Below are 51,198 nucleotides of genomic sequence, written 5' to 3' on the forward strand. Positions count from 1 at the left end.
ACGAGATGTGGTCGTATCTGCAGTACATGGTGGATTTCACGTGGCGCTATCGCTTCCTGTATCGTGACCTGAACGATCTGCTCGCGCGCAATCGCACGCTGGAAACGCACTTCAAGCAGATCATCAGCCACAAGGTGCGCTTTGCCAGCCAGTTCTGCGAGCAGCTCGTCGAGGACGGCGAAATGGTCGCCACGCCGCAGGAAGTGCAGGTAATCGCCACCAACGTGGGCGTGATCGGCACCTACTGGCTGTCGTATCAGTTCGTGATGAATCCGCGCAAATACAACGAGCAGGAAGCGATTCGCGCGGAACTGCATCAGGTGAGCGTGCAGATCGTTTCGATGATGGCGCCGTATCTGCGTGGCCGTTCGCGCGAGCTGTTCGACGATCTCGTTTCGGGCAAGCTGCCCAAACGCGAGTTCTACGATTATCTGCCGCCCAAGGAAGGCGCCGCGCCCCGCAACGAACCGAAGGACAGTTGAACATGAAGTCGGTATGCGTCTACTGCGGCTCCTCGAATGGAGCCAGGCCGCTGTACGCCGAAGCCGCCCGCGCCTTCGGACAGGCGCTGGTCGACGCAGGCCTCGCGCTGGTCTATGGCGGCGGCAAGGTCGGCCTGATGGGTGTGATCGCCGATAGCGTGATGGCCGCCGGCGGCCGCGCAATTGGCGTGATTCCCGAACTGCTCGTCAACAAGGAAGTGGGCCACAATGGCCTGACCGAACTGCACGTGGTGCCCGACATGCACCATCGCAAGAAGATGATGGCCGACCTGTCGGACGCGTTCGTCGCGCTGCCCGGCGGCGCCGGCACCCTCGAAGAGCTGTTCGAGGTCTACACGTGGGCGCAACTGGGTTATCACCAGAAGCCGGTGGCCTTGCTCAACATCGACGGGTACTACGATCCGTTGATCGCCATGCTCGACCACACGGTGCAGGAAGGTTTCATGCGCCAGACCTACTTCGATGTCCTGCAGGTCGACGCCGATCCGGCCGCCCTGATCGCCCGCCTGCGCGCCTATCAGCCGCCGCCGCAGGACAAATGGGCCGAGAACCGCAACGCGGTGTGACGGCGCGGGTGTGACGGCCTGAATGTGATCGCGTTTCTATGCCAGCGCGGCGCACAGCCGCTGTGCTCGACGAGGTAAGCATGGCAAAAGTGGTTCTGATCACCGGCGCGAGCCGCGGCATTGGCCGCGCAACCGCGCGACTCCTTGGCGCACAGGGCTGGTCGGTGGGCGTGAACTACGCGCACAACGTCAAGGCTGCGCAGGACACCGCCGCCGAGGTGGGACGCGCCGGCGGCCATGCACGCGTGATTGCCGGCGACGTGGCGCAGGAAGCCGATGTGATCGCGATGTTCGACGCGCTCGAACATGCCTTCGGCCGTGTCGACGCATTGGTCAACAACGCGGGCATCGTGGCCCCCTCGATGCCGCTCGCCGATATGGACGTGACGCGCCTGAAGCGCATGTTCGACGTCAACGTGCTCGGCGCCTATCTGTGCGCCCGCGAAGCGGCGCGGCGCATGGCCAAAGATCGCAGCGGCGATGGCGGCGCGATCGTCAATGTGTCGTCGGCAGCAGCGCGGCTGGGCTCACCGAACGAGTACGTCGATTACGCGGGCTCGAAGGGTGCCATCGACACCATGACCATTGGGCTCGCCAAGGAACTCGGTCCGCAGGGCGTGCGCGTGAATGCCGTGCGGCCTGGTTTGATCGACACGGATATCCACGCGAGCGGCGGCCAGCCGGATCGGGCCGCGGTGCTCGGTTCGCAGACGCCGCTCAGGCGTCCCGGCAGCGCCGAGGAAGTGGCGGGCGCCATTGTCTGGCTGCTGAGCGACGCTGCTTCTTACGTGAATGGCGCGCTGCTCGATGTGGCCGGCGGGCGGTAGGGTTTGCGTTGAGCGCTAGCGTTCGCGCTCGCGCTCGCGCTTTAGCGGTACCCTCAAAACCTCGAGCCTCGTTTGCGCAGAAACGCCTGCTCTTCCTCGGTAGATGCTCGTCCGAGCACCGCATTGCGATGCGGAAAGCGTCCGAACCGTTCGATGATCGCCGCGTGTTGCACGGCGGAGCGGTAGTAGCTGGCCGCTTCTGGATGCGCCTCGAAGGGCTTGAACAGACGCACCGATTCACGCTGACTTTCCATCGACTCATCGTGCTCGAACGGCATATACGCAAACGCGCGATGAAACAGGTCCGGCAACCGCATGTCCGCGCCACTCGCTACCATTTGCCTGGCAATCCTCAAGGCGTGGGCATCACCGGCAAATGCGCCGGCCTCTCCACGATGACAGTTGCGCATGAGCTGATCCAGCAGGATCACGAGTGCCAGCGCGCCCGGCGGCGTGTTCGCCCAGCCATCCAGTGCGCCTTGCTGCGCGACGTCGAGCAACGCGCTAAAGCGCTCGCGTAGTTCGGCGTCGAATGCCGCGTTGCGCTTGAACCAGAGCTTGCGGTCCTGGCCGTAGGTGGCGGAGCCCGGTGTACCGAACCAGTGATCCAGCACCTCGCGCGCGTTTTGATCGAGCGCGGCGTAATCCGCTGCGTAACTCGACGCGCAGCCGGGAGCAAAGCCGCTCATGCAAACTCAAGCACGAGGCGGCGTGTGCGGGCGCTCTTCTTCTCCAGCTTCGCCACCCGCACCGCGCCGATTTCCCGCGTGTTGCGCACATGCGTGCCGCCGCAGGGTTGCAGATCGACGCCTTCGATGCGCAAGAGACGCACGCGGCCCAGCCCCATCGGCGGCTTCACGCTCATGGTGCGGACGAGTTCGGGACGCTCGGCCATCTGCTCGTCGGTGATCCATTCGGTCTGCACACCATGCGCGCCGCCGACCAGTTCCGCCAGCCGCGCGTCCACCATCTCGCGCTCAATGGGCTCGACCGTCGCGAAGTCGAGCCGCGCGTACTCGCTGGTGATACTGCACCCGTCGACGGCATACGGCAGCACGGCGCACATCAGATGACTCGCGGTATGCAGCCGCATGTGCCGGTAGCGGCGCTCCCAGTCGATTTCAGCCATCACACGCGTGCCTGCTGCAAGACCTGCCAGCAGCGCTTCCTGACCCGGCGCTGGCACATGCACGGCGTCATCAGGTGTGGCGCCCTCGAATTTAGCCTTGCGGGTGTCGGCAATGGCGATACGTGTGCCATCTGCCAGCGTGAGCACGCCCATGTCCCCTGCCTGGCCGCCGCCGAGCGGATAGAACACGGTCTGGTCGAGATGGATGCCCTGTTCGTCGATGGCCGTAATGGACGCCTCACATTGCGTGAGATAAGCGTCATCGCGAAAGAGTGCGCGCGTGGTCATGGTGAGGATCCCTGTCGAGTGTTACTGCGAGAGATCATTATGCCGACGCCTCTCACCCCGCGGTAGCTGGCCAAACGGCCAATCAGCAAGGCTGCGAACGTAACCGTATCGGTGCGATCAGCAGGCCAATCAGACGTGGCCATCACGAATCATCACCACCCTGCTCGCTTCAACCGGGCCGATTACGCATCCAGTCAGCCGTTTCGAAGAACGAATGCAGCAGCCGTTCGCGCAGCGCTTCAGGCAATCCGATGTCTTCCATTGCCCAGGCCATGCAGCGCAGCCATTGATCGCGCTCGCTCGACGCAATCGCGAACGGCAAATGACGTGCTCTCAGCCGCGGATGGCCAAAACGGCTGATGTAGTGATCCGGGCCGCCCAGCCAGCCGCACAAAAACCAGAAGAATTTGTCGCGCGAGCCGTCGAGCGAAGCGGGATGCAGCGCGCGGATGCCCGCGAACTCCGGCTCGAGGTCCATCAGGTCATAGAAGCGGTCGATGAGTTCGCGCACGCGCGCTTCACCGCCCACCAGTTCGAAGGCTGTCGCTTGTTGCGACGGCGCTTCTTCGATTGGATCGGTCATACGGTCAACTGCAATCTGCGAAGGGAATCAAAGGGAACAAAACGGCGCACACGACGCACCGAGCCGTCACGCGTCGCGCAACGACTGCAGCGCCGGCCGCGCCAGCACATGCCGCAGGCTCAGCCAGCCACCCACGCCCGCACAGGCCACGCCCGCGGCGATGCCGGCCGGCAGAAGCCAGGGGTTGAAGTTCAGATAGAACTGGAACACCCGCGTGGCCAGCTGCCAGCCAATCACCTGCGCACCGGCTGCCGCCATCAAGCCAGCCAGCGCACCGACTGCCACGAACTCGGCGATCTGCACCGCCCGCACCTGCCGGTGCGACGCGCCCAGCGCGCGCAGCAGCGCGGATTCTCGCATACGCTCGTCGCGCGTGCCCGCCAGCGCCGCGTACAGCACCAGCACGCCGGCGGCGAGCGTGAAGGCGAACAGGAATTGCACCGCGCCGATCACCTGTTCGAGCATGCGCTGCATCTGCGCGAGAATCGGGCCGACGTCGATCACGGTCAGGTTCGGATAGGCAGCAATCAGCCCGTCGATGGTCGAACTCTGCTCGGGCGGCAAATGGAAGCTCGTAATGAAGCTCGCGGGGAAATCCTGTAGCGCGGCAGGCGGCATCAGCACGAAGAAATTGACCTTGAACGAACCCCAGTCGAGCTTGCGCACGCTCGTCACGGGCGCGTCGACCTGCAGACCGGTCACGTCGAACCGCAGCGTGTCGCCGGTCTTAACGTGGATCAGCTTCGCGAGCCCTTCCTCAATGGAGATCTGCGGCTGCTTCGTCTCGCCGTACCACTCGCCGCCCACAATCCGGTTATCGTCCGGCAGCGTGGTCGTGTAGGAGAGATTGAACTCGCGATCCACCAGCCGCTTCGCGTCGTCGCTCTTGTATTGGTCCGGATCGATCGGCTTGCCGTTGATGGAAATCAGGCGGCCGCGCACCATGGGCGACAGCACCGCACCGGGCACGCCGTGGGTATTCAGGTATTGCGTGACGGCGGCGCGTTGATCGGGCTGGATGTCGATGATGAACTGATTCGGCGCGTCGGGCGGCGTCGATTTGCGCCAGCCTTGCACGAGGTCGTTGCGCGTCATCGCAATCAACAAGAGGCACATCAAGCCGATGCCCAGCGCGGTGATCTGCAAGGCGCTGGCGCTACTGCGCCGTTCCAGCGAAGCCAGCGCGTAACGCCAGCCAATGCCCGCGTTCACACGTTCGCTGCGTACGACGCGGGCCGCGCCCCACAGCGCGAGCCGCGCGATCAGCGCGAATATCAGCAGGCCGCCCGCGAAACCGCCCGCGACGATGCCGCCCAGTTTGAGTTCGCCGGCCGCCACGATCAGGAGCGCGCCGAACAGCACGATCCCCAGCGCGTAAGCGGCCCATGCGGTGCGTGCTTCCTCGCCCCACTCCCGGCGCAGCACACGCACCGGCGGCACGCGCGTCAGCGGCAGCAACGGCGGCAGCGCAAAGCCGAGCAACAGCACCAGACCCGCCGCGATCCCTTCGAGCGCGGGCCATGCCGTGGGACGCGGCAACACCACGTCGATCAGACTGCCGAGCCAGGTCAGCAAGGCCAGATGTCCCGCGTAGCCGAGCACGACGCCCACCGCGCCGCCAATCAACCCGAGCCCGAAGAACTCAAGAAAGAACAGCGAGCGCAGCGTGCGCTGACTCACGCCGAGGCAACGCATCGCCGCGCAGCCGTCCAGATGACGGCGCATGTAGCGATGCGCGGCCATCGCAATGGCCACGGCAGCCAGCATGGCGGTGAGCAGCGACACCAGCGTCAGGAAATGGCTGGCGCGATCTAGCGTCTCACGCACTTGCGGTTGGCCATCGTGCAGCGATTCGAGCGCGACGCCGCGCATCTTGCCACCGTCCACGCGCTCATGCGCCCAGGCCGCGAACTGCGCCACCGGACCATTCGCACCCGCCACCAGCAGACGGTACGTGACGCGGCTGCCGAATACGATCAGGCCGGTGGACGGCAGTTCGTCCGCGCGCAGCATCAGGCGCGGCGAAAAGTTGACGAAGCCGAAGCCGCGGTCCAGTTCACGCGTGATGATGGCCGCGACCTTGAAGCTGCGATTGCCCACCCGCACCGTATCGCCGACGTGAATCTTCAGCGCGTCGAGCAGCGCCTGATCGGTCCACACGGTGCCGGGCGCGGGAATGCCCGAGGCCGGATGATCGGCGGCGCCGGGCGCGCTGGCGATACGCAACGCGCCACGCAGCGGATAAGCCGTCGACACCGCCTTCAACGCGGCAAGGCGCGACACGGGCTGAGCGCCCGTCGAACTGATCATGCTGGGGAAAATGGCGGTGGTCGCCATTTGCAGGCCGAGCGTCCTGGCCTGTTCGCTGAACTGGGGATCGACGGGATGATCGGCCCTGACGATGAAATCGGCGCCGATCATGCGCCGCGCGTCACGTTCGAGCCCTTGATGGAGGCGATCGGCGAGAAAGCCGACGCTCGACAGTGCCGCGACCGCCAGAACCAGCGCGAGCAACAGCATTGTCAGCTCGCCAGCACGCCAGTCGCGCTCGGTCATCCGCACGGCCTGGCGCAGCAGATCGCCAACGCTAAAAGGACGGTTTCGCGCAGCGGACGCCGCGCCGACCGGTGGTGAGGCGCTCAATCGTGCCGGCTCCTGACGAGTCGCGTCACCATGTGGGTCGCCATGCCGCGAAAACCGCCCTGCACGCCGCGCCACAGACGGGGCAGCGCCCAGCTCGCCAGCATCAGAAAGCCCACCATCAGGAGGAGAAACAGCGCCGGAACGAACAGCGCGAGCAGGATGCCGCCGAACACGAGGCCGTCTTCAGCGGTGGAGGTCACCACGTTCGAAACCGGTTCGGGGGAAAGGTTGATCAGCGCCCGGGTGCCCGCCTTTGCCAGATGGGCGGTGCCGGCCAGCGTGCCGCCCGCCAGCGCGGCGACCGTCAGCAGTGCCGGATCGGCATGGCCGAGCGCGCCGGCTGCCAGCACGGCGCCGGCCGGAATACGGATAAAGGTGTGGATGGCGTCCCACAGGGAATCAAAGGCAGGAATCTTGTCGGCCAGGAATTCGGCCACGGTCAGCACGGCCGCCACGCCGATTACCCACGACGAGGACAGCGCGGACAAGGTATCGGGTAAGTGGATGAAGCCGAGGCGCGCGAACACGCCGGCGAGCAGAACCGTCAGATAGAGACGCAGGCCGCTGCCCCAGGACAGGCCCGCTGCAAGCGAGAGTGGTTCAAGCATGGCCGCCTCCAGGCGCGCTGCGCGTGCCGGGCGCCTCAGCCCGCAGCGGGAGCCCGCTGCAGCGAAGCCGCCAGACCCGCGCCAAGCCGGACGCGGGATGAGTTCAATGGATTCGGCTTCATTATAGCCACGTTAATTCGCAGACCGCAGAGCAGTGTGCGTGGTCGTCGCGCAACGGCATCGTGCGGACGCCTTACCATGCACGTCCAGCCGCTTGCGTCCCGCTATGGCCAGAGTCCGCTCTTTCAGCGCCAAACCCTGACGGGACGGGCCTGACAGAAGAACCGGCAGGCCGGTCGGGTTCAGTGTCCCGAGGACAGTTTGAGCCCGATGAGCCCCACCACGATCAGCGCAGCGCTTACCACCCGCGCAACACTCAGCGCCTCGCCCATGACGACGATGCCAAAAATAAATGCGCCCACCGCGCCAATTCCGGTCCAGACCGCATAAGCGGTGCCGAGCGGCAACTGACGCATCGCGAGGGTGAGCAGCGCGAAGCTACCCAGCGCGGTGATCACCGTGAAGATGGACGGTCCGAGCCGCGTGAAGCCTTCGGAGGTCTTGAGACCGGCGGCCCATGCCACTTCGAGCAAACCGGCGATCAGCAGAAGAAACCAGGACATGGGACATACCCCCTTGATGAAGTGGGGCCGTCCCCGTTGCGAGCGAATGCGTAAGGCCGTCCTTACAGTCCGTAATTATATCAAAAAGAGCCTCAGGCCGCGCCCACCAGCCGGTAGCCCACGCCCGTCTCGGTCACGATGAACTCCGGTTGCGCCGGGTCGCGCTCCAGTTTCTGCCGCAGATGCGCCATGTAGATGCGCAGATAGTGGTGGCTCTCCACGTGCGACGGGCCCCACACGTCGCGCAGCAGCTGACGGTGAGTCAGCACGCGGCCGGCATGGCGCACCAGCGTGGCAAGCAGGCGGTATTCGATTGGCGTCAGATGGATCGCGGCGCCCTCGCGCGTGACCTGACGCAGCGCCAGATCAACAGTCACCGCGCCGAAATGCACCTGCGGCGAATCGTTCGCGCCGCCCTGGTTGCGCCGGCGCAGATGCGCGCGAATCCGCGCCAGCAATTCGGAGACGCCAAACGGTTTGGTGAGGTAATCGTCGGCGCCGGCGTCGAGCGCGGCCACCTTCTCGGCCTCCTGGGTGCGCGCCGACAGCACGATCACCGGCAGATCGGTCCAGCCGCGCAATTCGCGGATCACGTCGAGGCCGTCGGTATCGGGCAGGCCCAGATCGACGATCACGAGGTCGGGCTTGCGCGTCGCCGCTTCGACGAGGCCCTGCTTGCCCGTCTCGGCATCGTGCACGACGATGCCCTCGCCTTCCAGCGAGGCGCGCACGAAACGGCGAATCTGTTTTTCGTCTTCAATCAGGACAACGGTGATGCTCGGGTCACTCATGGGCGGGCTTCGAGGTCTGCTGGGTTGAGGGTACGGGTATGGCTGCGGCTTCGCTGCGCTCCAACGGCAGCGCCACGTTACCACCGCCTGAAATCGGCGTGGCCTCCGGTGATGTTTCGATATCCGACTCACCCATCTGCACCTCATCCTCCAGCGCTTCCGGCGCGGGTGGCGGCGACTCCACCGGCAGCGTGAACCAGAAGCGCGCGCCTTCTATGCGGCCATCTGCTGCCAAACGGTTGATGGCGCCAATCGTCCCGCCGTGGGCATCCACGATCGCGCGGCAAATCGCGAGGCCGAGTCCGATCCCCGGCTTGGCCGATTCCTTCTCGCCGCGCGTGAATTTCTCGAACACACGCGCCTCCATCCCGGCCGGCAAGCCTGGGCCCGTATCGTCTACCGTGACGCGCACGAACGGTTTGCCGTCCTCGTCGATCTGCTGCGCGCCGATCACGAGGGGCGTGTCGGCCGCTGTGTATTTGGCCGCGTTCTCGAAAAGGTTCGAAAAGAGCCGCTCCATCAGCACGGCGTCGAGTTGCAGGAGCGGCAAATCCGCCGGCAATTTCACCTGCACCGGGTGCCGCGCGAGCACCCGCCTGCAGGCGCGCAGCGCTGCACCCACGGTTTCCTCCAGCAGCGTCCATTGACGGTTCAGTTGCAGGCTACCCGCCTGTAGCCGCGCCATGTCCAGCAGATTCGTGACGATGCCGGTCATCCGCAGCGCCTCTTCGTGGATCGCCTCGACGAGGTCGTCACCGGCTTGCGGCACGGTGTGCCCTTCGTGGCGCTGCGCGAGCATCGACGAAAACCCGACGATGGTCGTGAGCGGCGTGCGCAGATCGTGCGAAATTGCCGAGAGCAGCGAATTGCGCAAGCGCTCCGACTCCATGTTGACGAGCGCATCGCGGGCAATATCCACGTAGTGCACGCGTTCCAGCGCGAGCGCGATCTGCGCGGCGAACGCATCGAGCATGCGTTGCTGTTCCGGTACGTCGAGTTCGCGCGCATCGCGCATCACGACCGCCAGCACACCGCGCGTGCGCATCGGCGCCTTCAGCGGCAGATACAGCGCCGCTGCCGCCGGCAGCGTATCGGTACCGTGGCCGGCCGGCTTCTGCTGATCGTAGACCCACTGGCCCACGTCGATATCCAGCGCGCTGCCTTCGAGCGTGACAGCGGCATCCGGGTCTTCGATCTTCTGCTTCACCTGGTCGGCGCTATCCGGCAACAACAGCGCAACACGCGCACCGAACACCTCGCTGACATGCCGGCTGCCAATCGCGACGATCTGCTCCGTCGTCAACGCAGCCGCCAGTTCGCGCGCCATCGCATACATCGCGCCGGTGCGTTGCTCGCGGCGGCGCGCCACGCTCGCCTCGCGCCGCAGACTCGAGGTCAGATGGCTGATCACCAGCGACGTCAACAGCATCCCGAAGAAGGTCAGCAGATATTGTGTGTCCGACACCGAAAGCGACATGCGCGGCGGCACGAAAAAGAAATCGAAGGCCGCCACGCTGACGAACGACTGCACCACGCCGGGCCCACGGCCCAATCTGACGGCCGTGAAAATCACGCCGAGCAGATACAGCATGACGAGGTTCGTCAGGTCGATATGGTCGAACAACTGGCTCGCCACCAGCGTGATGCCCGCGCAGATCGTCAGGGCCCACGCATACGCGCCCGGCGGTGAGCGGCGCTCGCGGGCCGCGCTCAACGCATCGCGCCAGGCATTCGCGCCCTCATCGAGCGCGCTGCGCCGCTCGCCGCCGTCGCGCTCATGCGACGCGCGAATCAAGGTGAGATCGAGGTCGCCCGCGCGCTCCGCGATCCGCTCGCCAAGCGGACGGCGCAGCCAGCGCATCAGGCCCGTGCGCGACGAGGCGCCCGCCACCAGCGTCGACACATTGCGCACCCGCGCGTAGCCGATCAGCGCCGCCATCGCATCCGTGCCCGCCAGCGTCGCCGTTTCGGCGCCGAGTTCCGCGGCGAGGCGCAGCGCGTTCAAGGTGCGTTCGCGGCGCGCGTCGGGCAGGCGCTGCAGCCTCGGCGTCTCGACATACACCGCGAGCCAGTCGGCCTTCAGGCTCGCCGCGAGGCGCGCGGCGGCACGCACCAGCGCAGGCGCTTCCGGTCCCGGCCCGATGCACACCAGCAGCCGTTCGCGCGCCTGCCAGATGCGCTGGATAGAACGATCGGCACGGTACTCGCGCATCTGCGCATCCACACGATCCGCCGTGCGGCGCAGCGCCAGTTCGCGCAGCGCGATCAGGTTGCCCTTGCGAAAGAAATTGCGCACGGCGCGCTCGGCCTGCTGCGGCAGATACACCTTGCCGTCGCGCATGCGATCGAGCAGTTCTTCGGCCGGCAGATCGACCAGCGTCACTTCGTCGGCGCTGTCGAACACACGGTCAGGCACCGTCTCCCACACCCGGATGCCGGTGATCTGCCCGACCACATCGTTGAGACTTTCGAGGTGCTGAACATTGACCGTGGTGTAGACATCGATGCCCGCATCGAGCAGCTCATAGACGTCCTGCCAGCGCTTCAGATGGCGCGCGCCCTGCACGTTGGAATGCGCGAGCTCGTCGACGAGGATGAGTTGCGGTTTGCGGACGAGCGCTGCATCCAGATCGAACTCGGCCAGCTTGCGATTGCGGTATTCGATGTGCGCGAGCGGCAGCACATCGAGGCCGTCCAGCAGTGCCGCGGTTTCGCTGCGCCCATGCGTCTCGGCGATGCCCACCACTACGTCCACGCCGTCGTCGCTGCGTCGACGGGCGGCCTGCAACATTGCATAGGTCTTGCCGACGCCGGCCGAGGCGCCAAAGAAGATCTTCAGCTTGCCGCGCTGGCGCTTCTCTTCGTCGCGTTGCAGCTTGTCGAGCAGTTCGTCAGGATCGGGACGGTTCATGCGTTGGGCGTGTAGCGGTGCGTAAGGCTTTGATTATGGTTATGGTGCAGGCCGATGACCGGATTCGTTCGCCTGCACTGCGGCATGACAGCGGCGTCACAACGGCATGCAAGGCGATGCGCGACAACGGCATGGCATACATGGTGGCACGGTAACGGTGACGGCACAAATGGCAAAGACGGCGCCGCGGCCGGCGCCGTCCGTACGCGTCACGCCTGGTCAGCCTTGTTTCATGGCGTCGAGCGCGAGATTCAGTTTCAGCACGTTCACGCGCGCCTCGCCCAGCACGCCGAACTGACGTCCAGTGGTGTAGCGGTCCACCAGCGCGGCGACATCGTTCGGCGCCAGTTTGCGCGCGCTCGCCACACGGGCAATCTGATACGCCGCCGCAGCCGGGCTGATCTCAGGATCGAGGCCGCTGCCCGACGAGGTCACGAGGTCGATCGGCACCGGCTTCGACATGTCCGTTCCCGCGGCCTTCAACGCGTCGAGGCGGCCTTTGACTTCATCGGACAAGGCCGGGTTGGTCGGTCCTAGATTCGAGCCGCCGGAATTGCTCGCGTTGTACGGCATCGGACTGGTGGCCGAGAGCCGGCCCCAGAAGTACTGCGGCGCATCGAATTGCTGGCCGATCAGCTGCGAGCCGACCACCTTGCCGTTCTCTTCGAGCATGCTGCCGTTCACCTGATCGTGGAACGCGGCCTGGCCGATGGCCGTCATCACCGCCGGGTAAGCCAATCCGGTCACCGCCGAGAGCACGACGAAGATCACGATGAGCGGACGGAACATTGATTTCATGGTGGATCATTCCTTTTGGAGCTGGCTGTGGCTAACCGTTGCTTCACCGTCAGCCGCAGCCATCTGATGCAATTAATGTGTTGAAGGCAACCTGTTGCGAAAGACCGCGCGCCTCACACCCAGCCGAACACGGACAGCACCATGTCGATCAGCTTGATGCCGATGAACGGCACGATGATCCCGCCAAGGCCGTAAACCAGCAGATTGCGGCGCAACAGGATCGCGGCGCCGAGCGGCCGGTATTTCACGCCCTTCAGCGCGAGCGGAATCAGCAGCACGATGATCAGCGCATTGAAGATCACCGCTGACATGATCGCGGACGCGGGCGTGGCCAGATGCATCACGTTCAGCGCATTCAACGCGGGGTACGTGGTCGCGAACGCAGCCGGGATGATGGCGAAGTACTTGGCCACGTCGTTGGCAATCGAAAACGTGGTGAGCGAGCCGCGCGTCATCAGCATCTGCTTGCCGATCTCGACGATCTCGATCAGCTTGGTCGGATTCGAATCGAGGTCGACCATGTTGCCGGCTTCCTTCGCGGCCTGCGTGCCGGTGTTCATCGCCACGGCCACGTCGGCCTGGGCGAGCGCCGGGGCGTCGTTGGTACCGTCGCCCGTCATGGCCACGAGGCGGCCTTCTGCCTGGTGCGCGCGAATGGTCGACAGCTTGGCTTCGGGGGTGGCTTCCGCGAGGAAGTCGTCCACGCCCGCCTCGGCTGCGATCGCGGCCGCCGTGAGACGGTTGTCGCCCGTCACCATCACCGTCTTGATGCCCATCTTGCGCAGCTCGGCAAAGCGTTCCTTGATGCCGCCCTTGACGATGTCCTTCAGTTCGATCACGCCCAGCACGCGCGCGCCCTGCTCACCCTTCTCGGCCACCACGAGCGGCGTGCTGCCGCGGCGCGCCACTTCGGCCACCGCGTTATTCACTTCCGCCGGATAGCGGCCGCCGTTGGCTTCGACGTAGGTCTTCACGGCATCCGCGGCACCCTTGCGGATTTCGCGGCCCGGCAGGTCGACGCCGCTCATGCGGGTCTGCGCGGTGAACGCGAGAAACACCGCGTGCAGCGAGGCCATATCCCGAGCGCGGATGTTGAAACGCTGTTTGGCCAGTACGACGATGCTGCGGCCCTCCGGCGTTTCGTCCGCGAGCGACGAGAGTTGCGCGGCATCGGCCAGCGCTTCTTCGGTCACGCCCGGCGCGGCCACGAAGGTCGAAGCCTGGCGGTTGCCGAGCGTGATGGTGCCAGTCTTGTCGAGCAGCAGCACGTCCACGTCACCCGCTGCTTCCACCGCACGGCCCGAGGTGGCGATCACGTTCGCCTGCATCATGCGGCTCATCCCCGCCACGCCGATGGCCGACAGCAAGCCGCCGATGGTGGTCGGAATCAGGCACACCAGCAAGGCGACCAGCGCGGTCACCGACACCACGTGACCCGCCTTCGCGGCTTCCACCGAGAACATGGAGAACGGCAGCAGCGTGGCGGTAGCGAGCAGCATCACGATGGTGAGCGCCACCAGCAGGATGGTCAGCGCGATTTCATTGGGCGTCTTTTGCCGCTTGGCGCCTTCGACCATCGCGATCATGCGGTCGAGAAACGCCTCACCCGGATTGGCCGTAACGCGCACGACGATCCAGTCCGACAGCACGCGCGTGCCGCCCGTCACCGATGAAAAGTCGCCGCCCGATTCGCGGATCACCGGCGCGGATTCGCCGGTGATAGCCGACTCGTCCACGCTCGCCACGCCGTCGATCACCTCGCCGTCCGCCGGGATCACGTCGCCGGTTTCGACCAGCACGACGTCGCCCTTGCGCAGATCGGTGGCGGTCATGATGCGGATCGGCGACTTCGGATGCGGCTCGTTGAGCTTCTTCGCGATCACGTCTTTTTTCGCGCTGCGCAGCGAGGCCGCCTGAGCCTTCGAACGTCCCTCGGCGAGCGCTTCCGCGAAGTTGGCGAACAGCACCGTGAACCACAGCCACAGCGTGACCGCGAGGATGAACCCCGCAGGCGCTTCGGCCTGACCGGCCAGCGCGGCGATCCACAGGATAGTGGTCAGGATGCTGCCGACATACACGCAGAACATCACCGGATTGCGGAACTGCGTACGTGGCGTGAGCTTTTTGAATGAGTCCACGATCGCCGGACGCACCAGCGCCGGATCGAACATGGACCGCGTTGCATTATGTTCAGTCATTGAATCCTCGTTTTTCCCGAATTGCCCGTCTCTATGGCGAACGATCAATGGCCGGCGATCATCATCAGATGTTCGACGCCGGGACCGAGAGCGAGCGCAGGCACATACGTCAGCGCGCCGACGAGCAGCACGGTGCCGAGCAGCAAGACCACGAACAGCGGTCCATGCGTGGGCAGCGTGCCGCCGGTGACGGCGATGCGCTTCTTGGCCGCCAGCGAGCCAGCAATGGCGAGCACCGGAATCAGCGAGCCGAAGCGGCCAAACCACATCGCAATGGCCGTCAGCCAGTTGTAGAACGGCGTGCTGACCGTGAGACCGGCGAACGCGCTGCCGTTGTTATTGGCCGCCGAGCTGAACGCGTAGAGAATCTCCGAGAAGCCGTGCGGACCGGGGTTGGCGATACCCGCCTTGCCGGCGTCGCACAGCACTGCGATAGAGGTGCCCACCAGCACCAGCAGCGGCGTGAGCAGCACGACGATCGACACCATCTTCATCTCGTACGATTCGATCTTCTTGCCGACATATTCAGGTGTCCGACCGATCATCAGACCGGCCACGAACACGGCGAGCAAGGCAAACACGAGCATCCCGTACATGCCGGAGCCCACGCCGCCGAAGATCACCTCGCCCAACTGGATCAGCAGCATCGGATAGAGGCCGCCGAGCGGCGTCAGCGAGTCGTGCGTGTTGTCTACGGCACCGCACGACGCCGCCGTGGTAGCGACCGTGAAGATGCCCGACTGTGCAATGCCGAAGCGGGTTTCCTTGCCTTCCATGTTGCCGCCCGCCTGCAGATCGCCGGTGGACTGATCGACGTGCAACGCGGTCAAGGTCGGATTGCCGGCCTGTTCCGCGCTGACTTCACCCACCACGCAGGCGGCGAACGCAATCGTCATCACGGCAAGCACCGCAATGCCCTGCTTGCGATCCGCGATCATGCGACCGAACACCAGGCAGAGCGCCGCCGGGATGAGCAGCATCGAAACGATCTGCAGGAAGTTGCTGAACGGTGTGGGGTTTTCGTACGGGTGCGCCGAGTTCGCGTTGAAGAAGCCGCCACCGTTGGTGCCGAGCATCTTGATCGCTTCCTGGGTTGCCACCGGGCCCATCGCGATAGTCTGCGTCGTCACCTTGGTGTCGACCGTCACCGCGTTGCCCTTGGCATCCTTCACCGGATTGCCCTGCGCATCGAGTTTCGGCGCGGCGTAGGTGGTGGTCTGCAGCGTCGGCACATCCTGATAGGCCTTGAAATTCTGGATCACGCCCTGGCTCATCAGCAGCGCAGCGATGATGGCGGCCATGGGCAGCAGCACGTAGAGCGTCACCCGCGTGATGTCCACCCAGAAGTTGCCGATGGTCTGCGCCGTATGACGCGCAAAGCCGCGAATCAGCGCGATCACCACGACGATGCCGGTCGCGGCAGAAAGGAAGTTCTGCACCGTCAGGCCGAGCATCTGTGCCAGATAGCCGGCGGTCTGCTCAGGCGTGTAGTCCTGCCAGTTGGTGTTGGTGACGAAACTGACCGCCGTATTGAAGGCGCTGTCCACCGACATCGCACCGAACTGCTGCGGATTGCCCGGCAACCAGCCCTGCACGCGCAACAGCAGGTACAGGACCAGCACGCCGAGCACGTTGAACGCGATGGTGGCGAGCGCGTAGTGCTTCCAGCTCATTTCCGCTGAGGGGTCGACGCCGGCGATGCGATACAGCACGCGTTCGAGCGGACCGCCGAAGCGCAGCACGCGCGAGGTGCCGTCCATCACGTTGCTCAAATACCGGCCAACCGGCACGGCGAGCGCCAGCAGCACGACCAGGAATAACACGATCTGCAGGACATTGTTGGTGTTCATTCAATGTCCTCCGCGCGCAGCAGCGCATAGACCAGATAGGCGAACAGCAGCGCGGTGGCCGCGCCCGACAACCACAGAATCCAGGTCATGAACGAGCCCCCTGGCCGCGGCGGAATTGCTCCAGCTTTTCGCAGCCGGCAATCAATGCAAAGGTCAGCGCTGCAAAAAGCACCATCCCCCCGACGTACAGCACATCCATTTTGTGTTCTCCCGTAACGGACTTTGGATAGGTGGAACGTTATGCCGATGCGCGTAAAGGGCTGGTCAAAGATGGCCGGGCGAATGTAAAAATGGTGTAAACGGGACGGGCTGCTCCAGGGGAGACGGAGCGGCCTGCTGAACGAGAGAATGGAGTTGAGACGCGGTGAGGCGGAGGTGGCAGCCGCCTTGAGGAGCGGCCTTTATCGCAGCGCTGGATGTTGATGCGGTCGCTGCTGGAGCGACGTCTTGATGGCGACGGCGGCCCGTTCGAGCCGCCGTGCCTTATGTGCCAGGACGCTTATGTGCTTACGGCTGCAGGATCGTCGAGCCGGTGGTGCGGCGCCCTTCCAGGTCTTCGTGCGCTTTGGCGACATCTGCGAGCGCATAACGCTGATTGATGCTCGTCTTGACCTTGCCCGACACCAGCACGTCGAACAGTTCCGCCGACATCGCCTCGTAGTCGCTGCGCTTGCCGATGTACGTAAACAGCGTCGGGCGCGTAAAGAATAGCGAGCCGCGTCCGGCGAGTTCGGAAGCATCCAGCGGCGGAAGCGGACCAGACGCATTGCCAAAACTCACGAACAGACCGAGCGGCGCGAGGCAATCGAGCGACGCCGTCATCGTGTCCTTGCCGATGGAGTCGTACACCACCGGCACGCCCGCGCCGTTGGTAATCTCACGCACGCGTTTGGTGAAGTTCTCGCGCGTATAGACGATCGGATAGTCGCAGCCATGCGCCTTGGCAATCTCCGCCTTCTCGTCGGAGCCGACCGTGCCGATCACCGTGGCGCCCAACGCCTTCGCCCACTGGCAGACCAGCAGGCCCACTCCGCCCGCAGCGGCCTGAATCACGATCGTGTCCCCGGCCTTCACGGCATACGTGCGCCGCAGCAGATATTGCGCGGTGAGCCCTTGCAGCATGACGGAAGCGCCCTGTTCGTAGCTCAGCGCGTCGGGCAACTTCACGACCTGGGCCGCGGGCAGCACCCGCTCCTGCGCGTAGGCGCCGGGAGGTCGCGCCACGTACGCGACGCGGTCGCCGGGTTTGAAATCCGTCACGCCCGCGCCCACGGCTGTCACTTCACCCGCCGCTTCCATGCCGAGCCCACCTGGCATCGGCAATGGATACATGCCGGTACGGAAATAAACGTCGATGTAGTTGAGGCCCACCGCGTGCTGCTTGAGGCGAATCTCGCCGTTGCCCGGCTCGCCCACTTCGACGTCGACCCACTTCATCACGTCGGGGCCGCCGGGTTTATCGAATCGGATTGCCTTGACCATCAATGTCTCCCAGGTTCGGGTTAAGAGGGTGCGCGGCTCGCTGCGCCGCGCCTGCCTTGCTGTGTTTGGCGTTGTGTTTGGCGTTGTCTTTGGCCGGCGTCACACCTTCTCCGTGAGACGCATCGTCAGCACGTCGAGAATCATGCGTGCGGTGGAGATATTGGTGGCGCACGGCACGTTATGCACGTCGCAAGCGCGCACCAGCGCGTTGATATCCGGTTCGTGCGGCTGCGGCGTCATTGGATCACGCAGGAAAATCACCATATCGACGCGGCCTTCGGCAAGCTGCGAGCCGATCTGCAGATCGCCACCGTGCGGGCCCGACAGCATGCGCTGTACGTTGAGGCCATACGCATCCGCAATCCGGCCGCCGGTCGTGCCGGTAGCGACAATTTCGCAGCGCCGCAGCGTGTCGACGTATTCACCGGCGAGTTTGACGATGTCGTCTTTCTTGTGGTCGTGTGCGATCAGTGCGATGCGGGTGGTCATGCGTGAGCCTCCAGAGTCGTTGTGTTGGTGTGTTGTTGTGGTGGTAAGCGCGTTCAGAACGTGCCGGGATACACCCCGCCATCGAGCAGCCAGTTCTGCCCGACGATATAACCCGCGTGCACGCTGCACAGAAATGCGCAGGCGCGGCCGAACTCGTCGCGGTTGCCGAAGCGGCCAGCCGGGATGTTGGCCATCCGCTGCTTGCGCGCTTCTTCGACGGAGATGTGTTGCGCCTTGGCCTGGGCGTCGAAGGTCGTCGCGATGCGATCCGTGTCGAACACACCCGGCAGCAGACTGTTGATGGTCACGCCATCGCGCGCGACCTTGCGCGCGACACCGGCCACGAAGCCGGTCAGCCCGGAACGCGCACCATTGGACAGACCCAGCACGTCGATTGGCGCCTTCACCGCCGAACTCGTGATGTTGACGATGCGCCCGAAACCTTGCCCGCACATGTGGTCGATGGTGGCGCGGATCAGTTCGATCGGCGTCAGCATGTTGGCTTCGAGCGCGCGGATCCAGTCCTCGTGCGTGAAGTTGCGGAAATCGCCCGGCGGCGGCCCGCCCGCATTGTTGATCAGAATGTCCGGTGTCGGACACGCCGCAAGCGCGGCAGCGCGGCCTTCCGGCGTGGTGATGTCGCAGGCCACCGTCTTGACCTCCACGCCGGTCTGGGCGCGGATCTCGGCGGCGGTGTGTTCGAGGGTCTCGGCGGTGCGGGCGACGATCACCAGATTCACGCCTTCTGCCGCGAGCGCCTCCGCGCAACCGCGGCCCAGCCCCTTGCTCGCCGCGCAGACCAGCGCGGTGCGTCCTGCAATGCCCATGTCCATGTGCTTCTCCTCGTTCCTGTGATGGCGACGGCGCGCCAATGCGGAGGTGCGCCTGCTGTGCGCCGATGCCGATGCGGCCCGTCTGGATGCGACCGGTTTCTCACGATTCTAGAAGAATCGGTGCGCGACCGTGCCGCGTGGCTGAAATCTCCCCTATCTTCGGGCAGTACTTTCGGTAAACTTGCAGCCGTGGCGCGCCCGCCCGCCGGTTCCACCGGCCCCGCGAGCCGCCGACCGATTCCTCTTGCCGCCGTTAGCGCCCCCGCCATGACCCAGGACAGCCGTTTCCCCAATCTTTTCATCCTCGATCACCCGCTGATCCAGCACAAGCTCTCGCACATGCGCGACCGGGATACCTCGACGCGCACGTTCCGCGAACTGCTGCGCGAGATCACGCTGCTGATGGGCTATGAAATTACCCGCAACCTGCCCATGACCACGCGCCGGGTCACGACGCCGCTCGTCGAGATCGACGCGCCGGTGATCGCCGGCAAGAAGCTGGCCATCGTGCCGGTGCTGCGCGCCGGGGTGGGCATGTCGGACGGGCTGCTGGAACTGATTCCGTCGGCGCGTGTGGGGCACATTGGCGTGTACCGGGCCGAAGACCACCGGCCGGTCGAATATCTGGTGCGTCTGCCGGATCTCGAAGACCGCATCTTCATCCTGTGCGATCCGATGGTGGCGACCGGCTACTCGGCCGTGCACGCGGTGGACGTGCTCAAGCGCCGCAACGTGAGCGGCGAGAACATCATGTTCCTCGCGCTGGTGGCGGCGCCCGAGGGCGTGAAGGTGTTCCAGGACGCGCATCCGGACGTGAAACTGTACGTGGCGTCGCTCGATTCGCACCTCAACGAGCACGCGTACATTGTGCCGGGCCTGGGCGACGCCGGCGACCGGCTGTTCGGCACCAAGAACTGAGCGTGAGAGATGGGTGGGCGGCGGTGCGCGCCGCCAAATCGCCCTGAGGCAGCCGGTTTCGCCACTCACCCCCACTGCCGCACCCCCGCGGCGTGATAAAATTCGCATCCGCTCATCGAGCGGCTCAACTTGCAGATTCGCCCGGCGCATTGCGCCTTTGCGGGGCCCGCGCACACCGGCATGGCGCTTTTTGCCGCCGCACCGGACACGCGCATCGCCACCGTCCAATCGCGCCGCACGCGGCCATCGGTTCGCAGGGGCTGGCCCGAACGGGCCCGCTCCCCTTAAGCCGGGCGTTTCAGGTCCAAGGTGGAACGGTTTGAATCGAGGCGCGCCTTCGCAAGCGCCCGACATCGCAACGACAATTGCACTATGCGTGCGCCCCGCTGGCGCGCGCGATGGAGAAAGGTATGGCGGGTCATTCGAAATGGGCCAACATCAAGCATAAGAAAGCAGCGGCCGACGCCAAGCGCGGCAAGGTCTGGACGCGGCTCATCAAGGAAATCCAGGTGGCTGCCCGCATGGGCGGAGGCGATATCGACTCGAACCCGCGTCTGCGGCTCGCCGTCGAAAAGGCCTACGACGCCAACATGCCGAAAGACAACGTCAACCGCGCCATCCAGCGTGGCGTGGGCGGTGTCGACGGTGCAAGCTACGAAGAAATCCGCTACGAAGGCTATGGCATCGGTGGCGCGGCCGTGATCGTCGACACGATGACCGACAACCGCACGCGCACCGTCGCGGAAGTGCGCCACGCGTTCTCGAAGAACGGCGGCAACATGGGCACGGACGGCTCGGTCGCGTTCATGTTCGACCACATCGGCCAGTTCCTGTTTGCGCCGGGCACGCCCGAAGACAAGCTGATGGAAGCGGCCCTCGAAGCCGGCGCCGACGACGTCGTCACGAACGAGGACGGCAGTATCGAAGTGGTCTGCCCGCCGAACGATTTCCCGAAGGTGAAGGCCGCGCTGGAAGCCGCGGGCTTCAAGGCGGAGCTGGCTGAAGTCACGATGAAGCCGCAAACGGAAGTGGAGTTCACCGGCGACGACGCGGTGAAGATGCAAAAGCTGCTCGACGCACTCGAAAATCTGGACGACGTGCAGGAAGTCTATACAAACGCGGCCATCGCCGACGAATGAGCGCCACGCGGGCGTGCCGTGGGGGCGCGCCTCGTTTGCTTCGGCTGGGATAGCACGGGTTTTGCATGTCCATGCTGACAGCTCGCACGCGCGAGCTGTCATGCGCGAAATGTGGCGGCGTTGCGGAAATCGGTACGGCGACGCTCGCCGGTTTTTGCCACGTAGTGCCGCCTGGCGCACAGCGTGAGACGGTGGCGATCCGGCAGTGTTCGAGCGTGTGAGATGAGCGTGTGAATTGAGCGCGCGTAAGTTGAGTTGCAGGAAAGGCAGCCTGCGCGTTGCCAGCGTCGCAGATTGACGGTTCGCCGGGTGCGAATGTTGCGGGAATTCACGGTTGTCGCCAGAGCGGCAGCCGTTCATGGTTTTTAAAGTCTTCGGGGAATCACATGAAGTTACTCGTCGTCGGTTCCGGCGGTCGCGAGCACGCGCTCGCATGGAAGCTCGCGCAGTCGCCGCGGGTCCAGCTCGTCTACGTTGCTCCCGGCAACGGCGGCACCGCCCAGGACGAGCGTCTGCGTAACGTCGACATCACCGAGCCGGCCGCGCTCGCCGATTTCGTCGAAAAGGAACAGATCGCCTTCACGCTGGTCGGGCCGGAAGCGCCGCTCGCCGCGGGCATCGTCAATCTGTTCCGCTCGCGCGGCCTGAAGATTTTCGGACCCACGAAGGAAGCCGCGCAGCTCGAAAGCTCGAAGGACTTCGCCAAGGCGTTCATGAAGCGCCACGCCATTCCCACCGCGGAATACGAGACCTTTGCTGACGTCGCCGCCGCCCACGCCTACCTCGACGCCAAAGGCGCGCCGATCGTCATCAAGGCCGACGGCCTCGCTGCCGGCAAGGGCGTGGTAGTCGCGCAATCGCTGGAAGAAGCGCACGCCGCAGTCGACATGATGCTGTCGGACAACAAGCTGGGCGATGCCGGCGCACGCGTCGTGATCGAAGAATTTCTCGCCGGCGAAGAAGCCAGCTTCATCGTGATGGTGGACGGCAAGCACGTACTGCCGCTCGCTTCGAGCCAGGACCACAAGCGTCTGCTGGACGCCGACCAGGGCCCGAACACCGGCGGCATGGGTGCGTACTCGCCCGCGCCCATCGTCACGCCGCAACTGCACGCCCGCGTGATGCGCGAAATCATCCTGCCCACGGTGCGTGGCATGGAGAAGGAAGGCATCCGTTATACGGGCTTCCTGTACGCCGGTCTGATGATCGACGCGCAAGGCAATCCCAAGACACTCGAATTCAATTGCCGCATGGGCGACCCGGAAACGCAGCCGATCATGGCGCGTCTGAAAGGCGATTACTCGAAGGTCGTGGAGCAGGCCATTGCCGGCACGCTCGATACCGTCGAACTGGAATGGGACCGTCGTACCGCGCTCGGCGTCGTGCTGGCCGCGCACAACTATCCGGACACGCCGCGCAAAGGCGACCGGATCAACGACATCCCGGCCGAAACCAGCGATTCGGTCACCTTCCATGCCGGCACCACGTTGACGGACGGCAAGCTCGTCACGTCAGGCGGCCGCGTGCTGTGCGTGGTCGGGCTGGCGGATTCGGTACGCAGCGCGCAGTCGGTGGCCTACGAGACCATCAACCAGATCTCGTTCGACGGCATGCAGTATCGCCGCGACATCGGCTATCGGGCGCTGAACCGCAAACATAGCTGACCAGGGCCGCGCGGCGTTCCGGGTCGATCGGGCCGTGTGCCCGGTCGATCACCCGGCGCCACGGCTTTTAACCGAACGCCGCGCACCCGAGCGGCCCGGCGTTTACCCCGAGCCCGCCCCCGCGCTTACCCGCAGGGGCCTCACGTGCCAACGGCGCTACACTGCGGATTCGCAGCCAGCCCGGGCGCCAGCGGCGCGTATCTCGTCATCGACGCGTGCGCCACGACCGGCTCCCCGGCGTTCCCTTCACCCCAAACCCGTGGCACGACCCGCGCGCCGCCCTTCAGCACCTGCATTCATGACGGATTCGAACTACGACGTACAGGCTGTCCGCGGCTGGCTGCAAGGCCTGCAGACGCACATCGCCGACACGCTCGGCGCGTTCGACGGCACGCCGTTCGCCACCGACACGTGGCAACGCGCGCCGGGTGACAAGCTGCGCGGCGGCGGCACCACGCGCATTCTCGAAGGCGGCCAGTTTTTCGAGCGCGCGGGCGTCGGCTTCTCGGACGTAGCCGGTGACGCCCTGCCGGGCTCGGCCAGCGCGGCGCGCCCGCAACTCGCGGGACGCGGTTTCGAGGCAATGGGCGTGTCGCTCGTGCTGCACCCGCACAATCCGTACTGTCCGACCGTGCACATGAACGTGCGTCTGCTGATCGCCACGAAGGCCGGCGAGCCGCCCGTGTTCTGGTTCGGCGGCGGCATGGATCTGACGCCCTACTACGGTTTCGAAGAGGATGCGCAGCATTTCCATCGCACCTGCCGCGATGCGCTCGCACCGTATGGCGCGGACCTGTATCCGCGCTTCAAGCAATGGTGCGACGAGTATTTCTTCCTGAAGCACCGCAATGAACCGCGTGGCATCGGCGGCATTTTCTTTGACGATTTCTCGGCGCCAGGCTTCGAAAAATCGTTCGAGATGCTCAAAAGCGTCGGCGACAGTTTTCTGAACGCGTACCTGCCGATCATCGAGAAGCGCCGCAGCATGAGCTACGGCGAAGCGGAGCGTGACTTCCAGGCGTATCGCCGGGGCCGCTACGTCGAGTTCAACCTCGTGTTCGACCGTGGCACACTGTTTGGGCTGCAGAGCGGCGGGCGCACTGAATCGATCCTGATGTCCATGCCGCCCGTGGTGAACTGGCGCTACAACTGGCAACCGGAACCCGGCACGCCCGAAGCGCGCCTTTACAGCGATTTTCTCGTGCCGCGCGAGTGGGTTTGACGGCGTGTCGCGCGTCACACCACCCGCCTTCGCACGCTTTGCTACGACCAAGGATGCTCACCTGAAGCCGAACGCTCAACCCGCTGCCCTGCCCCGCCGGATCGGCCTGCTGGGCGGCACCTTCGATCCGATTCACGACGGCCATCTCGCGCTCGCGCGGCGCTTCGCTGAGGTGCTGCAACTGACCGATCTGGTGCTGCTGCCAGCCGGCCAGCCGTGGCAAAAGCCCGAAGTCTCGCCAGCCGCCGACCGTCTCGCGATGACCCGCGCCGCAGCCCGCTCGCTGGTGCTGCCGGGCGTCAAGGTGAGCGTCGCCACGGACGAGATCGAACACGACGGCCCCACGTACACGGTCGAGACGCTGCAGCGCTGGCGTGAACGCGAAGGCCCGCAGGCGTCGATCGCGCTGCTGATTGGCGCCGATCAACTGGTGCGGCTCGATACATGGCGCGACTGGCAGCGTCTCTTCGAGTTCGGCCATGTGTGCGCGGCGACCCGTCCCGGTTTCGAACTCGCGTCGATTCCACCCGCGGTGGCCGCAGAGATTGCGGCGCGCGAGGCCACGGCGCGCGTGCTGCAAACAACCCCCTGTGGTCATCTGCTGATCGATACCACGCTGGCCTTCGACGTTTCGGCAACCGATATCCGCGCGCTGCTACGCGAACGTCTCGTCCAGCATGCCGGCGGCCAGCAACAGAACGAGGCCGCGAGCCATGTCCCCACCGAGGTGTGGGACTATATTCTTCAACATCATCTGTACCACCGGTAACCCTATGGATATTCGCAAACTGCAACGCGCGATCGTCGACGCCCTCGAAGACGTGAAAGCGCAAGACATCAAGGTGTTCAACACCAGCCACCTGACCGGACTGTTCGATCGCGTGATCGTCGCCTCCGGCACCTCGAACCGCCAGACCAAGGCGCTCGCTTCCAGCGTGCGCGAGAAGGTCAAGGAAAATGGCGGCGAGATCATCAGCACCGAAGGCGAGGACGTGGGCGAATGGGTGCTGGTCGATTGCGGCGACGCGGTCGTGCACATCCTGCAACCGGCGCTGCGTCAGTACTACAACCTCGAAGAAATCTGGGGCGACAAGCCGGTTCGTATCAAGCTCAGCACGCCCAATCCGTTTGGCGGCGCACGTTCGAGCGAACCGGACGAAGACGACGAAGAGGATGACGCACCGGCCGTGGCCAAGCCTGCGCGCAAGGCGCCCGCACGTCGCCGCTGATGGGCGCGTGATGTGGCGTTGGTTTGCGTTGGACGCTGCATTGCGTGACCCGAGGTGGTCTAACGTAGCTCGATGTGACATGACGTGAGCTGACCCGGCCTCGCATCGCCGGGCTCACGTTGATATGACGTTTGGCTGGATGTTTGGCTACCCGACGTTTGGCCATTGCATCCCCGACTGGATCCACGACTCTTTCCGTGATGAAGCTGCATATTCTCGCCGTCGGCCACAAGATGCCGGACTGGATCGCCACCGGCTTTGACGAGTACGCGAAACGCATGCCGCCCGAGCTGCGTATCGAGCTGCGCGAGATCAAGCCCGAGCAGCGTTCGTCAGGGCGGCCGGCCGAGAGCGTGATGGCGGCGGAACGGCAAAAGATCGAAGCCGCGTTGCCGAAGAACGCGCGCATCGTTGCGCTCGATGAACGTGGCAAGGACTGGACCACGATGCAGCTTGCCGCTGCCCTGCCAGGCTGGCAGCAGGACGGCCGTGACGTGGCATTCCTGATCGGCGGCGCCGATGGACTCGACCCCGACCTCAAGGCGCGCGCCGATATGCTGCTGCGCGTCTCCAGTCTGACCTTGCCGCATGCGATGGTGCGCGTGCTGCTTGCCGAACAGCTTTACCGCGCGTGGACCATCACGCAAAATCACCCTTATCACCGCGCTTAGGCGCAGATCGGTACACGTGTGCCTGACAAGTGCGCAGCTGGTGCGTGCTGCGGGTACGTTCTTCAGATGCGTGCGTCGGGCCCCTGCTTTTGACCCACGCTTGTTGATCAGCCTGGCTGGCGTGTGAGCGCCTGAGGCAGGCCCGCTGCCGTGTGTGTATGACGCTCGCTGAGTGTTGCGTGTCAACATACGCTCGATCGATAAGCGCCCTTTGTCTCTTTGCCGCTGCGCGCTGCTTACCCTGCTTTCACCCTTCACGCATCAAGCTTGACCGAGACCTTTTATGCCTGCGCCGACTGCCGTCTTGCACCCGTTCGTCTACCTCGCCTCTCAGAGTCCGCGCCGTCAGGAGTTGTTGCAACAACTGGGCGTACGCTATGAATTGCTGTTGCCGCGTCCCGATGAAGACGCCGAGGCACTCGAAGCGGAACGCCCCGGCGAGCGCGCCCACGACTACGTTCTGCGCGTCTGCCAGGCCAAGGCCGAAGCCGCCCGCGCGCGGCTCGTGGCCGGCGCGCATCGCGAGGCGCCGATCCTCGTTGCGGATACAACCGTCACCATCGACGATGCGATCCTCGGCAAACCCATCGACGCCGACGATGCCATCGCCATGCTCACGCGCCTCGCCGGACGCGACCACGAAGTGCTGACCGCATTGGCTGTCGTCGATGCAAGCGGCGTGCTGTTGCCGGTGGCGCTATCGGTCTCGCGCGTGCGTTTTGCTGCAGTGCAGGCCGACGCGCTCGCGCGCTACGTCGCCAGCGGCGAGCCGTTCGGCAAGGCAGGCGCCTATGGCGTGCAGGGGCGCGCGGCCGAGTTTATCGAGCGTATTGAAGGGTCCTATTCAGGTATCATGGGTTTGCCACTTTTTGAAACCGCCGCGCTACTGCGCGCCGCGCGCATCGACTTCTAGAACAACACCATGAATGAAGAAATCCTGATCAATGTCACGCCGCAGGAAACGCGCGTCGCGCTCGTCCAGCAAGGCGCCGTCGAGGAACTTCACGTCGAACGCACGCTGTCGCGCGGGCGTGTCGGCAACGTGTATCTCGGCAAGGTAGTGCGAGTGTTGCCGGGCATGCAATCGGCCTTCATCGACATCGGCCTCGAGCGCGCCGCGTTTCTGCACGTTGCCGATATCTGGCATCCGCGCATTGCTGGCGAGCCACAACAGCAGGTCCCGCATCAGCCTATCGAAAAGATCGTGTTCGAGGGCCAGACGCTGATGGTACAGGTGGTCAAAGACCCGATCGGCACCAAGGGCGCGCGGCTCTCCACGCAGGTGAGCATTGCCGGCCGCACGCTGGTGTATCTGCCGCAAGAGCCGCACATCGGCATTTCGCAGAAGATCGAAAGCGAGGCCGAGCGCGAAGCCGTGCGGGCACGTTTGACTGCCGTCTTGCCCGCTGACGAGAAAGGCGGCTACATCGTGCGCACCATTGCGGAAGACGCAACGAGTGAAGAACTGGCCGGCGATGTCGCGTATCTGCGCAAGACATGGGCGACGATTCTCTCGCAGGGGCAGCGCATGCCGCCCACCAGCCTGCTCTACCAGGACCTCAATCTCGCGCAGCGCGTGTTGCGCGATTTCGTCAATGACGAAACCACACGCATCCAGGTGGATTCGCGTGAGACGTTCCAGATGCTGTCCGATTTCGCGGCAGAGTTCACGCCGGCGGTCTCGTCGAAACTGCATCACTACACAGGCGAGCGGCCGCTCTTCGATCTGTACAACATCGAGACGGAAATCCAGCGCGCGTTATCGCGACGCGTCGATCTCAAATCCGGCGGCTATCTGGTGATCGACCAGACCGAAGCCATGACGACCATCGACGTGAATACCGGCGGCTATGTGGGCGCACGGAATTTCGACGACACGATCTTCAAGACCAACCTCGAAGCCGCACATACGATCGCGCGTCAGTTGCGGCTGCGCAATCTGGGCGGCGTGATCATCATCGACTTCATCGACATGGAAAACGTCGAGCATCGGGATCAGGTGCTCGGTGAGTTGAAGAAGGCGTTGTCACGCGATCGCACGCGCGTGACGGTGAATGGCTTTTCGCAACTCGGGCTGGTGGAGATGACGCGCAAGCGCACGCGCGAGTCGCTTGCGCATGTGCTGTGCGAACCGTGTCCGGTGTGCCAGGGCAAGGGGCAGGTGAAGACGTCGCGTACCGTGTGCTATGACGTGCTGCGCGAGATCCTGCGCGAGTCGCGACAGTTCAACCCGCGTGAGTTCAGGGTGGTGGCGTCGCAGCAGGTGATCGATCTGTTCCTCGAAGAAGAGTCCCAGCATCTGGCTATGCTGATCGATTTCATTGGCAAGCCGGTGTCGCTGCAGGTGGAGTCGAATTTGAGTCAGGAGCAGTACGATATTGTGCTGATGTAACGATCGCGGAGTGTGGCATCCACCGCCTTCGCTTCGCCTCTCAGCACTCATCCATGCGCCAACGCTTCTAGCGCGACGCGAGCGAGAAAACCACTTCGGGTCTCGTGACGCGCTTCCACATAGGCGTCGATCTTGTGCAAAACGAAACGCGGAATGCTTATGTTGATGCGTTCAGGTTTTGCATCGAGCTTCGACAGATCTACCTCCACCAAAGCCCATACCGCGCCAGCGAACTCCGGCTTCGTCACGAGCTCTTCCACGGTCGAACAGGTGACGTCGACGTCCTCGCCCAGTTCGACCAGAGTCAAGACATGGCCAAGGATGGCCTCTTTTGCGTTTCGAATCGCATCGTCGATAGTGTCGCCCCAGGAATGAACGCCCGGAATATCCGGGACGGTCACGCCGTAGACGCTTCCATCTTCTTTATGAATGGCGATTGGAAATTCCATTTTCACAGTCCTGGACGATCAGTCATACCCATGCATCCTGCACCGACTTAGTTGATGGTCAACAAGCCGGCAACTTTCAAGATGCTCTTGGTTGTCCCAATAGGCAGGTCTTTCTTCGGGTGGGGAACCGTCACAAGGCCTGGCTTATTTGGGTGTTTGAAGTGGTGGTGGCTACCAGTGATGCGAACTAGCCACCAGCCATCATCTTCGAGCATGCGGATTATTCGTGACGAATTCATCACGACCCCGCTTGTTTCGTGTGTAAATATACACACGATGTGGATGAATGGCAAGGATAGTGTGTAGCGGTGTGTAAAATTTCAGCAGTGAACATATATCTCTAGATACTGTATAAAATTACAGTATAGAGTTTGTGCTGTCAAAAAAACACGTCGGTACCGTTCACGTTCGCGGGCCAAGCGATGTGCAAGTAGGCCTCGGCCGCGCGTTGCAGCGCAATGCATTCTCGCCGCTATTCGCGCGGCCGGTTCATATTGCTCCGGCCCGGTCAGGCTCGCTGCGACACTGTTCGGCAAAGACTCCCCATCGTTCCCGAACTGCTCGTGATCGAGTTGCAACGCGAACCGCATCTTCCGATTGGCAAACCATACCGAACGTCTTGCGGAGTTTCGACAGCACAGCGCCCTGCAGACGTTCGTCTTGCGCGGCGATCGCATCGTCCATCTGGCTGCGAATGACCGGCGCTGCAACCCACGCTTCCGACTTCAGATCGTCAACAGACTGCTCGCCTAGACTGCTCCGCGCAATGCGCTGCAACTGGTCAAGCATTGGCGCAATCAGGCGTACGAAGAAGCTCTCGCGAGAATCACTATCCATCTCTGGATGCCAAATCGGAACGCCTCCCCTCACAATCACCCCACCACAAATCCCCCGCCCGCACCACTCGTTTAATCCCATATCCACGCAATATTTTCTCGTGCTAACGTAACGGACAACTCAGGACCACACCACCACCAGGTCCACGAAGTTCGCAGCAGCAACACGCAGAAGCACGCCGCAACACCCCCTCGCCGTGGACGTCCGGCCACGCGAGACCATGCTGGAAACCGCTTCCGTCACCCCGCCGTCTGGACGCCTGTTCGTGCGATAAGGGTGCTGTCACGGAAGTGCAAGACTGGGTCGTCAGAATCGCGGTCACAACGAAAAAACATGTTACGGGGCAAGAGGGTGATCGATAAATATAAGGTGCTGTTTCTCTGTCGCGAGAATTCGGCACGCAGCATCATCGCGGAAGCTTTACTGCGCGAACTGGCCGGTCACCGGTTCGACGTATTCAGTGCCGGGGCCGATCCCGCCGCGCGTGTCCACGCGCTAGCCCTTGCGCAGCTGCGCCCAGGCGTGTCCGAACTGGGCCTGCTCGCGCCCAAGAGCTGGCTCGAATTTACCGGCGAATGGGCGCCGCGCATGGACATCATCATTTCGCTGGACGAGCGTGTCGGCGACCATCTGGTGCCCGCGTTCCCCGGCAATCCACAGTTTCTCAAGTGGGATTTCGCCGATCCGCTCGCCGATGGCCTGACGCACGACGAGCGCACCCGCTCGTTCGAGAAGGTGTTCTGGCAAATCGTGCGCCGTGTCACGCTGTTCATGGAACTGCCCCGCTACGAATACGCGGCCGCGCGTCCGTCACGCCAGGTCGAAGCAGTCGCATGCGGCAGCGGCGCTGTCTGCTCAAGCTGAACCTGACGTGCGGTTAGCCGCACCTCGTTCGTCACACCAGGCGCACACGGCGCGCTAACGTTTGCTACCAGCCACCGCTTAATTGCGCGTGCCGTCCGCCCCGCCGCACTCCTGCCAATTGCACGCTCTCGTCGCGCAGCGCACAAAACGAATCGTTTCAGCGACTTGCATCGTTTGCCCGCAAATTGTCCACAGCTTTGCCAACCGTTTGTGTGGACAACTCGCCCTTCGCTCTCGCCACATGGCATCCGCTATGCAGAGTGAATGCAGCACGCGCCGCACGTGCTGCTCTCGCTGCACGGTCCATCAGGCGTGCACCATTGCGATGAAAAATCCGCAATCCCTGCAACGCCGCCCCAGATCGAAACGGCTATCCTGAGATCATCATGAAGCCCAGCACCGAACGTGATTATCACAAGCGAATCGCCCGCGTCGTCGAGGCTATCCTCGACGATCCCGGTGCGCCCCATACGCTGGATAGCCTGGCGTCGCTGGCGTGCTTGTCGCCGTTTCACTTTCATCGCATCTATCGCGCGCTGACCGGCGAGCGCGTCGTCGAAACCGTGCAACGCGTGCGGCTCGCGCGGGCTGCTCATCGGCTGACGGTGGCCGACGAGCCGGTGGGCAATGTCGCGGCCGACGTCGGCTATGGCAGTCCGCAAGCCTTTTCGCGTGCCTTCCGGGGTTTCGCCGGGGTCAGTCCCAGTGCCTTCCAGTTGCGGCAACGCCGGCTCACCTCGCCGGATGCTGACGCAGATGCAGATGCAGATGCGAACGCCAGTTCCGCCGCCCGCCTGGCTTCAGACGCCCAGAGCACGCCCGTCGTGCAGATCGTCGAACTCGCCCCCTTCGACGCCGTGTGTCTGCGGCACGACGGTCCCACTGCCACCATCAGTCAGACCTTTCGCACGCTCAGGATGCGGTGGCGGCAGCTCGTCGGCGATGCCGTCTCGGAGAATGTGGACGGCCACACCGTCGGCATCTGCACGGGTGACCCCGAGGAGCCCGGCACGTTCGTTTACTTCGCTGGCATCATCCCGGGCACGCCTGTCGCGTCCATCGCGCCCACTGAATTGAGCGGCGAACTCGAGACGGTACGCGTCGCAGGCGGCCTCTACGCATCGCACCGGCTCGTCGGTCCCTATCCGCTGATTGCCTCGACGTTCCAGGCGCTGTACGGCGGGTGGCTGCCGCACAGTGGCTACGAGCCGGACGATCGTCCGAACCTCGAGTTGTATCGCAGCAAACCCTTGCCTGATCAGCGGTGCGAATGCGTCACCGATCTCATGATTCCGCTTCGAAAGGAGTGACGATGCTGCGTGCTTTCCTGCTTGCTGTCGCGTTGGCAACAACGTGCTGGATGACTGCGGCCCCGGCTGCGGATAACACCGCCCCTGTCAGTCCAGCTGAGCAAACCGCGCCGTATAACGTGGGCGAAAGCGTGCGCATGGTTCATCCTCCGGTGGCTCGCAACTGGCGCGGCGCCCGGACCGAGGCGCTTATCACGCGCATCTGGTACCCCGTTGCACCCGCGAGCGCCGAACATGCCCACGACATCGGCGCGCCCGGCGACCCGATCTTTGCCGGCCATCAGATCGCCGACGACAACACGCCGCTCTCCGACGCTCGCCCCAAATATCCGCTGCTTCTGCTTTCGCACGGCACGGGAGGCAGCGCGGACGACCTCGACTGGCTGGCCGCCGCGCTCGCTGCAAATGGCTATATCGTCGCGGGCGTCAATCACCCCGGCAATAACGCGCTGGAGCCGTTGGCCCGCGAAGGTTTCTACCTGTGGTGGGAACGCGCTACGGACGTCAGCGAAGTGCTCGACAATCTGCTGGCCGATCCCACGCTGGGCGCGCGGATCGACACGCAGCGCATTGGCGCGGTGGGCTTTTCGCTGGGCGGCTACACCGTGCTGGAGCTGGCTGGCGCACGTACACGTCTGCAGCACTTCCAGGACTTTTGCGCATCGCCCGCCGCAGACGCCATCTGCAAGCCGCCCGAGACGGCTCACTTGAAGAACGATGGCCCGACGCCCGCCAGTTTCTCGCCGCAAACCCAGGCGTCCATGACGCGTGCCGGGGACTCGTATCGGGACCCACGCATCAAGGCGGTCTTTGCGATTGCACCCGCGCTAGGTGAAGCATTCGACGCGACGTCGTTTGCCGAGGTCGACATTCCGGTGTTGCTCGCCGCGGGCACGCAGGACCCAGTTGCGCCGGTGGCGACCAATATCCAGCGCATCGCCGGCCTGCTGCCGCGCGCCCAGGTGAACATGGCCCCAGGAGCGGTCCACTACACCTTCATGGATGACTGCTTGCCGCGCGCGGCCGATCATTTAGCCATGCTATGCAAAGATCCTGAGGGCGTGAACCGCGATGCGGTACACGCCCAGACCATTGCTTGGGCGCTCGGCTTCTTTACGACCGCGTTGCCTGGTGGCCCGCTTTAGACAGAAATGCACACGGCCCAATGCGCGCGTGAACTGCAAACGCTTGCATTGGGCCGTGCCTGACGAGTGCTTAAGGTGCTTAATGTTTAAGGTGCTGTGCCTTGGGCTCTTAAAGCCGCCCTCACTCCGTACCAGTCCGCATGGCCCGGTACTCGCGCCGCACGATATCCATCAACTCCGCCACCGACGTGCTGGCCGCTTCCTTCTCGTATGTCACGCGCCCGCGTTGCATCAGCATCACGCGATCCGCGATATCCAGCGTCTGCGCGTAGTTGTGCATGATCATCACGATCGAGAGACCGCCCTTCTCTTTCAGACGCAGCACGAGATCAATGATGAGTCCGGCCTCACGTGCGCCCATCGCTGCGAGCGGTTCGTCGAGCAACAGGATCTTCGCGTTCGAATTGACCGCCCGCGCCACGGCGATGGCCTGCCGCTGTCCGCCGGATAGCCGCTCCACTGGCAGATCCACGGACGGCACCCGCACGCCGATTTCTTCCAGACATTCGGCTGCACGCTTGCGCATGGCGCGATTGTTCAGGAGTCGCAACGGTCCCGGGCGAATGATCTCCCGGTTCAGAAACATGTTGTGATAGATGCTGAGCGAATTGGCCAGCGCCAGATCCTGATACACGCACTCAATGCCCAATGCTCGCGCATGATCCACCGAGCGCAGCAGCGTTTCCTCGCCATGAATGAAAAGCTTGCCGCTGGTTTGCTGCTGAAACCCGGTGAGAATCTTGATCAGCGTCGATTTGCCCGCACCGTTGTCACCAAGCACGCCGAGAATCTCGCCCTGCTTGAGCGTCAACGACACGCCGTCGAGCGCGGTGACCGCGCCGAAGCGCTTGACTATCTCTTCACCGCGCAGCGCATACGCCACCTCGGACATCACGACTCTCCCTTACTTGCGCGCAAGACGCACGACGTGAATGTTGAAGATCATCGCAGCAAGAATCGCCGCGCCGAGGATCATGTTGAAGGTGAAGGCGTTGATGCCGATCAGCGTGAAGCCGTCGTTCAGAATGCCCAGCACGGCCGCGCCGATCAGACCGCCGATGATCGTGCCCGAGCCACCCGCGAGCGGCGTGCCGCCGATCACGGCTGCTGCTACTGCGAGGAACATGATCTGGTTGCCGCCGGCCTGCGGGTCGATGGAGGTAATGCGAAAGCCCTCCAGAATCCCGGTGAAGCCTGCGAGCACGGCCGCGATGACGAAGTTGCCGAGTTTCAGCCGGTTCACGTTGATCCCCGCCTCGCTCGACCCTAATGGATTCGCCCCGGATGCAATCGTGTGCAAGCCCCAGCGCGTGTTTCGCAACAGCACGTGCATGAAGGCCGCAATCGCGACGGTCCAGATGATCTCGCTGTAGCCCCATGCGCCCATGAAGGCGGCGAAGCTGTCGCCCTCAGGCGTGGACACCGGCGTGCCGCGCGAGATCGTCAACGTGAGACCGTTGATGAAGAACAGCGTACCCAAGGTCGTCACAAACGAGGGAATCCGCAAGTACACCGTCACCGCGCCGTTGATCAACCCCACCACGGCCGCGGCCACCACACCGGCAATCACCGCGATCCACGTGGGCGCCCCCGCTTCATGCGCGAAGTGCATGATGAACGGCGCGAACGCGAACACCATTCCGGCAGAGAGATCGATCTCACCGCCGATCATCAACATGATTTCGCCGCACGCGATGATGGCCACCGGTGCGATGAATTGCGAGAGGTTTTCGAGGCTGGCGCTGGTGAGCAGGAAATCGTGATTCGCGATTTCGAAGTACGCGGCCAGAATCAGCGCGACCGCGAGAATGCGAATCTCACTGGAGCGTCCAATCGCGCCAGGCCAACGCCTGGCGCGATCGCCCGATTTAGTGGTATCGGTCACAGATGACATTACGACTTGATCCCGCCGTTACGCGGCACGATCTGCGGCTTCGTGCTCTTGCCTTCGTAGCGCGTTTCCGTGTTGAGATACGGATCCACTGTGCCCTTCGTGACGAATTTCAGACCCGAGTTGACGTTAGCCGGTCCGACGAGGCCGCCCGAGGCGAGGAAGGTGAACGCTTCCACCACGGTGTAAAAGCCTTGCACGTACGGCTGCTGATCGATCGTGAAATCGAGGAAGCCGTCGTGAATCAGCTGGACCGTGCGCGGCAGCAAGTCGAAGCCGCCGCCATGCACGCCTTTGGCCGGCAGGTTCGATTCCTTCATCACCTCGGCCACGCCTTGCGTACTGCCTGCGTCCACGGCGAACATGCCCTTCACATCCTGGTGGCCCAGGTAGAACGACTTGATCTTCGAGAGTTCTTCGTTGACGGTGGCGCCCGTTGCGATGGTCTGCACGTCGATCTTCTTGCCGGACTTCTTGATGGCATCAGCGGCACCGTCGAGGCGCGGCTGAATGTTCAGCTGACCCGGCGTAGCAATGAAGAGTGCGACCAGTCCGCTATCCACGAGGCTCGCAATGCGCTCGCCCATCTGATACCCGGACAGATACAGATCCTGGCCGATGTAGGCAAGACGCGGATTCGTGCTGCCACGCGGAGCATCCGCGTTATAGGCAAACACCGGAATGCCGGCATCCAGCGCTTTCTGGATCGGACCATCGAAGGCTTTCGGATCGACGATAGGCACGGCGATCGCATCGGCCTTGGCGGCAATCGCGGCGTTCATCGCATTGACCATCTCGCCGACGTCGGCGTTAGCCGAACCCGTCCACTGATAGTCCATGCCGAACAATCCGCAGGCGTCCTCAATACCGTATTGCGTGGGGACAAAGAAGGGATTGGTCGTGACGTGGTTCACGAACACGATCTTCCAGCGCTTGTGCGATGGAAACGGCTGCCCTTCGGCTGCCATAGCCGGCGTGGTCATGCCACCCAGCGCGCCGCCCAGCAGCGCCATTGCCGAGGCCAGACCTGCGCCTTGCAGCAGGCCGCGCCGCATGTTTTGCACTTCACCCCGTACTTCGCTTTTATCTTCCCGCTCGGCCATCTCATTCTCCCGTCTCTCAGTTATTCAAACTTACTGTGCATGACGGCGCTGGCCGGGAAAGCGCCGGTGCCGGGCATCACCACGCCCCAAGAACCGCTTGCTCAAACGCATGCGACCCCGCATGACGATCCACGGAAAATGCTATATCACGCCTCCCCGGCTATAAACCGATGTATACCCTTAACTAGTCGGACTATTCACGAAGCCATGCGCGGGCCTGGCAATGTCGTGCCATTCGCCAAGAACGCCGTTCAGTGACCTCGAGTGACAATCAGTTGAACCTGGCAAAGCGCGGCAAACGTATGCGGAGCCGCCTGGCCGCCGCTAATGAACGCCACACAAGAACGCCACGTCACGTCTTGCACCGCAGCATGACTTGACAGCCTGATGACGGCATCGTGTCAGGTGACGCTGAAGACATGTGCAAGCGTCGGCGTCTCCCACACTGCGGGTCACGAAAAGCAACCTGAGAGCAACCCGCGAGCAACCTGCCACGAACTTGAAGGCAAGCTACACGCGGCAAATAGTATTACTATCAAGGGAAGTTAAGGAGGAACTCCATGAAGGACGCCAAACGCCCGTTACGCTCTGCCCAATGGTTCGGCACAGCCGACAAGAACGGCTTCATGTATCGCAGCTGGATGAAAAATCAGGGCATCCCGGATCACGAATTCCAGGGCAAGCCGATCATCGGCATCTGCAATACGTGGTCGGAACTCACGCCGTGCAACGCGCATTTTCGCAAGCTCGCGGAGCACGTCAAACGCGGCGTGTTCGAAGCGGGCGGCTTTCCTGTCGAGTTTCCGGTGTTCTCCAACGGCGAGTCGAACCTGCGACCCACGGCGATGTTTACGCGCAACCTGGCGAGCATGGACGTGGAGGAATCGATCCGCGGCAATCCCATCGACGCCGTCGTGCTGCTCGTGGGATGCGACAAGACCACCCCCGCGCTGCTGATGGGCGCGGCGAGTTGCGACGTGCCCGCCATCGCCGTGACGGGCGGTCCGATGCTCAACGGCAAGCACCAGGGACGCGACATCGGTTCCGGCACAATAGTCTGGCAATTGAGCGAGCAGGTGAAGGCCGGCAAGATCACTCTGCACGACTTCATGTCGGCGGAAGCGGGCATGTCGCGCTCGGCAGGCACCTGCAATACGATGGGCACCGCATCGACGATGGCCTGCATGGCCGAAGCGCTCGGCGTCACGCTGCCGCACAACGCCGCGATTCCCGCCGTGGATGCACGCCGCTACGTGCTCGCGCATATGTCGGGCATGCGCATCGTCGAGATGGCGCTGGAAGATCTGCGCCTGTCGAAACTGCTCACGCGCGAAGCGTTCGAAAACGCGATTCGCGTGAACGCGGCGATTGGCGGGTCGACCAATGCCGCGATTCACCTGAAGGCCATTGCTGGGCGCATTGGCGTCAACCTCGAACTCGACGACTGGACCCGCATTGGGCGCGGCACGCCGACGCTGGTCGATCTGCAGCCGTCTGGCCGCTTCCTCATGGAAGAGTTTTATTACGCGGGCGGTTTGCCTGCCGTCGTGCGACGCCTCGGCGAAGCGGCGCTCTTGCCGCATCCCGATGCATTGACTGCGAATGGCCACACGCTGTGGGACAACTGCAAGGAAGCGCCGATCTACAACGATGAGGTGATCCGTCCAATCGACAAGCCGCTCGTCGCCGATGGCGGCCTGTGTGTGCTGCGCGGCAATCTCGCGCCGAACGGCGCGGTGCTCAAGCCGTCCGCTGCGACGCCCGCCTTGCTCAAGCATCGTGGCCGGGCAGTGGTGTTCGAGAACTTCGAGGACTACAAGGCGCGCATCGGCGCGGAAGATCTCGAGGTCACCGCCGATTCCGTGCTCGTCCTGAAGAACTGCGGCCCGAAGGGATACCCCGGCATGGCGGAAGTGGGCAACATGGGACTGCCGCCCAAGCTGCTCGCGCAAGGCATCACGGACATGGTGCGGATCTCCGATGCGCGCATGAGCGGCACGGCCTACGGCACCGTGGTGCTGCACGTCGCGCCGGAAGCACGCGCCGGCGGCCCGCTCGCGGTGGTACGCAATGGCGACTGGATCGACCTGGACTGCCATACCGGCCGGCTGCATCTGGACATCAGCGAGGCCGAACTGACCGCGCGTCTCGCACAGTGGCACGAGGAGCGGCAGCAGGTGCCCGCGGATGCGAGCGGCTACCGGCATCTCTACGTCGAGCACGTCTTGCAGGCCGATCAGGGATGCGACTTCGACTTCCTGGTAGGCTGCCGGGGCTCAGAGGTGCCGCGTCATTCGCATTGAAGGTTTGACTGCGCGCGCCTAACTGGCGCGCCCCTACGGGCGTTACGCCGGATGGCCGCGCCCGACTTCGAGAATGCTCTCGGCATCCGCGCTGGCGTTCTCCAGTTGCACGAGGCTCGCCTGGCGCGCGCCGAGCGGATCGTGGCTCTGAATCGCCGTGAGAATTGCCTTGTGACGCGGCAACGAGAGCGCGTGTGTGTCGGGATGACGGCTCGTCAGCTTGATCGATTCGGATAGCGCCAGCGACAGCATGTTGCCGATGTGTGCCAGCAGATCGTTGTGCGTGGCCGCCATGATAGCGCGATGAAACTCGAGGTCGGGTTCGAGCAATGCGCTCGCCGTGGGCGCGCGCTCCATGCGTTCGTAGGCGTTGGCGATGCGCTCCACGTCTTCGCTGGTGGCCGCGCTTGCCGCGAGTGCGGCGGCGGCCGGTTCGATCACGCGGCGCACCGTCAGCAGCGAATGAAAGAACTCCCCTTCCGGCACGCTGCTGAGCGTCCAGTAGAGTACGTCGGGGTCGAGCATATGCCAGTCTTCACGCGGCCGCACGACGCTACCCACGCGCGGCTTCGACACCACCAGGCCCTTCGCCACAAGCACCCGCGTTGCTTCGCGCAGCACGGGCCGGCTCACGCCATAACGCTCGCATAAGTCGGCTTCGGCCGGCAGGCGTTGCCCCGGCTGAACCTCGCCGCTGACAATGTGCTTGCCGAGTTCCTGCACGATGCGTGCGTGCAGGCTCTTGCGTTGTTGCAGATGACGGTAGTCCATGTGGCGAGAATGAAGGTCATGCGGATGTGGCGCACCGTGGCGGCCCGCTCGGGCCGGCAATTGGAAACGATTGACAACGTATAGGGTGCGCGATCAAGCATAACACGCGTGATCTCGCGTGGGCGCACAGATGGGGTCGCAGCCGCATAAGCCGGCGGGGTCCGCTTGACAATGTATTGGGATGCTAAGCGTTTGTTCTGGATGGTCAAGCGAGGCAGTGAAAATGGCGCGCTGCTTTAAGCTGTGCAAGACACCTGCAACATGGCCTGCGTATGCGCGACATCCGCGTGAGGACGGCGTTGCAGGAAACGCGCGCAGTGGGGGTCGCCCGTGTAGTTGTTGAATAAGGCGGGCGCGTCGCCTGGCCGGGTACGGCGCAGTTGCAAACGCGCAGTCACGAGTTCGACGCGATTCCCCACTGACACTCCTTCCGGACTCGCTAGATACGATGCCCTGCCTCAGTGCGCGTCGTACCCGTCGCGCCTGCGCTCTTGAGCGGATCGGGCGCGTCCTCCAGTGCGCTGTCGTGATGCAACAGCAGCACCGCCGCCACGCCCACGAGGCCCGCGCCTGCGAGGCACAGCAGACCGGCGCCGAAGCCGCCGGTGCTGTCCTTGATCCAGCCCATCGCATACGGACCGAAGAAGCCCGCCAGATTGCCCAACGAATTCACCGCGGCAATGCCGCACGCCGCCGCTGCGCCAGACAGGAACGCTGCTGGCAGTGTCCAGATCACCGGCAGACAACCGAAGATGCCAAAGCCTGCAATGGATAGCGCGATCATCTTCAGCACGGGGTTATCCAGCCCCGCCGCTGCGCCGATACCGCCAGCGGCCACCAGCAGCGCAATAGCGACGTGCCATTTGCGCTCCAGTTTGCTGTCCGAATGACGTCCCCACAGCACCATGCTGACGACGCCCACGATATACGGCAGCGAAGTGACGAAGCCGGTTTGCAGGTTGGTCAGGCCGAAACCTTTGACGATCTGCGGCAGGAAAAAGCTCAGCCCGTAGTTGGTTGCGTTCGCACCGAAATAGATCAGCGCAATGGCCAGCACACGCGGGTTCACGAGCGCCTCGCGCACGCTGAATGAGCGCACTGCTTCGCGCTTGCTGCGCTCATCCGCGAGACGCTTGACGAGCCACTCGCGTTCGTCGGTTTGCAGCCACGTGGCGTCCTTGGGACGGTCGGTCAGGTAGCCGAGCACTACGAACGAGAGGAGCAGTGCAGGCGCTGCCTCGAGCAGATACACCCATTGCCAGCCGGCCATGCCGGCGAGACCATCCATGCCCAGCAGCGCGCCCGAAATCGGTGCGCCGATCACCGTGGAAAGTGGAATCGCCGCCATGAAATAGCCGACCACGCGCGCCCGGTACATGGACGGAAACCACAAGGTCAGCAGGAAGATGATGCCTGGGAAAAACCCGGCCTCCGCAATGCCGAGCAGCACCCGCAACGTGTAGAACACATGCGCAGATGACAGCCCCGTATAGCGCGAAATATCCGGGATGAAGGCCATCGCCCCCGCGAGGATGCCCCACGTGAACATGATGCGGGCAATCCAGCGGCGTGCGCCAAATTTTTCCAGCATCAGGTTGGAAGGGACTTCGAAGAAAAAGTACGCGATGAAGAAAATGCCGGCGCCAAAACCAAACGCGCTGGAGGACAGATGCAGGTCCTTGTTCATTTGCAGTGCAGCAAACCCCACGTTTACCCGGTCAAGGTATGCCACGAAGTAACACAACATCAGAAACGGTACGAGCCTTGCCGTCACACGCGCCAAAGTACGGGCTTCAATCTCCATGAACGCTCTCCCTTTAAGAGAACCTCGCGAGAACCTCGTGCGGATTCAGTCACGCTCGAGCGGCCATCCGCTCCAGGTAGCAAAAGAGTAAACGGGGAAACGCCGCGCGGAAAGCAATTTCTGATTGCCAACCAATTGCCAACGATTACCGCAAGAATGTCGTGTGTGAAATGCGCATGCGGTGTTAGTGACTGAGCCGTGCAGGAAGCGCAGCGAATGCGAGCTTTACAAATCGCTTCACGACACGCCCACGACCCGCCGCATGTGGGCGGCGCGCGCGTGGCACAGGTTCAGCCCAGCAGACTCAGCCGCACGGTACGCGCCAGCTCATCGAGTTGGAACGGCTTGCGCAGGATGCTGCAGTGACGCACCGCGAGTCGCGAGACATCGACGTCCGCATAACCGGTAGCAAGAATCACCGGCAGGTCGTCACGCAATTCACGCGCGGCGGAAATCACGTCGATACCGTTCATGCCCGGCATCGCAAAGTCGACCATCAGCAGATCGGGGCTGTCGTCCGGCAAACGCGCCAACCCCGCTTTCCCATCGGGCGCTTCTGTCACCACATAGCCGAGCATTTTGAGCGACTCCACCAGCATCGAGCGCACTTCACTGTCGTCCTCGACCACCAGAATCCGCTTGATGCCCTGCGCGTTTTCTTCGGCTGCGGAAATTACTTCGGATTCCGATTCGACGGGCTCACGCAACGGCAGCCACAACTGCACTGTGGTACCACGTCCTTCTTCGCTCATCACGCGTGCCGTGCCGCCGGTCTGGCGCGTGATGCCATACACCTGACTCAAGCCCAGCCCCGTGCCTTTGCCAATCGGCTTGGTGGTGAAGAACGGATCGAACACGCGCGAGATCACATCGGCGGGAATGCCCGAGCCGGTATCCGTGAATTCGGCCACCACGTAACGGCCGGGCTCCAGCGTCGGGTCAGGCGCGGCCTGCTGCCCGACGCGCACTTCCAGCGTGCCGCCTGCCGGCATGGCGTCACGCGCATTGATGGCCAGGTTCAGGATAGCGAGTTCGAGCTGGTTGGCATCCGCCTCGGTCCACAGTTGCTCGTCCTCGAAATGCGTGACGAACTGGATGGTCGAGCCCAGCGAAACGGTGATGATGTCCCGCATGCCTTGCAGCAGCGCCACTACGTCCACGGCCTTGAGGTCGATGTTGCTGGTGCGGGAAAACGTCAGCAGCTGACCGGTGAGTTTGGCGCCGCGCTCGGTGGCGCGTTTCGCCGTCGCGGCCATCGTACGCACCCGCTCGTCGCTGCTGACGCGCGCAATGAGTTCCGCGTTGACCATGATGACGTTCAGCAGATTGTTGAAGTCGTGCGCAATGCCGCCCGTCAACTGCCCGAGCGCTTCCATCTTCTGCGATTGCACCAGCACGGCCTGCACCTTGGCGCGCTCGTGGATCTCTTTCATCAAGCGATCGTTGGCCGAAGCGAGTTCATGGGTTCGCTCGGCGATGCGGCTTTCGAGCGAGTCGTTGAGCTGCACCAGCGCCGCCTGGGCGTCGATCAGATCGGCCAGGTGACGGCGCGATTGATACTGGCGAATCCGCGCCCGCTGTGACGACGCCACCGCGCGGCGCAGCGTTTCCGAGTTCAGGGGCCGCTCCAGCACCACCACGTTACCGAGCCGCTCGAGCACTTCGAGACTGTGTGCCGAGCGCCGTCCCATGCGCGTGCCGGCCAGCACGATCACCGGAAAATCGGACCACGCGGGTTGACGTTCGAGCCATTCGAACAGTTGCGGCGTATGCGGGGAAGCCAGCGCCTCTTCGGTGATGAGCGTCGTGCCCGCGCCTCGATCCAGCTCGGCATTCAAGGCGGCGACGTCGGCGCAGCGCACGCACTCGTGCGAGTCCTTGGTGAGCACTTCTGCGATGACGTCGGCATCACGACCGAACGGCGCCAGAATCAGTACGCGGCGCTCCATAGCGTGATCAACCGGCACGGGCAATCACACTGTCCGTGTTCGCCAGCATCGCGGTATTGCCCTTGTAGGACGGCAATCCGGTCAGCACGCCGTCGAAGTCGCGCAGCGCCTCGCCGATCTCTACACCATCCGTACCGAGGCGGAATTGACGGATGGAGCGCTCATGCGCGTTGGCGCGGCTCTTCACCGCCGCGATCGCCGTCAGCACTTCGCCTTGATGCTCGAAGTAACGGAACAGCACGACCACATCGCTGAGGTAGCTGATGTCGATATCGTTCTGCACTTCGCCGATGATGCCGTGCTGACCGAGAACCAGCATCGTGACGATGCCCTGCTGGTTGAGATACCCCAGCAACTCGTGCATCTGCAGCAGCAGATAGCGCTCGCCAGGCATGGCCTGCAAATACGCATTGAGACTGTCGATGGCGACGTATTTCATGCCGCGCTTTTCGACCGCGTCGCGCACGTCGCTGGCAAATTCGCCGGGCGACAACTCCGCCGGATCAATCTGTCTGACGGTCAGCAAACCGGACTCCATATGCGGCTGCAAATCCATACCAAGCGTCTTCGAGCGCAGCAGCAAGGTGCTCAGCGTTTCGTCGAACAGGTAGTAAATGCAGCGCTCGCCGCGCTTTAACGCGGCGGTCAGCATCGACACCACGGTAGTTGTCTTGCCCACCCCCGACGGCCCGATCATCAGCACACTGGTGCCGGGAATCAGGCCACCGCCCAGCAGTGTGTCGAGCCGATCGGTGCCGGTACTGAGCATCTTCGGATTGAAGCTCGTGTGATGCTCCGCTGCGATGAGGCGCGGGTACACCTTGATGCCGCCCGTATCCAGCGTGAAGTCGTGAAAGCCTTCGCGGAATTTGATGCCACGCATCTTCGCGATGCGCATGCGGCGCCGGTTGCCGCCGTAGTCGTGCGCCATGCTATCGAGGCTGATCACACCGTGAGCAATGCTATGCAATTGCAGATCGCCGGGCTCGGACGAATTGTCGTCGAGCAGCAGCACCGTGCACGAGCGCGTCGCGAGAAAGCGCTTGAGCGCCAGAATCTGCCGGCGATAGCGCAGCGGATTCTGCGAAAGCAGCCGCAGTTCGGACAGACTGTCGAGCACGATCCGCACGGGTTTGAGTTCATCCACTTTTTGCAGGACGTCGCGCACGGTCTCGCCCAATTCCACCTCGGCGGGTTGCAGAACCGTCTGTTCATAGCGCGGGTCGAGGCCTTCGTCGGACAGCAGTTCTACGATCGTGAACTGGCTCACGTCCCATCCATGACTTTCCGAAACGGCGATCAGCTCATCGCGTGTTTCGGAGAGCGTGATGTACAGGCCGGACTGCCCTTGTGCAGCGCCGCGCAGTAAAAACTGCAACGCGAGGGTAGTTTTGCCGGTTCCTGGTGCGCCTTCCACGAGATACATGCGATGCGGCGTCAAACCGCCGCCGAGCACGTCGTCGATCCCGTCGATCCCGGTAGAGAGGCGCTTTGCGCGTGGTTTATCGGTATTTTCTAGCATGATGGTGACGTCATGACGCGACGTGATTAGTGAAAGTGAGCCGGCCGCGCAGCGCCTATGCTGACGCCGTCCAACGGACCAGCGCGATCCTTCGAGCAAGTAGTGGGCCAGGCGCGGGCGGCAAATTCGACCGGTGTGGGGGGCGGCATGTGCACGTCTGTAAATCCGCAAGCGTGCGCTGCGGTGCGGCGCAACTCTTGCGGCAAGTCCCGGCGGTAAGCGCCGTTGGCAGTCGCGGATGGCAGTCGCGGTTGGCAATTCGTCCCATCGCAGGCACGCGCCAACACCTACCCCTACACGCAAGGACGCGCATGGAATCAGGCAGCGGCAGCGCACGCTCGATCGAAGTGGACTTCTTTCGCGGGCTCGTGCTGATCGTCATCGTGCTGGATCACATCCCCGGCAGTCTGCTGTCGCATGTGATGCTGCACGCCTATGCGTTCTGTGATTCGGCGGAGGTGTTCGTGTTTCTCGGCGGCTATGCGTCGGCGGCCGCCTACACGGCCGTGCTGAACAAACGCGGCATGGACGCGGCCCGAACGCGCTTTTTCAAACGCTGTTGGGAAATCTACCGTGCGTATCTGCTCACTGCCGTGCTGACGCTGGGGTCGGGCGCACTACTCGCCCGCTTCCATCTGAACCCGCCCATGATCGAGATGACCGGCTGGCCGCCGTTCGCCAGTCAGCCCTGGCGTGAAGCGCTCGACATCCTCGTGTTGCGGCGTCAACCGTATCTGTCGAGCGTGCTGCCCATGTATGTGCTGTTCGCGTTATGCGTGCCGCTGACGGTGCCGCTCGCACGCCGCTCGCCGGTCGTCGCACTGCTGCTGAGCGTCGTCATCTGGGCTGCGGCGCGGCCATTTGCCCTGCTGTTCAGTATTGACGATGTGCGCGATTGGGCTTTCAATCCGTTTGCGTGGCAACTCATGTTCGTGCTTGGCATCGTGAGCCGCGTGCATCCCGTCAGCGAGCGCTTTCATGGTTCCAACGCGGCCCGCTGGCTGACGCACGTTGCTGTGCTGGCGGTGCTGGCATTTGCCGTGCTCAAGCTGTTCGTGCTGACGCAACCCCTGCCTGGCGCGCTCAAACAAAACCTCTCGGTGGATCGGGTGATCAACTTCCTCGCTATTCTCTGGCTCACTACCCGGCTCGTGCGCCGCGGCAGCGTCGCATGGCTCGCACAACGCCTGCCTGCGGTCGTGCGTGTCGGGCGCACCGGCCTCGTCTGCTTCGTCAGCGGCACGCTGGTCTCGCTGATCGTCGATACGGCCACGCCGCACGCTTTTCACGGCATCAAAGGCGGCCTGGTGGCGCTTGCCGGCGACCTCGTCGCGATCGCCGCCATGCTGCTCATCGCGCGCTGCTGGAGCGACTGGCGCGGCGACGATTCACGGCCGGACGATTCACGCCCCAACCAACCCCGTCCCGCAGTGAGCGGCGTCAAGTGCGGATGAGTGCGAGAACAGTGAGGAAAGCGAAACATATGCAGCGCCTGCACGACGCGCTCAGACCATGCCGACGCGCCGCGTGCGCGATGCTGTACGCGCTGCTGCTGGGCGCCCCAATCAGCGCCGTCGCGGCATCGAAAATCGCCACGCTTGCCGCGCAGTGTGCGGCGCTCGCGGGCGCTACGGTGGCGCCGGAAAGCATCGGGCTCGCCACCCACGGTGCGCAGATCGACAGCGCCACCATGATTCACGCCACCACTCCCGGCAACCAGAGCGGCGAGTTCTGTCGAGTCACCGGCAGCATCAAGGCAATTCTTGCCAGCACGCCCGATATTCATTTCGACCTGAACCTGCCGCTCAACTGGAACGGCCGTGCCTTGCAGATTGGCGGCGGCGGCTACGACGGCGTGGTGGTGAGCGGCATTGGCGTCACGCCGTTTTCGCCGCTACGTGCACCGCTCGCCGAAGGCTACGCCACCTTCGGTGACGACTCCGGTCACACAGGCAATTCGGCGCTGGCCGACTTCGGGCTCGTCAATGAAGCGGTGGTCAATTTCGGCTACGCGCATCTGAAGAAAACCCACGACGTGGCGCTCGCCTTGATCGGACGCGTGTACGGGCGCGGTCCGGAGCGGATGTATTTCGGCGGCGGTTCGACGGGCGGGCGCGAAGGCTATACCGTGCTGCAACGCTTTCCCGACGACTACGACGGCGTGATCGCCAACTCCCCCGCGCTCAACTTTTCCGGCGTGCGACTGCTGGGCGTGGCGCTCGGCCGCGCGGAGTATGCGACGCCCGGCGGCTACGTGCCGCCCGCGCTGCTCGAGCGCGTCTACCGGCGCACACTCGAAGTCTGCGACAAGCTCGATGGCGCCGCCGACGGCATCATCAGCGACGTCGAAGGCTGCCGCCAGCACGAACAGGAGGTAGTCGATTCGCTGCGCTGCCCGGCGGCCGTATCCACGGCGGCCGTCTCCACGGCGACTGCCGCGAGCGACACGTGCCTGACAGAGCCGCAGATCGCCACGCTGATGGTGCTGCGCAACGGCCTGTCGCTGCCCTACCCGCTGGCCTCGAACGCGAACCACTATGACGGCTACAACGTGTTCCAGGGCACGCAGTTCACCGGCATGCTCGGCCTCGCGCACGATCCCGGACGGCTGCCCTATCCCACCTTCGTGGCGAACGGCTATCTGTTCACCCAGGGCGACAGCTACATCCGTTATTTCGTGACCCAAAATGCGAAGTTCGATTCGCTCACGTTCGACATCCAGCGCCCCGGCCGTTATCAACAGCAACTGCTGATGCTCTCGCAGACCATCGGTTCGATGAACACCGATCTCTCGCGCTACATCGCGCACGGCGGCAAGCTCATTACGCTGCAAGGGCTCGCGGACGAAGTGATCAGCCCCAATCAGACCATCACGTACTACACGGCGCTCAACGAGCGTTTCGGGGTCGACAAGGTGGATTCCTTCATGCGCCTCTACATGGTGCCGGGCTACCAGCACGGCAACGGCGTTTTCATTCCGTCCGCGGATCTGCTCGGCGCACTGGACAACTGGGTGACGCACGGCGTGTCGCCGGAGACGCTCACCGCCACCGATCTCGCGCCCTCGACCAATGGACGCACGCGCCCGCTATGCCGCTATCCGATGTTTCCGCGCTATGTCGGCAAGGGGAATGTGAACGACGCGAAGAATTTCGTCTGCGCGGAGCCTTGAGCTTGTCAATGAGGTTGCCAATGCAGTGGCCGATGAAGTGGCCAATGCGGTGCAACCCTCGCGGTTCAGCATCAATGCGCCCGCGTTGTTCGCTCTAGCGCCTTGACTTCATTGAATTTGGGCCTACCGTAAACAACAGCACCGTGCGCATCGACGGGGTATGCAATGCGCGAAACGGGATCTCGCAAGGAAAGGTCATGGGCAACCGATACGAACGCTCCCGCCTGTCGCGGTCGTTCACCTATAAAGGCATCCAGTACCATCCCGGCATGCTGTTCGTGCTGGCCGCCCAGGTGGTCTGCCTCGCCACCTTCTCGTTCGCCGCCAACCTGCTCGACAATGACAAATGGCTGTCTGTCACGCTCGGCTTCAGCCTGCTGTTCGGACTGATCCTGTCGCTCGGTTTCTTCGGCACATGGAGCCAGTTCCGCGACGACATCGACCTGTGGACCTTCCTGAACACCAATCCGGTGGAATCGGCCGTGGCCATCGCCACCGCCGGCGAAGTCATCGCCATTCTGATGATGGGACCCACGCCCTGAAGTAATCCGTTGATGGTTGCAGGACGCAGGCCATTGCGCGCGCACCGTTCGAGTGCACGCGAATTACGTCACCTCACGCGTCAAGTCACGGAATCAGCCACAGCGCGACGCCGTAAATGACGAGCGACACCACGAACGTCACCGCCGTATAGCCCATCACCCGCTGTATGCGAATGCCCGCAATGGCAACCACCGGCACGGCCCAGAACGGTTGCAGCATGTTTGAAACGTTCTCGGCCACGGCCACGCCCATCGCCGTGCGCGGCACCGATGCATGCAGGCTCAGCGCGGCGGGCAGAACAAATGGCCCCTGCACCGCCCAGTGACCGCCCGCGCTCGGAATCAGCAGCGTGATGATCAGCGAACTCAGATAGCTCAGCACTGGCAGCGTCACCGGCGTGGCGATTGCGACGAAGGTCTTGGCAATCGACGCCGCCAGTCCGGTCCCCGTCATGATGCCCATGATGCCGCCGTACACCGGGTATTGCAGCAGCATCGAACCTGTCTGGCGCGCGGCGCGGCGGATCGCATCCGCGTACGCAATCGGAGTGCGCTGCAACGCCAGCCCGACCAGCAGGAAGATCAGGATCGTGGTGTTGATGTCGAGCTCGAAGCCCTTGGTGTGCCAGGTCATGCCCAGATAGCCGATGCCGAGCACCAGCAGAATCAGCGTGCCGATCATCGAGCGTTCGGCGCGGGCGGCAAACGAATTCGGCGCGGCGCCGCGCGCATGCGGATCGGCGTCGGCTGCCTGCGTTCCGCTCGCTGCGTCTTCCGTCGTGCTCGCGCTGAAGGCGACGACATGTTCGGGCCTCGGATGCATCTTGATGAAAATCGCCGTCATGACGACCACCACCAGCACCGTCGGAATGAACACGAACGGTGCGAACACGGTCTGGCTCAACGGAATCACCTGGCCGGTGGCTTTCTCCACCAGGTTGAGTGCGTTGCCGTGCGAGGCCTGCGACAGCGCGATCGAACTAGACAGCCCGCTATTGCACACCGACCACGCCGAGTAACTGCCCGCCACCAGCCAGGCGAAATCCACTTTCACGCGCCGCGCGATTTCACGCGACAGCAGGGCTCCGACGATCAGCCCGAGCCCCCAGTTGAGCCATGCGGCCACGCCCACGATCGGGAACACCAGCAGCGCGGCGCGCGCCGGCGTCTGCACGCCCGCGGCGAGGGCCCGCAGGCCGCGTTGCACGATCGGCGCTTCCGCGATGGCATAGCCGGTGGCGAGAATCAGGATCATCTGCAGCGCGAAGCCCAGAATGGCGAACGTGCCGCCGTACCACGAGGTCAGGATCACCGGCACCGTCGCACGCGGCGCGAAGATGAACGCGAGCGCAATGACCACGACGGTCAGGCCAATCGAGAGTACGAACGGGTCCGGCATGACCTGCTCGAACACGTAGACGAGGCCCGCGACCACGCCACGCTGGCGCTCGCGGGAAGGCGAATGAAGTTGATTTGTGTGGGTGTCGCGCTGGTCCATGATGTCTCTTCCTCTGCCCGCCCGTTTTGCCGTGCGGCATGTCGCTCCAACTGCGCCGCACAACCTCGAGGCGATGCACGGCAGCAAATGCAGGATACGCGCAAGCGAGTGCGCTGTATCCGAGGCACGAACCCTACATGATTTCGAGATCTGTTGCTGGGAAGCCGGCAATGCGCCGCCGCGTGTGAGCCAGCCGCGTCACCTGCGCCTTGCCGGACGGCCCGCGGCGCGCACGGCAGCGAGATGGTGTGAAGATTGGCCGGCGCTCGACAACGTGGCGAGGCCGTAGGGTTGCGGAGTATGAAGCGGGAAAACCCGAAATGAAAAAAGGCGGCCGAAGCCGCCTTTCTTTGACACCGTAGCGCTGCAGTATTAGAACGCCGTCCCGATCTGGAACTGGAATTTCTGGTACTGGTCGCCCGCATGCTTCACGAGCGGGAAGCCCAAACTGAGCTTGAGCGGCCCGATTGGCGAAATCCACGCGAGACCCGCACCGTAGGCGTAACGCAGGCCGTTTGCGCCGACGCTGTTACCTTCCGTGCCCCAGACGTTACCGCCGTCGAAGAACGTGAAGACGCGCAGCGTGCGGTCATAACCGGTGCCCGGCAACGGGAACGTGAGTTCGATGTTGCCCACCAGCATCTTCGAGCCGCCGATCGGGTCACCCGTCGAAGCGTCACGCGGACCCAGCGAACTCGGCTCATAGCCGCGCACCGAACCAATACCACCCGCGTAGTAGTTCTTGAAAATCGGGTACGGTTTGCCGTCGAGGCCGTTACCGTAACCACCCTGGAAGTTCAGGCCCAGCACGAAGCCGCGCGCGAACGAGTAGTAATACTGTGCCTGCAGGTCGGCCTTGTAGTAAGGCGTACTGCCGATCGGCGAACCCCATTCGGCGTTCGCTTGCGTGAAGTAACCGCGGCTCGGTACCAGCGCGCTATCGCGGTTATCGCGCGACCAGCCCACCGTCAGCGGCACGTTGTTCGACACGCGGCCGAAGTCGTTCACGTAGTCGATGTAGCTTTGCGGCGTGGTGGAGTCGACGTCGAGGCGGTTCTGTTCGAAGCCGAGACCGAAGTACACCATGTCCGATTCGGAGAACGGGATACCGAACTTCATATCCGCGCCCGCCGTGATGATGCGGAAGCTCGTGTCCGTCGTATTCGAGTAGTACAGCGGCTCGCTCGTCCGGTAGTACACGTCGGTAATACGCTTGATGCCGTCCACCGTGAAGTACGGATCGACCTGCGTCACCGTCAGCGTACGGAAGGTCGTGGCGGTATTCACGTTCACCGCGAGACTCGTGCCCGAGCCAAACACGTTGTCCTGCGACACGCCTGCCGAAATGATCGGGCCTTCGCCTGAGCCGTAACCCAGACCCAGCGTGATCGAGCCGGTCGGCTTTTCCGTGACCTTCACGTCCACGTCGACCTGGTCGGCCGTGCCTTCCACCGGCACCGTGGTCACGTCCACGTCCGTGAAGTAGCCGAGGCGGTTGATCCGGTCCTTCGACAGCGCAAGGCGGCTCGAATCGAACCACGAGCTTTCGAGCTGGCGCATTTCGCGGCGCACCACTTCGTCACGCGTACGCGTGTTGCCGACGATGTTGATGCGGCGCACGTACACGCGGCGGCTCGGATCGACCTGCAGCGTGAGGTCCACCTTGTGGTGTTCCTGATCG

47 protein-coding genes (1 of these 47 running past the window's edge) are annotated in these 51,198 nt (G+C 63.6%); 19 read left to right on the top strand and 28 right to left on the bottom strand.

What is annotated here, in order from left to right; translation table 11 throughout:
- The 3 genes from D0B32_RS31305 to D0B32_RS31315 form a co-directional block, all read left to right on the top strand.
- Positions 1-482, top strand: the 3' portion of a protein-coding gene (locus D0B32_RS31305; RefSeq protein WP_117338309.1) for a TetR/AcrR family transcriptional regulator. 244 nt of this gene lie to the left of the window's left edge; the window shows 482 of its 726 coding nt (coding positions 245-726); the start codon falls outside the window, past its left edge; the stop codon is at positions 480-482.
- A gap of 2 nt (positions 483-484) precedes the next feature.
- Positions 485-1,069, top strand: coding sequence for a TIGR00730 family Rossman fold protein (locus D0B32_RS31310; protein WP_117338229.1), 585 nt, complete (start codon positions 485-487; stop codon positions 1,067-1,069).
- An 80-nt stretch (positions 1,070-1,149) separates the two neighbouring features.
- Positions 1,150-1,896, top strand: a complete 747-nt coding sequence (locus tag D0B32_RS31315) for an SDR family oxidoreductase (protein ID WP_117338231.1) — start codon at positions 1,150-1,152, stop codon at positions 1,894-1,896.
- Positions 1,897-1,949: 53 nt separating this feature from the next.
- Here the strand turns inward: D0B32_RS31315 and D0B32_RS31320 are convergent, their stop codons facing one another.
- The 16 genes from D0B32_RS31320 to D0B32_RS31395 form a co-directional block, all read right to left on the bottom strand.
- Complete coding sequence (locus D0B32_RS31320) at positions 1,950-2,585, bottom strand: DUF924 family protein (protein ID WP_117338233.1); 636 nt, start codon at positions 2,583-2,585, stop codon at positions 1,950-1,952.
- Positions 2,582-3,313 carry an alanyl-tRNA editing protein gene (locus D0B32_RS31325; protein WP_117338235.1) on the bottom strand — a complete coding sequence of 244 codons (732 nt, stop codon included), beginning with the start codon at positions 3,311-3,313 and terminating at the stop codon, positions 2,582-2,584. The genes D0B32_RS31320 and D0B32_RS31325 overlap by 4 nt, the downstream gene beginning before the upstream one ends.
- A 169-nt stretch (positions 3,314-3,482) precedes the next feature.
- A complete protein-coding gene (locus tag D0B32_RS31330; protein ID WP_117338237.1) occupies positions 3,483-3,896 on the bottom strand; it encodes a group II truncated hemoglobin in 414 nt (137 codons plus the stop codon).
- 66 nt (positions 3,897-3,962) lie between these two features.
- Positions 3,963-6,452, bottom strand: coding sequence for an ABC transporter permease (locus tag D0B32_RS31335; protein WP_117338311.1), 2,490 nt, complete (start codon positions 6,450-6,452; stop codon positions 3,963-3,965).
- Positions 6,453-6,535: 83 nt separating this feature from the next.
- A complete protein-coding gene (locus tag D0B32_RS31340; RefSeq protein WP_117338239.1) occupies positions 6,536-7,147 on the bottom strand; it encodes a DUF4126 domain-containing protein in 612 nt (203 codons plus the stop codon).
- A gap of 302 nt (positions 7,148-7,449) precedes the next feature.
- Entirely contained in the window at positions 7,450-7,770 is a 321-nt protein-coding gene (gene sugE, locus D0B32_RS31345; protein WP_117338241.1) for a quaternary ammonium compound efflux SMR transporter SugE, read from the bottom strand.
- 92 nt (positions 7,771-7,862) lie between these two features.
- Positions 7,863-8,561, bottom strand: a complete 699-nt coding sequence (kdpE, locus tag D0B32_RS31350; RefSeq protein ID WP_117338243.1) for a two-component system response regulator KdpE — start codon at positions 8,559-8,561, stop codon at positions 7,863-7,865.
- Entirely contained in the window at positions 8,554-11,472 is a 2,919-nt protein-coding gene (locus D0B32_RS31355; RefSeq protein WP_259295226.1) for a DUF4118 domain-containing protein, read from the bottom strand. Before D0B32_RS31355 ends, kdpE begins: the two co-directional genes overlap by 8 nt.
- Positions 11,473-11,691: 219 nt before the next feature.
- On the bottom strand, positions 11,692-12,270 hold the full coding sequence (kdpC, locus tag D0B32_RS31360; protein WP_117338245.1) for a potassium-transporting ATPase subunit KdpC: 579 nt from the start codon (positions 12,268-12,270) through the stop codon (positions 11,692-11,694).
- Between the two features lie 113 nt (positions 12,271-12,383).
- Positions 12,384-14,468: a potassium-transporting ATPase subunit KdpB gene (gene kdpB, locus D0B32_RS31365; protein ID WP_117338247.1), complete on the bottom strand. Its 2,085-nt coding sequence runs from the start codon at positions 14,466-14,468 to the stop codon at positions 12,384-12,386.
- A 44-nt stretch (positions 14,469-14,512) separates the two neighbouring features.
- Positions 14,513-16,318 (bottom strand): potassium-transporting ATPase subunit KdpA, encoded by a 1,806-nt coding sequence (gene kdpA, locus D0B32_RS31370; protein ID WP_117338249.1) that lies wholly within the window; start codon positions 16,316-16,318, stop codon positions 14,513-14,515.
- Positions 16,315-16,407 carry a K(+)-transporting ATPase subunit F gene (kdpF, locus tag D0B32_RS31375; protein WP_063495262.1) on the bottom strand — a complete coding sequence of 31 codons (93 nt, stop codon included), beginning with the start codon at positions 16,405-16,407 and terminating at the stop codon, positions 16,315-16,317. The genes kdpA and kdpF overlap by 4 nt, the downstream gene beginning before the upstream one ends.
- Positions 16,404-16,517, bottom strand: a complete 114-nt coding sequence (locus D0B32_RS31380) for a potassium ABC transporter ATPase (protein WP_117338251.1) — start codon at positions 16,515-16,517, stop codon at positions 16,404-16,406. Before D0B32_RS31380 ends, kdpF begins: the two co-directional genes overlap by 4 nt.
- Before the next feature lie 308 nt (positions 16,518-16,825).
- Positions 16,826-17,800, bottom strand: coding sequence for a quinone oxidoreductase (locus D0B32_RS31385; protein ID WP_117338253.1), 975 nt, complete (start codon positions 17,798-17,800; stop codon positions 16,826-16,828).
- Positions 17,801-17,899: 99 nt separating this feature from the next.
- Entirely contained in the window at positions 17,900-18,289 is a 390-nt protein-coding gene (locus D0B32_RS31390; protein WP_117338254.1) for a methylglyoxal synthase, read from the bottom strand.
- A gap of 53 nt (positions 18,290-18,342) precedes the next feature.
- Positions 18,343-19,122, bottom strand: coding sequence for an SDR family oxidoreductase (locus tag D0B32_RS31395; protein WP_117338255.1), 780 nt, complete (start codon positions 19,120-19,122; stop codon positions 18,343-18,345).
- A gap of 267 nt (positions 19,123-19,389) precedes the next feature.
- Here D0B32_RS31395 and upp point away from each other — a divergent pair, with 267 nt between their 5' ends.
- From upp to rng, 9 genes are all read left to right on the top strand, one after another.
- Complete coding sequence (gene upp / locus D0B32_RS31400; RefSeq protein WP_117338257.1) at positions 19,390-20,040, top strand: uracil phosphoribosyltransferase; 651 nt, start codon at positions 19,390-19,392, stop codon at positions 20,038-20,040.
- Between the two features lie 410 nt (positions 20,041-20,450).
- Positions 20,451-21,179: a YebC/PmpR family DNA-binding transcriptional regulator gene (locus D0B32_RS31405; RefSeq protein ID WP_117338259.1), complete on the top strand. Its 729-nt coding sequence runs from the start codon at positions 20,451-20,453 to the stop codon at positions 21,177-21,179.
- A gap of 386 nt (positions 21,180-21,565) precedes the next feature.
- Positions 21,566-22,843, top strand: coding sequence for a phosphoribosylamine--glycine ligase (purD, locus tag D0B32_RS31410; protein WP_117338262.1), 1,278 nt, complete (start codon positions 21,566-21,568; stop codon positions 22,841-22,843).
- A 298-nt stretch (positions 22,844-23,141) separates the two neighbouring features.
- The gene (gene hemF, locus D0B32_RS31415; RefSeq protein ID WP_117338264.1) at positions 23,142-24,065 is read left to right on the top strand and encodes an oxygen-dependent coproporphyrinogen oxidase; all 924 of its coding nucleotides are present in this window, start codon (positions 23,142-23,144) and stop codon (positions 24,063-24,065) included.
- A gap of 61 nt (positions 24,066-24,126) precedes the next feature.
- The gene (locus D0B32_RS31420; protein WP_259295228.1) at positions 24,127-24,834 is read left to right on the top strand and encodes a nicotinate-nucleotide adenylyltransferase; all 708 of its coding nucleotides are present in this window, start codon (positions 24,127-24,129) and stop codon (positions 24,832-24,834) included.
- A 4-nt stretch (positions 24,835-24,838) separates the two neighbouring features.
- Entirely contained in the window at positions 24,839-25,294 is a 456-nt protein-coding gene (gene rsfS, locus D0B32_RS31425; protein WP_117338268.1) for a ribosome silencing factor, read from the top strand.
- 200 nt (positions 25,295-25,494) lie between these two features.
- Complete coding sequence (rlmH, locus tag D0B32_RS31430; RefSeq protein WP_115104009.1) at positions 25,495-25,965, top strand: 23S rRNA (pseudouridine(1915)-N(3))-methyltransferase RlmH; 471 nt, start codon at positions 25,495-25,497, stop codon at positions 25,963-25,965.
- Positions 25,966-26,248: 283 nt separating this feature from the next.
- A complete protein-coding gene (locus D0B32_RS31435) occupies positions 26,249-26,878 on the top strand; it encodes a nucleoside triphosphate pyrophosphatase (protein ID WP_117338270.1) in 630 nt (209 codons plus the stop codon).
- A 9-nt stretch (positions 26,879-26,887) separates the two neighbouring features.
- Positions 26,888-28,357 carry a ribonuclease G gene (gene rng / locus D0B32_RS31440; RefSeq protein ID WP_117338272.1) on the top strand — a complete coding sequence of 490 codons (1,470 nt, stop codon included), beginning with the start codon at positions 26,888-26,890 and terminating at the stop codon, positions 28,355-28,357.
- 47 nt (positions 28,358-28,404) lie between these two features.
- Here the strand turns inward: rng and D0B32_RS31445 are convergent, their stop codons facing one another.
- The 3 genes from D0B32_RS31445 to D0B32_RS31455 all read right to left on the bottom strand — a co-directional run bounded on the left by D0B32_RS31445 (position 28,405) and on the right by D0B32_RS31455 (position 29,643).
- Positions 28,405-28,806 (bottom strand): type II toxin-antitoxin system HicB family antitoxin, encoded by a 402-nt coding sequence (locus D0B32_RS31445; protein WP_117338273.1) that lies wholly within the window; start codon positions 28,804-28,806, stop codon positions 28,405-28,407.
- A 47-nt stretch (positions 28,807-28,853) separates the two neighbouring features.
- Positions 28,854-29,045, bottom strand: coding sequence for a type II toxin-antitoxin system HicA family toxin (locus D0B32_RS31450; RefSeq protein WP_117338275.1), 192 nt, complete (start codon positions 29,043-29,045; stop codon positions 28,854-28,856).
- A gap of 250 nt (positions 29,046-29,295) precedes the next feature.
- Positions 29,296-29,643, bottom strand: coding sequence for a hypothetical protein (locus tag D0B32_RS31455; RefSeq protein ID WP_117338277.1), 348 nt, complete (start codon positions 29,641-29,643; stop codon positions 29,296-29,298).
- Between the two features lie 351 nt (positions 29,644-29,994).
- On the opposite strand from D0B32_RS31455, the gene D0B32_RS31460 reads away from it, so the two are divergent.
- From D0B32_RS31460 to D0B32_RS31470, 3 genes are all read left to right on the top strand, one after another.
- Complete coding sequence (locus D0B32_RS31460) at positions 29,995-30,507, top strand: low molecular weight phosphatase family protein (protein ID WP_117338313.1); 513 nt, start codon at positions 29,995-29,997, stop codon at positions 30,505-30,507.
- Between the two features lie 386 nt (positions 30,508-30,893).
- Positions 30,894-31,817 carry a GyrI-like domain-containing protein gene (locus tag D0B32_RS31465; RefSeq protein ID WP_117338279.1) on the top strand — a complete coding sequence of 308 codons (924 nt, stop codon included), beginning with the start codon at positions 30,894-30,896 and terminating at the stop codon, positions 31,815-31,817.
- Positions 31,818-31,819: 2 nt separating this feature from the next.
- Positions 31,820-32,962, top strand: a complete 1,143-nt coding sequence (locus D0B32_RS31470; RefSeq protein WP_117338281.1) for a serine aminopeptidase domain-containing protein — start codon at positions 31,820-31,822, stop codon at positions 32,960-32,962.
- A 121-nt stretch (positions 32,963-33,083) separates the two neighbouring features.
- On the opposite strand, the gene D0B32_RS31475 is transcribed toward D0B32_RS31470, so the two are convergent.
- From D0B32_RS31475 to D0B32_RS31485, 3 genes are read right to left on the bottom strand one after another with little or no spacing between them, the layout of a single operon-like run.
- Positions 33,084-33,854, bottom strand: a complete 771-nt coding sequence (locus tag D0B32_RS31475; protein ID WP_117338282.1) for an ATP-binding cassette domain-containing protein — start codon at positions 33,852-33,854, stop codon at positions 33,084-33,086.
- Positions 33,855-33,866: 12 nt separating this feature from the next.
- Complete coding sequence (locus tag D0B32_RS31480; RefSeq protein ID WP_117338284.1) at positions 33,867-34,856, bottom strand: ABC transporter permease; 990 nt, start codon at positions 34,854-34,856, stop codon at positions 33,867-33,869.
- Positions 34,856-35,956, bottom strand: coding sequence for a sugar ABC transporter substrate-binding protein (locus D0B32_RS31485; protein WP_117338286.1), 1,101 nt, complete (start codon positions 35,954-35,956; stop codon positions 34,856-34,858). The genes D0B32_RS31480 and D0B32_RS31485 overlap by 1 nt, the downstream gene beginning before the upstream one ends.
- Before the next feature lie 560 nt (positions 35,957-36,516).
- Between D0B32_RS31485 and D0B32_RS31490 the strand changes: the two genes are divergently transcribed.
- Positions 36,517-38,259 (top strand): IlvD/Edd family dehydratase, encoded by a 1,743-nt coding sequence (locus D0B32_RS31490; RefSeq protein WP_117338287.1) that lies wholly within the window; start codon positions 36,517-36,519, stop codon positions 38,257-38,259.
- A 42-nt stretch (positions 38,260-38,301) separates the two neighbouring features.
- Here the strand turns inward: D0B32_RS31490 and D0B32_RS31495 are convergent, their stop codons facing one another.
- From D0B32_RS31495 to D0B32_RS31515, 4 genes are all read right to left on the bottom strand, one after another.
- Positions 38,302-39,030 (bottom strand): FadR/GntR family transcriptional regulator, encoded by a 729-nt coding sequence (locus D0B32_RS31495; protein ID WP_117338289.1) that lies wholly within the window; start codon positions 39,028-39,030, stop codon positions 38,302-38,304.
- Positions 39,031-39,469: 439 nt separating this feature from the next.
- Positions 39,470-40,834 carry an MFS transporter gene (locus D0B32_RS31505; RefSeq protein ID WP_117338293.1) on the bottom strand — a complete coding sequence of 455 codons (1,365 nt, stop codon included), beginning with the start codon at positions 40,832-40,834 and terminating at the stop codon, positions 39,470-39,472.
- 290 nt (positions 40,835-41,124) lie between these two features.
- Positions 41,125-42,783, bottom strand: coding sequence for an ATP-binding protein (locus tag D0B32_RS31510; RefSeq protein WP_117338295.1), 1,659 nt, complete (start codon positions 42,781-42,783; stop codon positions 41,125-41,127).
- A 7-nt stretch (positions 42,784-42,790) separates the two neighbouring features.
- Complete coding sequence (locus D0B32_RS31515) at positions 42,791-44,305, bottom strand: ATPase domain-containing protein (protein ID WP_117338297.1); 1,515 nt, start codon at positions 44,303-44,305, stop codon at positions 42,791-42,793.
- A 311-nt stretch (positions 44,306-44,616) separates the two neighbouring features.
- Here D0B32_RS31515 and D0B32_RS31520 point away from each other — a divergent pair, with 311 nt between their 5' ends.
- The 3 genes from D0B32_RS31520 (at position 44,617) to D0B32_RS31530 (ending at position 48,019) form a co-directional block, all read left to right on the top strand.
- Positions 44,617-45,759 (top strand): OpgC domain-containing protein, encoded by a 1,143-nt coding sequence (locus D0B32_RS31520; RefSeq protein ID WP_117338299.1) that lies wholly within the window; start codon positions 44,617-44,619, stop codon positions 45,757-45,759.
- A gap of 29 nt (positions 45,760-45,788) precedes the next feature.
- The gene (locus D0B32_RS31525; protein WP_404935625.1) at positions 45,789-47,477 is read left to right on the top strand and encodes a tannase/feruloyl esterase family alpha/beta hydrolase; all 1,689 of its coding nucleotides are present in this window, start codon (positions 45,789-45,791) and stop codon (positions 47,475-47,477) included.
- Positions 47,478-47,674: 197 nt separating this feature from the next.
- Positions 47,675-48,019 carry a hypothetical protein gene (locus tag D0B32_RS31530; protein ID WP_259295227.1) on the top strand — a complete coding sequence of 115 codons (345 nt, stop codon included), beginning with the start codon at positions 47,675-47,677 and terminating at the stop codon, positions 48,017-48,019.
- 85 nt (positions 48,020-48,104) lie between these two features.
- Here the strand turns inward: D0B32_RS31530 and D0B32_RS31535 are convergent, their stop codons facing one another.
- On the bottom strand, positions 48,105-49,517 hold the full coding sequence (locus tag D0B32_RS31535) for a short-chain fatty acid transporter (protein ID WP_117338301.1): 1,413 nt from the start codon (positions 49,515-49,517) through the stop codon (positions 48,105-48,107).
- A gap of 372 nt (positions 49,518-49,889) precedes the next feature.
- Positions 49,890-51,198, bottom strand: a 1,309-nt coding sequence (gene bamA, locus D0B32_RS31540; RefSeq protein ID WP_117338303.1) for an outer membrane protein assembly factor BamA, incomplete at its 5' end; no start/stop codon positions are given.

This window comes from Paraburkholderia sp. DHOC27 (assembly GCF_003429005.1).
In the GTDB taxonomy this organism is placed as follows: domain Bacteria; phylum Pseudomonadota; class Gammaproteobacteria; order Burkholderiales; family Burkholderiaceae; genus Paraburkholderia.

Excerpts from the sequence above, each read along its gene's own strand:
- D0B32_RS31385 (WP_117338253.1), bottom strand. The coding sequence starts at position 17,800 with ATGGTCAAGGCAATCCGATTCGATAAACCCGGCGGCCCCGACGTGATG.
- D0B32_RS31480 (WP_117338284.1), bottom strand. The coding sequence starts at position 34,856 with ATGTCATCTGTGACCGATACCACTAAATCGGGCGATCGCGCCAGGCGT.
- kdpF (WP_063495262.1), bottom strand. The coding sequence starts at position 16,407 with ATGACCTGGATTCTGTGGTTGTCGGGCGCGGCCACCGCGCTGCTGTTC.
- D0B32_RS31380 (WP_117338251.1), bottom strand. The coding sequence starts at position 16,517 with ATGGATGTGCTGTACGTCGGGGGGATGGTGCTTTTTGCAGCGCTGACC.
- D0B32_RS31390 (WP_117338254.1), bottom strand. The coding sequence starts at position 18,289 with ATGACCACCCGCATCGCACTGATCGCACACGACCACAAGAAAGACGAC.
- kdpC (WP_117338245.1), bottom strand. The coding sequence starts at position 12,270 with ATGAAATCAATGTTCCGTCCGCTCATCGTGATCTTCGTCGTGCTCTCG.
- D0B32_RS31515 (WP_117338297.1), bottom strand. The coding sequence starts at position 44,305 with ATGCTAGAAAATACCGATAAACCACGCGCAAAGCGCCTCTCTACCGGG.
- kdpA (WP_117338249.1), bottom strand. The coding sequence starts at position 16,318 with ATGAACACCAACAATGTCCTGCAGATCGTGTTATTCCTGGTCGTGCTG.
- D0B32_RS31395 (WP_117338255.1), bottom strand. The coding sequence starts at position 19,122 with ATGGACATGGGCATTGCAGGACGCACCGCGCTGGTCTGCGCGGCGAGC.
- purD (WP_117338262.1), top strand. The coding sequence starts at position 21,566 with ATGAAGTTACTCGTCGTCGGTTCCGGCGGTCGCGAGCACGCGCTCGCA.
- D0B32_RS31405 (WP_117338259.1), top strand. The coding sequence starts at position 20,451 with ATGGCGGGTCATTCGAAATGGGCCAACATCAAGCATAAGAAAGCAGCG.
- D0B32_RS31520 (WP_117338299.1), top strand. The coding sequence starts at position 44,617 with ATGGAATCAGGCAGCGGCAGCGCACGCTCGATCGAAGTGGACTTCTTT.
- D0B32_RS31325 (WP_117338235.1), bottom strand. The coding sequence starts at position 3,313 with ATGACCACGCGCGCACTCTTTCGCGATGACGCTTATCTCACGCAATGT.
- rlmH (WP_115104009.1), top strand. The coding sequence starts at position 25,495 with ATGAAGCTGCATATTCTCGCCGTCGGCCACAAGATGCCGGACTGGATC.
- rng (WP_117338272.1), top strand. The coding sequence starts at position 26,888 with ATGAATGAAGAAATCCTGATCAATGTCACGCCGCAGGAAACGCGCGTC.
- D0B32_RS31535 (WP_117338301.1), bottom strand. The coding sequence starts at position 49,517 with ATGGACCAGCGCGACACCCACACAAATCAACTTCATTCGCCTTCCCGC.
- D0B32_RS31505 (WP_117338293.1), bottom strand. The coding sequence starts at position 40,834 with ATGGAGATTGAAGCCCGTACTTTGGCGCGTGTGACGGCAAGGCTCGTA.
- D0B32_RS31455 (WP_117338277.1), bottom strand. The coding sequence starts at position 29,643 with ATGGATAGTGATTCTCGCGAGAGCTTCTTCGTACGCCTGATTGCGCCA.
- kdpB (WP_117338247.1), bottom strand. The coding sequence starts at position 14,468 with ATGACTGAACATAATGCAACGCGGTCCATGTTCGATCCGGCGCTGGTG.
- D0B32_RS31475 (WP_117338282.1), bottom strand. The coding sequence starts at position 33,854 with ATGTCCGAGGTGGCGTATGCGCTGCGCGGTGAAGAGATAGTCAAGCGC.
- D0B32_RS31510 (WP_117338295.1), bottom strand. The coding sequence starts at position 42,783 with ATGGAGCGCCGCGTACTGATTCTGGCGCCGTTCGGTCGTGATGCCGAC.
- D0B32_RS31355 (WP_259295226.1), bottom strand. The coding sequence starts at position 11,472 with ATGAACCGTCCCGATCCTGACGAACTGCTCGACAAGCTGCAACGCGAC.
- D0B32_RS31465 (WP_117338279.1), top strand. The coding sequence starts at position 30,894 with ATGAAGCCCAGCACCGAACGTGATTATCACAAGCGAATCGCCCGCGTC.
- upp (WP_117338257.1), top strand. The coding sequence starts at position 19,390 with ATGACCCAGGACAGCCGTTTCCCCAATCTTTTCATCCTCGATCACCCG.
- kdpE (WP_117338243.1), bottom strand. The coding sequence starts at position 8,561 with ATGAGTGACCCGAGCATCACCGTTGTCCTGATTGAAGACGAAAAACAG.
- D0B32_RS31315 (WP_117338231.1), top strand. The coding sequence starts at position 1,150 with ATGGCAAAAGTGGTTCTGATCACCGGCGCGAGCCGCGGCATTGGCCGC.
- D0B32_RS31445 (WP_117338273.1), bottom strand. The coding sequence starts at position 28,806 with ATGGAATTTCCAATCGCCATTCATAAAGAAGATGGAAGCGTCTACGGC.
- D0B32_RS31470 (WP_117338281.1), top strand. The coding sequence starts at position 31,820 with ATGCTGCGTGCTTTCCTGCTTGCTGTCGCGTTGGCAACAACGTGCTGG.
- D0B32_RS31330 (WP_117338237.1), bottom strand. The coding sequence starts at position 3,896 with ATGACCGATCCAATCGAAGAAGCGCCGTCGCAACAAGCGACAGCCTTC.
- D0B32_RS31310 (WP_117338229.1), top strand. The coding sequence starts at position 485 with ATGAAGTCGGTATGCGTCTACTGCGGCTCCTCGAATGGAGCCAGGCCG.
- hemF (WP_117338264.1), top strand. The coding sequence starts at position 23,142 with ATGACGGATTCGAACTACGACGTACAGGCTGTCCGCGGCTGGCTGCAA.
- sugE (WP_117338241.1), bottom strand. The coding sequence starts at position 7,770 with ATGTCCTGGTTTCTTCTGCTGATCGCCGGTTTGCTCGAAGTGGCATGG.
- D0B32_RS31495 (WP_117338289.1), bottom strand. The coding sequence starts at position 39,030 with ATGGACTACCGTCATCTGCAACAACGCAAGAGCCTGCACGCACGCATC.
- D0B32_RS31320 (WP_117338233.1), bottom strand. The coding sequence starts at position 2,585 with ATGAGCGGCTTTGCTCCCGGCTGCGCGTCGAGTTACGCAGCGGATTAC.
- rsfS (WP_117338268.1), top strand. The coding sequence starts at position 24,839 with ATGGATATTCGCAAACTGCAACGCGCGATCGTCGACGCCCTCGAAGAC.
- D0B32_RS31525 (WP_404935625.1), top strand. The coding sequence starts at position 45,789 with ATGCAGCGCCTGCACGACGCGCTCAGACCATGCCGACGCGCCGCGTGC.
- D0B32_RS31450 (WP_117338275.1), bottom strand. The coding sequence starts at position 29,045 with ATGAATTCGTCACGAATAATCCGCATGCTCGAAGATGATGGCTGGTGG.
- D0B32_RS31530 (WP_259295227.1), top strand. The coding sequence starts at position 47,675 with ATGGGCAACCGATACGAACGCTCCCGCCTGTCGCGGTCGTTCACCTAT.
- D0B32_RS31335 (WP_117338311.1), bottom strand. The coding sequence starts at position 6,452 with ATGACCGAGCGCGACTGGCGTGCTGGCGAGCTGACAATGCTGTTGCTC.
- D0B32_RS31340 (WP_117338239.1), bottom strand. The coding sequence starts at position 7,147 with ATGCTTGAACCACTCTCGCTTGCAGCGGGCCTGTCCTGGGGCAGCGGC.
- D0B32_RS31435 (WP_117338270.1), top strand. The coding sequence starts at position 26,249 with ATGCCTGCGCCGACTGCCGTCTTGCACCCGTTCGTCTACCTCGCCTCT.
- D0B32_RS31490 (WP_117338287.1), top strand. The coding sequence starts at position 36,517 with ATGAAGGACGCCAAACGCCCGTTACGCTCTGCCCAATGGTTCGGCACA.
- D0B32_RS31485 (WP_117338286.1), bottom strand. The coding sequence starts at position 35,956 with ATGGCCGAGCGGGAAGATAAAAGCGAAGTACGGGGTGAAGTGCAAAAC.